This window comes from Pseudoalteromonas sp. Ps84H-4 (assembly GCF_024124645.1).
Lineage (GTDB): Bacteria > Pseudomonadota > Gammaproteobacteria > Enterobacterales > Alteromonadaceae > Pseudoalteromonas > Pseudoalteromonas lipolytica_C.
The window spans coordinates 1-51,075 of record NZ_JAMXSK010000027.1; the positions used below are offsets into that span (position 1 = coordinate 1).

The window sequence follows — 51,075 nt, forward strand, 5'->3', positions numbered from 1 at the left end:
ATAAAGGGGCGAATACATTAAAGTGACCAGGGGTAGCTCCCCAAATAGAGTCCGTATATAAGCCAGCATCTAATCTTTATTTAATAAATACTCCGTTGACAAAAAACGGGGAGTCCATATAAGTACATAGAGGCGCTGCGCGCTACACAGAGAAAACAATATTTACAAAGAGATTATGGTTTCTCCTTCTCTTACTCTGTGCTCTCTGTGTCCTCTGTGGTTAGAAAAAGATCCAGCAGACTAATATACATTTAATAATCATCTGAAGTACCCTCTTTCACTTCTCTTTGCGAAAAGGTTATTGGAACCATAGAAAGCACCGAGGCGCTGAGACGCGATGTAAAATCGCTGCTACCTCGTATCTCGTATCTCGTAACTTTACTCTTTCCCCTCGTAACTTTCCCCTTTCCCCTTGTAACTCGCTAACTTCCCTAAACTAAAAAAGGCTACACACTGTGTAGCCTTTGTACTTAAAGGAATTATAAATTAAATATCAAAGCGATCAGCATTCATTACTTTTACCCATGCGTCGACAAAGTCTTTCACAAAACGCTCTTTGTTGTCGTCTTGTGCGTAAAACTCTGCGTAAGAGCGTAGGATTGAGTTTGAGCCAAACACTAAATCAACGCGTGTTGCTGTCCATTTAGTTACACCCGTGCTGCGCTCGATAATATCGTAAAGACCATTACCTGTTGGCTTCCATGTGTAAGCCATGTCAGTTAGGTTTACAAAAAAGTCTGTGCTAAGTGTGCCTACATTATCTGTAAACACGCCATGCTTAGAGCCGCCATGATTAGTGCCTAGTACACGCATACCACCAACAAGGGCGGTCATTTCTGGTGCTGTTAAGCCCATTAATTGCGTACGCTCTAACATTAGCTCTTCTGCTGAAACCACGTAATCTTTCTTCAACCAGTTACGGAAACCATCGTGAATTGGCTCAAGTACGTCGAACGAGTCTGCATCTGTCATCTCGTCTGTAGCATCACCACGACCCGGCGCAAATGGTACAGTTACATCAACACCCGCGGCTTTTGCTGCTTGTTCAACCGCTGCTGTACCACCTAAAACAATTAAGTCAGCTAGGCTTACTGGTTTACTTAAACTCGCTTGTACTGACTCAAGTGCGCTTAGTACTTTAGCTAAACGCTCAGGCTCGTTACCTTGCCAATCTTTTTGCGGCGCTAGGCGAATACGTGCACCATTTGCACCACCACGATGATCTGAACCACGGTAAGTACGGGCGCTATCCCATGCTGTAGTGATTAAATCAGCTTGGCTTACACCACAGTTAAGTAGCTTGGTTTTAAGCTCGCTAATTTCGCTGTCTGATAAGGTGTAATCCACCGCTGGGATCGGATCTTGCCAGATCAGATCTTCGCTTGGTACATCGGCACCCAAATAACGTGATTTAGGACCTAAGTCGCGGTGCGTCAGCTTGAACCATGCACGTGCAAACACATCACTAAAGTATTCAAAATCATCGTTAAAACGCTCGATAATCTTACGATAGGTTGGGTCCATCTTCATTGCCATATCGGCGTCGGTCATGATTGGGTTTAAACGAATTGATGGATCTTCAACATCAACTGGTTTGTCTTCTTCTTTAATATCAATTGGCTCCCACTGCCATGCACCTGCTGGGCTCTTCTTGAGTTCCCACTCGTAGTTAAGCAGCAAGTAACAATAACCGTTATCCCATTTGGTTGGGTGAGTTGTCCACGCGCCTTCGATGCCCGACGTCATGGTATCGCGACCAATACCGCGTGAATTATGATTGTTCCAACCTAGGCCTTGCTCAAACACATCAGCCGCTTCTGGCTCAGGGCCAACGTTTTCTTCGCTACCATTACCATGAGTTTTACCCACGGTATGACCCCCCACTGTAAGTGCGGCAGTTTCTTCGTCATTCATTGCCATACGGGCAAATGTTTCGCGAACTTGTTCAGCCGTTTTAAGCGGATCAGGGTTGCCATTCACCCCTTCTGGGTTTACATAAATTAAGCCCATTTGTACCGCTGCTAATGGGTTTTCCATGGTGTCTGGTTTAGCTACATTTGAATAGCGCTCATCACTGGGTGCTAACCATTCTTTTTCAGCGCCCCAGTAAACGTCTTTTTCTGGGTGCCAAATATCTTCGCGGCCACCGGCAAAGCCAAAGGTTTTTAAACCCATTGATTCATATGCCATATTACCGGCTAAGATCATTAAATCTGCCCAAGAAAGCTTATTACCGTATTTCTTTTTGATTGGCCAAAGTAAGCGACGTGCTTTATCTAGGTTAGCGTTATCTGGCCACGAATTTAATGGCGCAAAACGCTGATTACCTGTACCACCGCCACCACGGCCATCTTCTAAACGGTATGAACCCGCTGAGTGCCATGCCATACGGATCATTAAACCACCGTAATGACCCCAGTCAGCTGGCCACCACTCTTGGCTTTCAGTCATTAAGTTTTTTAAATCGGTTTTAACAGCTTCAAGGTCAAGAGATTTGAAAGCTTCTGCGTAATTAAAGTCTTTGCCGTAAGGATTCGTTTTGCTGTCGTGTTGATGAAGAATGTCGAAATTGAGTGCGTTTGGCCACCAGTCGGTATTTGATTGAGCGGTGACAGTGTTACTACCATGCATTACCGGGCACTGGCCCGTTTTTCCATTACTCATTATGTGCTCCTCATAAGCTAAAAATATGACGAAACGCTAAAAAGTCGCTTTTATTCCTTTCGTCATAAAGAGAGATTTTCTAATAGTTATGAATAACTAATAGCAAATAAGTTCCTGTTGTTTAAAACTATAGGAGTTGTACTTTGATAAAGCTAGATTAAGAACATGGTTTTAAATCGATTGCACCGATAGAAAAATCTGATTTGATTCATTTTGCAAAACCGTTCATTTTATAAGGGTATTATTAAACAGCGAGTAGCCCTTATGAAAACCATTAATCCTGACGTTGCTAGACAACTAAGCATTAACTTTTTTATCGCCAATTTACCTATTTTGATGTTAACGGGCCTCGTAGTTGCTTCGCTTGTGGGATTAACTTTTCGAAGCTCGGTTATGTTTTGGCTGGCGCTACTAATAACACCTATAAGCCTAAATTATTTATATTCTAAAAAACGTATTAAGCAGTTTTGCAAAGACAACAAATGCACTGATATTTCTTGCCTTGCCAAGCAAACTGATTAATTTTTAATTTTATTACCCAGTCACCAGATTATTTAGCCTGCAACTTGTTTAAAAATTAATTAGTTATGCAAGTTTTTGCGGCAATTTGAAGGTAACAGTAACGCCGTTATTTGGCTTGCTATCGATGCTTACTTCACCTTGCAGTGCTTGCGTTGCAAGGTTATAAACTATCGACATACCCAAACCACTACCGCCATTGCCACGTTTGGTGGTGAAGAATGGCTCAAACACTTTATGCATTACATCTTCACTCATGCCATGTCCATTGTCTAAATAGCAAATAGAGTAGGTATCGCTTTGTTTATCAACGGTTACTGATATTGTTATTTTATTTTGATCTCTGCCCACAAACCCATGTACACAACTGTTGTTAACAAGATTCAGAAAAATTTGGCTTAATGCCCCAGGTACAGTTATTAGCTTAAGGTCGTCATTACATTGAATATCGACTTCGATATTATGACTTCGGGTCAATGGCATTAAACTATGTAAAATATTTTCAAGGTAGTCTTTGATGTTTGTTTCAAGTAAGTTCAAAGATGATTGGTCAACAGCTGTTTGCTTAAAATCACTAATTAGCTTTGCCGCGCGCTCAAGATTTGCAAAAGAAATCTTAAAACATTCATTTAAGTGATTCATTCCTTCAAGTAATGCCGTTTTAGTTAACGTATTAGACTCTATTAATTTATTTAAGGTATTAAGTTTATCTTTTGCGGAGCTATTCGCGGTGACTGCAATGCCAATTGGGGTATTTACTTCATGTGCTATACCCGCCACAAGGTTACCAAGCGAAGCCATTTTTTCTGATTCGATCAACTTTTCTTGCATGGTCGTCAATTCAGATAAGGTCACTTCGAGCGTGCGAGTTCGCTCTGCCACCCGTTGCTCTAATAATTGATTGGCACGTTCAAGTTTGGCATTGGTTCGTTCATTTTCTTGAGCCGACAGTGCCCTGCCATATAAATCTGCTAATGCACCGATAAATGAACACTCATCTTCACTCCAGTGCCTTGCTCCACCAATATGCTCACAACAAAATATTCCGATCATTTTACCTTTATAGCGAATCGGCGCATCGAGCATAGCGCCAATATTAAGCGGTTTCAGGTAGCTTTCACTAAACTCAAAGGTGGCTGGATCGGTATGGGCATCTTCTGCGGTGATAGTCCGCTGGGTATCGAGCGCTTTAAAATATGCTGGATATGCATCGCGTGGAAGAACCAGCGTCTGAATTTCCTGATTATTTTCTCTATCAAGTAATAATCGGCATTCAATGGCGGTGTTTTCGGCATTTAAGAGCCAGATCCCAGCTCTGCCTATTTCTAGGCCATCAAGAACAGCATTAAGGATTAAGCGTTCAGCTAATTCAACATTACCACTGTCAAGATCAGATGAAATTGATACTCCATAGAGCAGTTGGACTAGTTGTTGGCGCATACCATCACCTTTTAGTTTTACATCAACTTAAGTCTAGACGAACATAGCCATTCTTAAAGACTGACTTTGAATTTTTAAAAAACCTTTTAGTATTAAGTGGTTGTTCAGATAGACACAGGTATATTTATGCCTAACTCCTGTTGATACCCCTTACGACTTTATGTTGTTTAAGCAGTTTGGCCAGCTCTCCCCCGAGTTGGCTTTTTTTTGCCTAGTCCCCAGTGCTCACGCATGTTAAAGTGAACCTAGATTTCACTAAACATAAATAAGTTATGCGTTATATCTTAATTTTAATCACTTTTTTAATGAGCTTTCATACGCTAGCGGCAGCCCAAAATGAACCTGAAAACCGCCCAGCCCTTAGTGAAGCCGAACAACAACAAGCACTGAATAACCTTCAAGAACCAATGTATAAGCCTCTTTTAGAGCGTTATATTCTTGATGAGTTGAAAGCAGTTCGCCAAGATCAGCAAAAACTGAGAGAAGATGTCACTAAGCAAGTCACTCATACACAGTTAGATACAGCCGATCGCGCGTTAACCTACACGACAGACACCATCAATAATGTGTTTTTTATTATTACAATTACAGCCTCAATTTTGGTTTTAGTTGGTTGGAATTCACTGCGTGATGTGAAAAACAAAGTAGAAGATATTGTAAATACGCGTGTTAGTGCCATCACTAAAGAATACGAAGAGCGCTTAAAAGTTCTTGAAGAAAAACTACGTGAGCGATCTGAAGAGATCTTATTAAATCAGCAAAAAATCTCGATCACTAACGAAGTTCATTCACTGTGGATGCGTGCTAACTTAGAAAGTGATGTTGCAAATAAAGTAGAAATTTTTGACGAAATATTAAAACGTAAGCCTGAAGATGTAGAAGCGATTGCTTATAAAGCAGATGCACTGTTAGAAATAAATGAAACGGGTGAGGCTATTGAGCTATGTAATCAAGCCCTCGAAATAGACAGTGACTATGGCTATGCATACTGGCAACGTGCGTGTGCTTATGCATTACTTCATAAACATGCTGATGCGATGGCCGATATTCGTATGGCACTTGAATACTCACCAAACCTTCGTAACGAGCTATTACACGAAAGCGCTTTTGCCAGCCTTCACGACAACGACAGCTTTAATTCGTTGTTAAATGAAACGGTTTAACCTAACCCCATGTAGCAGCGGGTTTATCCCGCGTCATAGGCGCTAGGATTTAGGCTCTAGGATTTAGGTGCTAGGTGCTAGGTGCTAGGTGCTAGGACGCGATGTAAAATCGCTGGCTTTTAGCCGTTAGAGGTCAGATATTAGATGTCAGTCGAACGGCGGGGTTGGTTAGGTCGAGTGTTTTTCTCTGCAATGAAAACCTTGTTCGAGGCATTGTAGGAGGTACTTTAGTGCCGAATTGAACGTAGAAAAGAGCGGTCAGTCAGACGCGCGAAACAAGTTTCACGCCTACATGTAGCAGCGGGTTTATCCCGCGTAATAGGCGCTAGGATTTAGGTTCTAAGACGCGATGTAAAATCGCTGCTACCTCGTTACTCGCATCTTTCCCCTTGTAACTTGCTAACTTTACTCTTGCTAACTTGAACCCACTAACTTTCACCCAACAAAAAAGAGCAGCTGCGCTGCTCTTTTCTAATGCCTAACGAAAGAATAACACTTTGGTTATTTTGCCGTTTTCGACTTGATAACTAGTTACAAACTCAGCTCGCTTATCAACGACTTTGGGATCCTCTGAACAAGTCTCTGATAGTTCATGATCAATCACTATATTACCGTGCACAATGCGTTTTATCGGTGAAGACTTAATGCACTTTAATTTTTTAAACATAATACCGTATCGTGCAATTAGCTTTTCTTTACCGGTAAACATAAGCTCATTTGGAAACGTATAAAACTCTACATTTTCATCATACATTTTGATAAATGCATCGATATTACGAGCGTTGTACGCGGCAATAACTTGCTCGATTACAGCCATAGATTCTCGTGACTGACGAGCTTTTTCTTGCTGTTTGGCTGTTAAGGCTTCTTTAGCTTGGTTTACTGCTTTTGTTGCTTCAGCAACTGCTTCTTGCTTTTCAGCTGCGGTTTTAGGTTGCGCAGCAGGTGCCGGGTTTACAGAGCCTATTACCTTACTATCATCAGCTTCGGCAACCGTCGCGATTGCAGCTTCTTTCTTTTCAGTGCCCTTATTAACGGCTTCTGGTTTAGTTACTTCAGTTTGGCTTTTAATTACCGCAGAGCTTTCGCTCTCTGTAGCTTTGTCTTCAATAAATTCTAAACGTGCAACATCTTTCTTTTCTGTTTTTTGTTCGGTTTGTTGCTGGCTTTGTTCACTAGTTTGGTCACTAGCAAAAACCTGCCATGTGAATAGTAAACTGATGGCAAAAAATAACGGTTTCATAATTTTCCTAAATGCATCATGCCTCAATAAAGGCGCTAAGGTAGCAAATTATAGCTGTTTGGCATAGTTTTTTACCAATATTGCTCTACTGTGATCTGCCCAGGTTCACGACGTCTATTGCGGCTAAAACCAAGCTCTAACAAAATAGCTGTAGTATCTTTTACCATTTCTGGATTACCGCAAATCATAAACTGTGTGGTGTCGGGAGCTACAGGACGGTCTATAACTTGAAATAAACGACGGTCTTTGATCACATCTGTGATCCGGCCATTAAATCCCACAGTGGCTGACTCTCGGCTGACTACAGGCGAATAGTAAAGATTTGGGTACTGATGCTGGAGCGCTTTGATTCGCTCTTGATAGCTTAAGTCCTCGTTAAAACGTACACCATGTACCAAATGAACATGCTCAAACTTTTGCCACACTTCGCCCTGCTCTAATATTGATATAAAAGGTCCAAGTGCCGTTCCTGTGCTCAGCATATATAGCTGTTCACTGCTTGGCACTTCATCAAGAGTAAAAAAGCCTGTAGCACGACGCTCAATTGTTACTGAGTCGCCCGGCTTTAATTGTGCAAGCTGTTGAGAAAGTTGTCCGTCTTTAACATTAATCAGATAAAACTCAAGATCAGGATTATTTGGTGCATTCACGTAAGAATATGCGCGTGCTACGCGTTTATCACCCACCTGCATTGCAAGCTTTGTAAACTGCCCAGCCGTGAATGGCTCTACATCGGCATTAACAATTAAGCTAAATAATGAATCGGTCCACCATTTAACGTCTTTAACTTTTGCTTCAATCCAATTAGACATACAAACCCTCGAGTATTGTTCCTCTATTAAAGGTGGCAACAATTGCTTGAATTTTCAAGTTTTAAGGGGTAGTTGCGAGATACAAACTGGATTTTACGCGAGGTAAATAAGTAGCCATAAAAAAAGCCGCATAAATGCGGCTTTGAGGTTAGTCTCACTTCACTTTGGGCGTGTTTCCAAATTTCAGTGAATACGTTACCAAGGAACTTATTTAAATTGATTCTAAAGCAATTTTAACCATTTCGTTAAAAGTGCTTTGACGCTCTTCACTTGGTGTTGCTTCACCAGTGATTACGTGGTCACTAACAGTAAATAGTGCCATCGCTTTTGCGCCATACTCAGCGGCTACGCCGTACATGCCAGCTGTTTCCATATCAACAGCAAGTACGCCTAGCTTGTCTAATTCTTGATAGAATGTGTTATCTGCTTGGTAGAATGTATCTGTTGTAAATACATTACCTACCTTTGCTTCAATGCCTAATTCTTTTGCTGCGTTTACACCATTAAGTAATAAACCAAAATCAGCAATAGCGGCAAAGTCGTAACCACGCACGCGTGCACGGTTTACATTTGAATCTGTGCTTGCACCTTGTGCAAAGATAACGTCACGGATTTTGATGTCGCTACCAATACCGCCACAGGTACCAATACGAATTAGATTTTTAACACCGTAACTAACGATCAATTCACGGGCATAAATTGACATTGATGGAATACCCATCCCAGAGCCCATAATACTCACTGGTTTACCTTTGTAGGTACCGGTAAAACCATACATATTACGAACGCCTGTTACTTGTTTTGCGTCATCTAAAAAGTTTTCAGCAATGTATTGAGCGCGAAGCGGATCACCCGGCATTAATACCGTTTCTGCAAATTCGCCTACATTGGCACTGATATGAGGAGTACTCATTATTGGTTTCCTTTTTTGTTCGCTAATAGCTCATCTTTAAAGCTATCACCGTATTCAAGTGCAGGAAGATTAAACCACTGGGCAAGGGTTTGACCTATGTCTGCAAAACTAGCTCGTTCTCCAAGCGGGGTGTTTGTCATTCCCGGTTGGTAAGCAAGTACTGGCACGTATTCACGTGTATGGTCAGTACCTGCTGCAGTTGGATCACATCCGTGATCGGCAGTGATGATTAACACATCATCGCTATTTAGCTGATTTAAGATGGTTGGTAGGTAATCATCAAACTCTTTTAATGCTTTAGCATAGCCGACTGCATTACGGCGATGACCGTACTTTTCATCAAAATCAACTAAGTTTGTAAAAATCAAACTATGATCAGGTGCACTTGCGATGACTTCTGAGGTTTTCTCAAGTAAGTTCATCAGCCCTGGTGCTTTGTGTTTTTGGGTGATGCCTTGATGCGCATAGATATCGGCAATTTTACCAATACTTATCACTTCACCGCCGTCTTGCGATAATTTATCAAGCAAGGTTGGCGACGGTGGCAGCACCGAATAGTCACGACGATTGCCTGTGCGGGCAAAATCGTCACGGCTCGAACCCAAAAATGGCCGCGCAATCACTCTTCCTATGTTCATTTCATCAAGCAGCGCCCGTGCGATTTCGCAAACCTGATAAAGTTTCTCCAGTCCAAATGATTCTTCGTGCGCGGCTATTTGAAACACGCTATCAACTGAGGTGTAGCAAATCGGCATGCCGGTTTGCATGTGCTCTTCACCTAGTTGTTCTAAAATGGTTGTTCCTGAGGCATAGCAGTTACCTAAAATGCCCGGAATACCAGCACGAGCAATTAGCTCGTCAACAAATTCTTGTGGAAAACACGGCTGTGTGTTTGGGAAGTAACCCCAATCAAATAACACAGGTACGCCGGCCATTTCCCAATGACCTGAAGGCGTGTCTTTACCACTTGACAACTCTTTAGCGTAACCCCATGCGGCAATAGGTGCTTGGCGGTCACTGACTAAACAAGGTTCTTTACCTGCGGCTTCGCATGCATCAGCTAAACCTAAACGGGTAAGATTAGGTAGCGATAACTGCTCACCGGTTTCTTCTGCATAGGCTTTAAGTAAATGAGCAAAGGTATTTGCGCCTACATCACCAAACTTCTCTGCGTCGGGTGCTGCGCCAATTCCTAGGCTATCTGCCATTAAGATAAGTGCTCTTGCCATGGGTACCTCGTTATCAATATGTGGCTACTTTATATGCTCTTCGAATTTTTGGTACAGGACATAAGTCCTGTTTCATAAAACAGAAACATTATAAATTTGCATCTCTAAGCGAAGCAAAAGAGATTAATCGTGTCTTTTTTGCTATTGTGATCTACCTAACAATGTTTCCTTCTGTGTGGGCGAGAACTTTAGTGACACGAACAATTATAGCTATTGCTGGCGCATCTGCGTCGGGCAAGTCTCTTTTTAGCAAGACGATTTATAACGAATTAGTCAATGAGCTTGAACCGGGCGCGATCGCAGTGATCGAAGAAGATGCTTATTACAAAGATCAGTCGCATTTGCCGTTTGACCATCGAACGCAAACAAATTACGACCATCCTGATGCTTTCGAGCATGAGCTTTTGCATGAGCACTTACTTCAGTTGCGCGCTGGAAAATCAGTAGACGTACCAACTTATGACTATGCAATGCACACCCGCAGCGATGAATCGCGTCGAGTGGCACCTGCAAAAGTACTTATCGTTGAAGGTATTTTGCTACTGAGTGATCCGGCACTTCGAAAAGAATTTGATATTAAGGTGTTCATTGATACACCGTTAGATATCTGCCTTATGCGCCGTATGCAACGAGATATGGAGCAGCGTGGCAGAACATTACAGTCCGTTGTTGATCAATATCAAGCGACAGTGCGACCTATGTTTTATCAGTTTATTGAGCCATCAAAGCACAAAGCTGATCTCGTAGTCACACGCGGCGGTATGAATCGCGTTGCCATTGATATAATTAAAAGTAAAATAAAATATTTACTGCAACAATAACAACGGGAAATAGTCAGTATGACGACATTTATGAGCTTAGTAGGCATTGTTGTGCTACTAGCCATTGCTTTCGCGGCTTCAACGAACCGTAAAGCAATTAATTTAAGAACAGTAGGCATCGCCTTCTTGCTACAAGTGCTAATTGGTGGCTTTGTCTTGTTCTTCGAAGTGGGTAAAAACGTACTGGCAAGTATGTCTCGAGGAGTGTCATCAGTTATTGGTTATGCCAATGACGGGATTAGCTTCTTGTTTGGCTCACTGGCATCGCAAGATACCTTAGGGTTTATTTTTGCGATACAAGTATTGCCCGTTATTGTGTTCTTCTCAGCACTGGTTGCTGTGTTGTATCACATCGGGGTGATGGATTGGATAATCAAGATTCTAGGCGGCGGCTTACAAAAGCTATTGAAAACCTCGCGCCCTGAATCGCTTTCTGCAACCGCCAATATTTTCGTTGGCCAAACAGAAGCACCATTGATTGTTAAACCATTTATCGCCAGCATGACTAAGTCAGAGCTATTTGCGGTAATGGTAGGTGGCCTTGCTACCGTAGCAGGTTCAGTTATGGCAGGTTACGTAACAATTGGTGTAGAGCTTAAATACTTAATTGCAGCCAGCTTTATGGCAGCACCTGGTGGCTTCTTGATGGCAAAAATGATTGTGCCAGAGACAGAAACACCAAAAGAAGATTTAGCAGATTTAGAGATACAAGAAGAAAAACCGGTTAACGTAATTGATGCAGCAGCATCAGGTGCCGCAAACGGTATGCAACTAGCACTAAATGTAGGTGCGATGTTACTTGCTTTCGTAGCACTTATTGCACTTCTAAATGGGCTATTAGGCGGTATTGGTGGTTGGTTTGATCACCCAACATTAACGCTACAAGAAATTTTAGGTTACGTATTCGCTCCAGTGGCATGGTTATTAGGTGTACCGTGGAACGAAGCAGTAATCGCAGGCAGTTTTATAGGTCAGAAGGTTGTAGTTAACGAATTTGTTGCTTACCTCGACTTTATTAATTATCGCGATACGTTAAGTGCGCACACACAAGCGATTGTCACATTCGCGTTATGTGGGTTTGCTAACTTATCATCGATAGCAATTTTACTAGGTGGATTGGGCGGTATGGCGCCTGGTCGGCGAAAGGATATCGCACGCTTAGGGCTCAGAGCAGTGTTAGCAGGATCTATGGCTAACCTCATGAGTGCAGCAATTGCAGGTTTTTTCCTCTCGCTAGCTTAGAAACTTAATGAGATGAGCCGTAGTTGCAAAACAATAGGATAGAACTTTAAGGGGTTAAAGGTCTATCTGACTTGAACGATACTTCACCAAGGGCCGCAAGGCCCTTTTATCGTTTTTATGTGCTAAGATTTATTTACTAAGTCTTTTTAAGTATCCGCATGAACCGTTTTCAACTTTTTATACTGATATTTTTTCTCAGTTGGCCTGCCTTCAGTACACCAACACTTACGGTTGTCACTGAGCTTTCTCCGCCAAATCAAACGTTAATTAATAATCAAGTAACAGGTGACAGCACCGAGTTAGTCAAAGCTATTTTTGCTAAAGCAAATTTACAGGCAAATATTGAGCTCTATCCGTGGGCACGTGCTTACAACATGGCACTAAAGAAACCGAACACACTTATTTTTAGCATGGCTAAAACTCCCGAACGAGAAGCTCTATTTCATTGGATTGGAGAAATAGCAACTTATCAAATGGGCTTTGTTAAATTAAGCTCTCGCAGCGATATAAACATCACCTCAAACGAACAGGCTAAACAATACAAGATTGCCGTACAACGACATGACCTAGCGGCTCAACGCTTAACTGAGCGAGGTTATGTCGTGGTATATACCTCAGACATCACTAAATCATATCAGTTATTAATGGCGGGCAAGGTCGATTTAATTATTGATGATAAAAATTATATAAGTGCAATGGCTGAGCAGCTAGCACTAGATGAGGCTCGCTTTAGCTTTGCTTACGCTATCGACTTTTTAACTATGAAAGGTTATTTAGCTGCGAGCCTAAATACGCAGCCAAGCTATATTAAGGCGCTTAAACAAGCGTTTGTTGAGGTTTCAAAAACAACCCAATACCAAAACGTGATGATGACAACAAACTAGCTTTACTCTATTGGGACAAAATAATCTGCAATATATTTTTCGAGTAAACCGCGCTGAATCAATCGATCATAACTTGTCTGTAGTTTTAATAAGATCTCATCAGGGATATCTTTATTAAGAGCTAAAAAGTTACCTTGTGTTCTCTCAAGCGGTAACTCAACCAGTTTGACAACCTCTTGCCCATAATGGCCGTATTGCATTAATAAATACCGAAATGACAACTCAGAGCCAACAATTAATTCAACCTTGTTTTTTAAAAACAGATTTATACATTCATAGTAATGACTTACTTTTAATAAGTTCTTATCTGCTTTAAACCCTAAGCTCTCTAAAAAGTTTTCGTAAATACTCTCTCTAACAGTACATACGCTGTATTCTTTTACTTGTGCTAGGTCACGCGGGTTGATGTGCTCATTAGATTTGAGGCGATAAAAGAAGTTTTTTGATGACGCAAGCGGGCCTATCCAATTAAATAGTGCTTCTCTGTCGGTAATACGCGCAGTTGACACTAAACCAGACAATGGCTTTTTTTGCGCTAAATGATAGGCTCTAGGCCAAGGCAATAGCTCAAATTGACACTCAATCTCTGCATCCACACACATTGCCCTAACAAACTCTAGGTTAATACCCTCTAGGTGACCTTTGTTGGAAAAGTTATAGGGTGGAAATTGCTCTGTATAAATGGTGATAGTTTGTTTTGCCATCAAACTCGGAGCAAAGCTAAGACAAGCTAAAAACAAATACTTTATGATAATTCGTACATCCTCATTAGATAGCCGAATTAAATATAGAAATATTCATATCTTCAGTCAATTTTTAGGCACAAAAAAAGCAAGCCGTAGCTTGCTTCTTCTTAATATTTACTTTTCAGCAAATATTATAACGGAGTGATGTTATCCGCTTGTGGGCCTTTTTGACCTTGTGAAAGAGTGAACTCTACACGTTGGCCTTCAGCTAAAGTTTTGAAACCGTCGCTTTTGATAGCGCTGAAGTGTGCAAACACGTCTGGGCCATTTTCTTGCTCGATGAAACCAAAACCTTTAGATTCGTTAAACCACTTAACTGTACCTGATACGATGTTAGACATAGTATTATTCCTGATATAAAAAAATTAAACATGCCCTAATGGGCGGGTGTAGCAAAAAATGAGATGGTACTTAAAAACTTCAGGACGGTACTACAAGTATTACTTATACAACAACGAAATAAAGATTTATTAATTACACGCTTTCTTTCTAGCTGGTGCCTACTATATAGAGTTACTTGAATAAGTCAAACACTATCGAAATTAAAACTCAAACTCTAAAGCCAAGCGAAAGCTATGGTCGCGGCCTGATTGCGATAATTCACTTATAAATCCTGCTTCCCATTTTAATTGACGCTTCGCACTAAAACGATGCAAACCAATAAAACCAGGGCCCACACCAAAAAAGTCCTCGCCAGCATAAACTTCTATTGATGGCTGAAATGCAGAGCGATAGCGATAACGGTACTGCAAACGGAACTCACTTTCCCATTCATTTTCTATATCAGCCCCCCACTCATACACTAAAAATGCATTCATAGTCAGGCTAGTACGACCAAACTCTTTTTCCCATAAAAAGCCAGTCGTCGCTTCGTATGCATCTATAGTGTGCTGCTTTTCAAGTTCAAATAGTGCCCCCCAATCTGCCCATAAACGCCCTTGTTCTACAAGTTGCCAACGTAACTCCACCTCATATGAAGATAAGCCAAAGTCACCGTTATCATCGCGCTCGCCAACTAAATACCCTTCAAGGCTCATGGTGTCGTTAATTGCACCACCAAAACCTGCGCGCTGTGCAAGCACATTACCGTTATCGGTTTGCCTAGACACTAAGCGCCACTCTACTTCACGTTCAAAAGGCAATACGTAAGGATGATATACTTTATCAACGACCATGCCATCTGCATGGACAACGTGTGCAAAGCAAATTGCAAACAGATAGCTAAAACTGATTATTAAGAACCGCATACAGGCTCCTTTTTATGTTTAACTTTTAGAGCGCGAGCCAAGGCAATAAATACGGCGCTCGCAATTACATATACCCAAAGCGCGGTTTTACTTGGCGTGGCTTCGTAACCGACTAAGGCTTTTAGCACCCGGCCAAGTTCTGAGTTTTCGGCTAAAAAGTTGCGCCAATCTAGATAGCTTGAAGTCACATCAATTAAATCGACCTGACTCGCTAAATCAAGAAATATTAATAACTTTGCTGTTGCATTTAAGGCAAGCAATACAATCAATGGCTGCATTTTCGCTCGTCTGGCAACACTTTCCAGCAAAAAGAACAATAAAATACCAAAGCTGACACAAATTCCTATTCCTAGAAAAGTGCCAAGCAGTAAAGGCTCAGCAGCATCTTTATTGTGCCAAAAACTCACTAGGTAAATCATGTAATGGCTCAAATACAGGGTCATTGTTGCAATGAGAGCAGCGGCGGCGGCTACAGTGTTTTGTTGACAACTGATTAATGCCGCAACAAAAATCAGGATGCATAGCAACATTTGAATGAACTCTAAACCACGATGTTCAAACAACTGGCTCATCGTCGCCGCACCTTGTACAAATAGCAAACTAATAATGGTGCCAATAACAGCATATAAACCTAATTGTCGCTGATTAAGTGGTACTATCAACTTGAGTAACACCGCTAAAATCACAACCGGTAAAAGCTGATTAATGCTCATTAATAAACTAGTTATCAGCATTATCTACCTCCGTAGCCACAACCGTTCCTCGGGCCGTATTAGGCGAAAATTCGCCAAAAAAGTCATAACGGCCAGGGCTTAGTGGGCCGATATAAATCACACTGGTTCGGCCAGGATAAAGCACTTTTTCGCGGTTTAAATCAAAGCTATCGAACTCTTCAGGAGTGTTATCTTGATTTTCGATGAGTAAACGTAGCTTTTTATTGGCAGGTACTTTTATTTCAGCGGGATAAAACAAATGATCTTTTAAGATCAGTTTGTATTCTTTGGCACAAGCAAGCCAAGATGACATACACAACAACATAGACAGTGCAGCAATCCATTTATTCACTGAGGTCTCCTTGCATAAAGGACACGCTCACTCGCAAGCCGCCAAGGTGGCTGTCTGCTAAAGTAATATCAGCGTTATAAATCGATACTATATGTTCAACAATGGCCATACCAAGCCCGGCTCCTTGCTCACCCGATGGATGTTTATCACCACCCACGCGATAAAAGCGATTAAAAATGCGCTGTTTTTGAGCTTCATCAATACCGGGTCCCGAGTCATCTATTTGCCAGATAAAACGATTGTTTTCGGTTTTCAGGGTAATACAAATCTCTCCCACAGCTGGGGTGTATTTTATGGCGTTACTCAGTAAATTGCCAAACAAAGTAACCAAGGTAAATTCGTCACCAGCAATAATAAAATCATCGCCATCAATGCTTATGGTATGCTCTTTTTCGTCTATACGATCATAAAGTTGTGCAACAACTTGCTGGCTAATTTCTAACACCGACACTGAACTAAATTGCGCCTGCCACTGCTCTGGATAAGTCCGCCCTAAAATTAGCATCTGCTCGACGATATTGCTCAACTTATCAACGCCTTTTTCCATCGCATCAAGCTCAACACTATCGATACCTTGGGCAACTAAATTATGTACATTTATTTTTAAACTACTCAGCGGTGTGCGCAGTTCATGGGCTGCATCAGAGGCAAAAAAGCGCTCTCGTAAATAAGCACTTTCAACCCGTTTAAATAGGTCGTTTAGTCGGCTAATTACGGGTTTTATTTCTTGCTCTGGGGTTTGCCAAGGGATAGCCGTAAAGTCATTTGCCTGACGATGTTTAAGTTGATTCGACAACCGAGTTAGTGGCGCAAGCCCTTGTTTTACAAATACACTAATAAGGAGAGCAAGGATAGGCACACTCCATAATAGCGGCGTCATGGCCGATAAAATTACAGTTTCGGTGAGCGCCACACGTTTACTCAAAGGCTCTGCAATAAGCACGCGCTTATTACCTTCGCTTAAGCGATACACTTTGACGCGTTGCCCAGCCAAATTCTCAACACTAAACCCGCTTTGCCACTGACTTTGATTGCTAGAGTTATTCTGCAATGACTTTGAGCTTGAGGCCAAGCTGTCATCAACCCAAACTTGAAATAATAACTGCGGTAAATCACTCGTATAAGCTGGGGTTTCATTACTGAGTGGTTGTTCGATTAACACATGCGCCAACGTTACCAGCTCGTTATCGAGCAGCGCTTCAGCCTGATTCATGCTTTCACGATAACCTTTAGTAAAAGCCAAAAAACAGGTTAGGATCACCATGGATAAGATAAGTAATGTCAGCCTTTTACGAATTGACACTAGCGTTTACCCACCACATAACCAATACCACGCAAGGTTTTAATAAACTCTTTTGGGAATTTTTTACGCAAGTGATGAATGTGCACTTCGATGGTATTTGACCCCACCTCTTCGCCCCATTCATAGAGTTTATTCTCTAACTGCTGCTTTGATTGCACGCGACCTTGGTTTTCTAGCAAGGCTTTAAGGAGCATAAACTCTTTGCGCGGCAAGTTTACCGGCTCATCTTGAAATCTTACGGTAAATGCGGCGGTGTCCATTTCAACATCGCCAACTTTTAAGGTGCTGGTTTGAGCTTGGGTCAATCGCCGACTAGCAACCCGAAGACGTGCAAATAACTCAGCGGGATCGAAAGGTTTTGCAAGATAATCATCAGCACCTAAATCTAGCCCCATGACTTTATCATCAATACTACCGCGAGCGGTTAAAATCACCACCGGCAGGTTTTTACGATGCTTTTTGATGTGCTTTAGAATGTCGATGCCATCACCGTCTGGTAGTCCTAAATCAAGGACTACCAGCTCAATTTCATCATTTTGCAGCCATTGCATCGCTGACTTAACGGTTGCACTGTGTTCAACACTATAACCTTGTTGACGTAAAGAACGACACAGGCCTTCTGCCACTAAGTGGTCGTCTTCAACGAGCAATAAATGCATAGCTTATCTCTTTAATTTTTTCTCTACCTTAGCCAATAGTTTAGTAATTTCTTGTTGGCGGTAAAGGTCTGCCTTTGGTCTATCAGGGCGCGCTGGCGCTTGCTGAGCTACTAATAAAAATTCTTTAGCTGACTGATACTTATGCTCATCATATAAAAATGACGCATATAAATAATTACTATCGATTCCATAAGGATTTAGCTCAAGGGCTTTTTTAAACAGTTTTTTGGCTTCATCATCATCACCAAAGCCAATTGGCCAACCTGGCACTTTGCCGTATAAAGTTGCCAAACTTGTATAAGCCGAACCATTCAGTGCTTGTGGATCAAGCTTAAGCGCTTTTTCAAATTGTGCTTTGGCATCTTTTGCAAGACCCAGCGCACCTAATCCCCCTTTCGCACCTGCATAGCTCGATAACACGATACCGTACCAAATATGGCTTGCCGCTTGCTGATCGTTCGCTTTTGTAAACTCTGCGGTTTCATTCGCTAACTTTTCAAAGGCATCTAGCTGCGCATCGTCAACTAATTCGTAATTAACCACAGCCCATTGCTTTTGCACCGAACTTAAATCGCTATTAAAGTCAGCTTTTGCAGGCGCAGCCATGATAACAGCTATCATCATTAGAGCTTTAAAATTTAGTTTAGTCATAATCATTCACCTTAATCAATTTAGTTGGCAAAAAAACTTTTAATTTTAGGAAGTTGTTTTGCTATTGCGTTATCAACTAATGATGGAAATGCCCCGTTAATACGAGCAAATAATGTTTCTGGAAAGCCGATAAAACGGCGACGTTTTTTGGATTTAATTAAATCTATTAATGCATCAGCCACTTTTTCAGGCGGGTCCATGGTGTTACCCAACTCTTTGTTCATTGCCCTTACTTGTGGCGAGTTAATCGCGGTATCGGTGGCACGAGGCGCTAAGTACAATACTTTCACATCACTGTGACTAAGCTCTCTGGCAAGGGCTTCGGTCATTCCTCTAAGGCCAAACTTGCTGGCACAGTACAAGGTTTGATACGGATAGCCGATGCTGCCAAATGATGAACCTATATTCACAATCGTGCCTTTATTACGGGTAATTTGTGGTAAAAACAGCTGGCACAATTTAATAGGTACATTTAGATTAATATTTAACAGATGATCAATTTGCTGCTCGCTTATTTCACTAAAGCCTTGCATCACATTAACGCCCGCGTTATTGATAAGCAGCGTTGCGCCGCCAATTTGCTGGGCAAACTTAGCAAGATCATTGCGAGATTCACTGTTACTTAGGTCGGCTTGAAAATACTCAGCGTCATTGCCGCACTCCAATTGCAATGCAGCAAGTTGCTTTATATTTCGGCCTACCAATAATACACGCCAACCTTCTTTTGCAAGGCGAAGGGCAATAGCACGGCCAATGCCCCCTGTTGCACCGGTTAGCACACACACTGGGCTACTCATGCGCTTTGCTCCAAGTCAGCCTCGCTAAAGAAAGGTTCTGAATCGAGGTCACGGAAAATATTGCCGTACAGTTTATAAAAACATTTTGCGGCGTGAATAATCGCTTGCTGATCGTCCTCGTTATCTATTTTGTTCATCAGATTTTCGAAAAACTTCACGTGTTCAATATCAAGAGCACCATGCGAGGTAAGGTAGGTAAACGCCTTTTTAGGTAAACCTACAACCTCACGGATTTGCCCCGCTGCATTATCGGCTAAGGCAATCGAGGTGCCTTCAAGCACATGCACCATGCCAAAGAAGGCCAATGGGTTACCGCGATTTATTGTATCGTAGGCATACGACACCATTAATTCAGTCGAAAACTGTGGACGAGAATGACGCACTAACTCTTTATCAAAACCACAGGCTGCAATATCGTTTAGCACCCATTCTTGATGGCCTAACTCTTCTTCGATGTATTCTGCAACAGCTTCGCGCAGCCACTCTTGTTTATCGCTCAGCTTTGCCCCTACAGCCATTAGCAGTGGCACGGTGTGTTTAACATGGTGATAAGCTTGCGTTAAGAACGATGCGTATTCACTCAGGCTGACTTCACCTTTAAAAACGCGGCTAATAATTGGCGCAGCTAAAAGGTAGTCACGCTCTTTCTGTGTTTCGGCTTGTAATGTATTGAAAAATTGACTCATGCTCGTCGCCTCTTGATAAAGTGCTGAAATCTCTGTAGCAAAAAATTGATTAATAACATCGCGTTTGGGGCGATTATTGCTGGTTAATAAACCTTGCGTGTGGCTCATGGGCTCTGCCATTCGATGCCACTTTTTGATCTGTGCGTATTCGGGTAGTTGCGCGTTTTGTGCCGTAATATGTGCAGCAAGTTCATCGTCACTCATCGCTTGGTTTGCATAGATAAGCGCAGCTAAAAATGCTTGGCCTTCGCCAATCACCACCGCTTGTTGTACCTGGCTGTGGCTAAGCAATAACGACTCTGGCCACTCGGCACTGATATTGCGCCCAAAGCTGGTGATCAGCTGATTTTTCAAGCGACCTTGAATAACCAAGCGGCCTGCTTGCTCAGTGACGAGATCGCCAGTTGCATACCAGTCATCAGCATCTTGCGCTGCTTGACCTAAGTACCCTAAAAACAATGAGCCTTTGATATAAAGCTGACCATTTTCAATTTTGTATTGGATATGTTTGAGAACTCGCCCTGCGGTGTCGATGTCGTCATCATCGCGCGTGTTTAGGCTCACCACCGATGAAGACTCAGACAAACCATAGCCTTGATAAACCGGTAAACCGAACTCTCGGGCTTGCTTAATAAGTGCTTGGCTTACAACCGCGCCACCCACTGCAATAAACTTTAAGCTTTTAGGTGCTTGCCAGCCTTGCTTTGCAAAAGCCACTAAACAAGTCAGCAACTCAGGCACTAAAATAAGGGTATTTGGCTCAGTGCGTTCAATGGCTGCTATGAATTTATGTGGCTCAAGTAACTGTGCGCCAGAAAACCCAAGTTCAGCTAAAGGCACTAAGTTAACCGTGCCACCCGCTAATAGCGGCGCATACACACCGGCTAAATTCTCAAGCAAAACCGGTAACGGCAGTAAACACAAATGGTTTGGTTTTTCTAAACCAATGCTTTGATAAAGTGATGTTGCCACCTGCAATTGACTCTCAAGCGATAAACACACACCTTTTGGTGTACCCGTTGAGCCCGACGTAAAGGTAATCTTTTGCGTGTTCGCAAAATAAGGAACTGGCTGTGTATTAGTCAATTGATAAACATATAAAGGGTAATGCTTACATACATCGACTAACGCCACTAACCTTGCATGCTCACCTTCGTAAGCGCGGTCACATACAAATAGCCCTGCCCCACTGTTTTGCAAACCAAACGCTATTTGCTGAGCCGTAAAAAACGTTGGTAGCGGAATTGCCACTCTTTTAAGTTCGCTAAGCGCAGCTTCTAATACACACCAAGCAGGTGTGTTATCTAATTGAAAGGCGACACCCTCGGCATTAAACTCAACCAAAGTAGCTAACAGACGAGTTACTTGTTCAGTAAAATCTTGTTTAGTTATTGAGCGCACACCATTACTTTCATGGCAAACCATTAAGGTATCGCTATCTTTGTGTGGTAACTGTGTTAACCAGCTCATAACGCCTCCAAATAAACAGCCAATTCAAGGGATGACTGTAAACACTGCTGTTTAATATTGAATAAAACTGGGGTGTTTAATACACGTTGATGTGCTTCGTTTAGGTCAACCACACAAATGGTTGGTTGGTTGTCGTAATAGCTCCCCCAGCTTGCTGGATCTTGGAGTGCTTGTGCATTGGCAACACCAATTTCTTTGCAATTTACACCCAGCATTTTTAATAGCGCTCTGACTTTACGGGTTGCACAAAACACTAAATATTTTGCTCCCGCTTGATAGAGTGCTTCGTTCATTAAAACAAAATGTGCCAAGGTGGCTTTTCGATGCGTTGAGCATAAATTACCTAACTCAAAAATGTGCTCACGCTTGGCACCAACAAAGTGCTCAATAGACACAGGGAGGTATTGTTCAATAAACAAAGGTTGTGATGCAGAGCGAAGACCTAACGTACATACTTCATCATCAACATTTAGCTCACAAAGTAGCGGCATAAACTGCGAAATTTTCGCATCATAAGCTGCAGCAAAACCTTGCTTAATATTACTCTCAAGACGGTCGCGGAACTGACCTCCTTCACGCGTGCAAACAAAGGCAGGCTCTTGAACTTGAGTTTGATGTGATTGTTGAACTGAAAGCATAATTGTTCGCTCCACTTAGGTTATGTGTAAAATTTATCGAGCGAAACTTAAATAAAACTTAAGAAAAATTAATTTTTATAAATATTTTTCAACCTCATGAAATTTAATGTTTTTATTTTTTATAAAAACAAAAATGCCAGTCTAAATGACTGGCATTTTAATGCTTAAATTAACGTTAAACTTTGATTACTTAACGATGGTCATCTCTTTAAGTAGATTTTGAGCATTATCAACTTTATCCATCACCCACAACATGTATCGTGAATCAACGTGAATTGAGCGATTTAAGTTTTCATCGTAATCCCAATCACCAATAATGCTTTCGTAAACACCATCAAATAACAAACCAACGAGCTCAGCATTACCGTTTAGCGTTGGTGAACCTGAGTTACCGCCTGTAGTATCTACATTCGATAAAAAGTTAACCGGAACCGTATTCATACCGCCAGTGTAATCGCCATAAAGCTTTTGCTTAATTAACTCATTTTGCTTTTCTGGTGAGTTGAATGGTTCAACACCGGTATTTTTTGCAAGCAGGCCTTCTAAAGATGTAAAGGGGGTTGCCACTAAGCCATCTTGCGGTGAATAGCCGCCTACCGTGCCGTAAGTTACACGCAAGGTGCTGTTAGCATCAGCATAAACAGGCTTATTAAGTGCCTTGTTATAAGCGATAATTGCTTCCATTAATGCAGGGCGAGCAGCTTGCTGTTTACCAGCCAGCTCTTTTTTCGCATCTTCAATGTCTTTAGTAACGGCAAAAACAGCCTGAGCGTATTGAATGAATGGATCGCTACTTTGCTTTAACTGAGCAAGGTCAAGTTCTGTCATCCATAAACGTTTGCTTTCATCTGCAAGAACCGATTTAGCATACATATCATCAAGTAACGCTTGTTGTTTTTGTTTATCAAAACCATTGGTTAAACCAAGCGCTTTATCTACCTCTGCAACTCGCTCATCGTTTGGTAAAGCTGCATATTGCTCAATAAAGTACAATAAAATGGCTTTATCAACGGTTTCATCATAACGACGACTCATGCTTTCTAGGCGTGATTTAATGCGCGGCATATCACGCTCTTGATAACCGCTTTCGCGCTCAGCATCTGGCTTTTGTTTTTCATAAGCTAAACGATACAGCATACGAGCCGATGACATCATTTGTGAACGGTGTACATACCCTAACATACGGTCACGTTGGTTGTGCTCTTGAGACTCAGCAACTAACGCCGTTAAATCAGCAAGTACATGTCCGTATTTAACTTTGCGCTTACTATCTTCATTGATCCACGCAGTGAGATCTTTTTCGAATTGCTGCTTACGGCTATACATTGACCCTTTATTGAAGCTCTCAATCATTGAGCCATAGTTTTTAATGTAGTTGTTGTAACCCGCAATCGTACTTTCATAAGCAATACGTGCCTCTGAACCATCAGGGGCGTTTTCTTCAATTAACGAGACATATTTAGAATTATATTTACGCGCTAATGGGTAGGCTGTGTTAAACACGTAATCAACTTCAGGCGAAATACGGTAACGGTTTGTGCTGCCCGGATAACCGGTAACCATCACAAAATCGCCTTCTTGAACGCCTTTAGCGCTTACTTTTAAAAACGCATCACTCTGGTACGGTACGTTATCTTCTGAATATTCAGCAGGCTTGCCATCTTTGCCAACATACGCGCGATAGAACGAGAAATCACCGGTGTGGCGAGGCCACATCCAGTTGTCGATATCACCGCCGTATTTACCTACGCCCATCGCTGGGGCATAGGCTAAACGTACATCTTTTATTTCAAGCGATTTAATAAGGTAGTACTCAAGACCACCGTGGAAAGTATACACATTACAGCGATAGCTTTGGTCTTGCTCACACTCACTAACAAGTGCTTTTTCATTTGCTTCAATAGCATCAAAGCGTGCTTTACCTGTTAGCTTTTCAGTGCCTTTGTTTACTTTATCGGTAACTTCTGTCACTTGCTCTGTCACATAAACACGAGAACCCGGCGCTGCAGGTACTTCTTCGCCCGTTGTTTTAGCTAAAAAGCCATTTTCTAAAATGTTATTTTCAGTGGTTGAGTTATATTGAATCGAACCATAGGCACAGTGATGGTTTGTTACAACTAAGCCTTTTGGTGAAACAAACGAAGCAGTGCAACCACCAAGGCTAATTACTGCGTTCATCGGAAACTCGGTCAATTTTGAAATTGACTCAACATCAATGCTTAAGCCTTTCGCTTTTAGGATAGATTCAAGTTCTGGTAGCTGGTGAGGTTGCCACATGCCTTCGTCGGCAACAGCAACATTTGCTACAGCCAGACCCACTGCAGCAGCAATAAATTTAAAACGCATAGTCGTCCTTTATATTTGTTATGTTTATCTTGTTAGCGCTCTTATCATTATCATTGTGCTAGCCAATAGCAATAATTTGCGACCGCTAATGTCAAAGTTTGTAAACCAAATAAGGCTGTAGGGCCTAATACTTAGACTCATAAACCACAGCATTGTGGCCGTGTAAGCTTTCTTGATGCTCCACTTTAAATTGGTAATCAGCAATACCCGGCATGGTTTCGAAACACTGCTTTAATCGCCTTGCTGCATCTTCGCAAAATAATAAGTTTTTTGCGTTAAGGGCGGCAAATGCTTGTTCATCTTCACGCTTAACGGCGGTTTGCACTGGGGTCCCTATGGCTTGCTCACAGACTGTGATAAAGCCACTAATATCCGGAAGCTTTTCGTTACTAAAAGTGACATCGATATACGCATATGAGCGCTGGCTATGAGGGGTTGCAATAGAGCCCTGTTCACTTGTGAGCCAATTGATTAAAGATGCTTTATCAATAGCGGCATCGCTAAACTGTTTATTGACCGCTTCGCTCAAAAGCTGCCTCGATAATGCCGCTGAACATGGGCACGTGCTGCTATAGGCAATATCGACTTTTAAGTTAATGGTAAGTGATTGCTGCTTCGTGATGGTTAAAACTACAGGGTAAGCATTGTAACCGCAATGGTCGCTCAGGAGCGCAGGTTTTAGCTCTGGTAAATCAAAATGCAGCACCAGTTTTACGCTTTTACTTAAGTCTTTTTGTGATGCTAAAACGGCATTCATAAACTCACTAACACGCTGACTGGTTAAGCTTTGTTTAGCTAATAGCTGATTAAGTAGTAAATAGAGACGCGACATATGAATACCTTTTGCATCGCTATCAAGGCTGACAAAAATATCTGCTTTGGCATTAAGGTGCGCATCAACATGAGGTTGTGCAAGTTTACAAGGTAATGCGATACCTTCCATGCCAACCCATTTTAAAGGTGATTGAAAATCTGTATTAGAGTGCGAGGTTATATCGGGTAATTGCATATCAACTTCTTGTATTATTTATATTTATTGCTAAAGCATCAATTCTGATGAACTGAATAAGTGCTATCGCACCAAAGAAAATGATACAATATAACATTATAAAACTTTATCAAGAGCTAATTTTTGGGCCTTTCACACCATCATTGTCATGCAGCTATAAACGTAAGGACGAACTTGCATTATGAGTATTAATTTTAAACAGTATCTGATGACAATTTAGCTTGAGAAGTCGAAAAAGATACGCTGACATTTACGAAAATTAACCACTTATCGCAGCCAATAATCACCTTATCGCAACGAATGAGATTATTGCTATCGATACACAGTATGCTCTATATATTAACCGCAAAGTTATATCAGCCTCACTCATGCACACATTCGTGCCATCTTTGTGTAATCTCATACTAACAACCAACACTAGGATTACATAAAGTGCTGACATAACGTTATATCGGTACAATTACTTTAAAAAATGACAAGAGAAACACTATGAAACACCTAGTCGCAACCGCGATCAGCTCAGCGTTATTACTAACGGCCTGTTCTGAGCCTCAAACTACAGAGCTGATACGCGTAAAACTGAACAAACAGCAGAAGTAACTGCAGCTGAACAAGCAAACCCACTATTTGTTAAAAGTGCACTGCAATACGAGGCGCCTGATTTTAGCCTTATTAAAGATGAACACTTTATGCCAGCTTTCAATAAAGGCATGGCAGAGCAAATGGCTGAAGTACAAGCTATCATCGACAACCCTGCAAAGCCTGATTTTGCCAATACCGTTGTTGCTCTTGAAAAAAGTGGTGAGCTGTTAACCCGTACTCGTAGCATTTTTTATAACTTAGCAGGCAGTGACTCAAACCCTGCTCGCCGTGAAATCCAAAAAGAATTAGCACCTAAGTTAGCATCACATAACGATAATATTTTTCTTAATAAAGCACTTTTTGAAAAAGTAGCAGCGGTTTATAACGATGCAGACAAACTAGCATTAACAGCCGAAGAAAAACGTTTACTTGATGTTTACTACAAGCGTTTTGTTCGCGCTGGTGCACAATTAAATGCCGAACAAAAACAGCAAATTCGTGATATCAATACCAAGCATTCAAGTTTAACGACGCAGTTTTCGCAAAACTTATTAGCACTGACAAAAACAAATGTTGTTATTGTTGATGACAAAGCTGAGCTTGAAGGCTTACCTGCGGGTCAAATTGAACAGCTTGCTAATGCAGCAACGGAAGCTGGTCATGACGGCAAGTACTTAATTAAGATCACCAATACAACTCGCCAGCCTATATTAGCAACCCTTAAAAACCGTGAGTTGCGTGAAAAAGTATGGCGTGCATCGGCTGAGCGTGCGCTATCAGGTGAAAATAATAACCGCGATATAGTGGCAGAACTTGCTCACTTACGCGCTCAAAAAGCTAAATTATTAGGCTACGACAGCTGGGCTGATTTTGGTTTAGAGTCACAAATGGCGAAAAAACCTCAAGCAGTATTTGATATGTTTGCGAGCATGATCCCTGCATTAATGCAAAACGTTAATGCTGAAGCTGCGGCTATTCAAGCTAAGATCGATGAGTCTGGTGAACAATTTAAGCTACAGCCATGGGATTGGTTATTCTACGCAGAGCAAGTTCGCAAAGATAAATACAATCTAGACGAAAATGCAGTAAAAGAGTATTTCGAATTTAATCGTGTTCTTGAAGACGGTGTGTTTTATACAATGAACCGTTTATATGGGATTACTTTTAAACCACGTAGCGACTTACCAGTTTACCACCCTGATGTGAAAGCATATGAACTATTTGACGAAAATGGTAAAAGCCTAGCTATTTTCTATGCCGATTACTTTGCTCGTGAAGGTAAACGTGGTGGCGCTTGGATGAGCTCATTTGTGAAGCAGTCTGGCCTAAAAAATCAAAAGCCTGTGGTTGTGAATGTAATGAACATTCAAAAAGGCGCGAATGGTGAACCTACACTTATCAGCTACGATGAAGCAACAACGATTTTCCACGAGCTAGGTCATGGCTTACACGGTATGTTCTCAAAAGTTAAATACCCAACACTTTCAGGTACTTCGGTATCACGTGACTTCGTTGAGTTTCCTTCTACCTTTGAAGAAGACTGGGCAATGTACCCTGAAGTTATCGCAAACTATGCGAAACATCATAAAACAGGTGAGCCAATTCCAGATGAGCTACTTGAAAAAGTCATTCAATCTCGTAGCTTTAACCAAGGTTTTGATACCTTAGAGTATGTTGCTGCTGCACTACTTGATATGGAATGGCATTCACTTTCTGCTGATGCGCCACTACAAGACATTGAAAAGTTTGAAGAGCAAGCTCTTACTAAGCACGGTGTTAACGTACCATTTGTACCACCACGTTATAAATCTGCGTTCTTCTCACACTCAATGGGCGGCGGTTACTCAGCTGGTTACTATGCTTATATGTGGAGTGAAATCCTAGCGGCAGACGCGTTTGCTTATGTTCAAGAGCAAGGTGGTTTAACTCGCGAAATGGGTGAAAAATACCGCAAAGAAATTTTAGAAGTAGGTAACTCTCGTGATCTGATGGAATCGTTTAAAGCATTCCGTGGTCAAGAGCCTGATACGTCTGCGTTGTTAAAACGCCGCGGCTTAAAAGCAACGGTTCAATAGCTTTAAGCTCTAAGCCGAATTGTGGGGTTATCGAGTATTGATAACCCCACAACATTCAACCTCTTTACTCTTCACGTAGGTTGGGTCGAGCGAAGCGATACCCAATGTAAAGAACCTTCCAGCTATCAGTCGTCAGACGCGCGAAACAAGTTTCACGCCTACAAAAAGGGGCTAGGTTCTAGGACGCGATGTAAAATCTGCTACCTTGTATCTCGTATCTCTAAACTCGAAACTCGCTAACTTTACTCTCGCTAACTTAAAAACAAAAAAGCCCTTACAGCGAGCTGTAAGGGCTTTGTTATCACTATTTAAAAGTATTATTTACGTTTACGGCGACGGCCGATAAGCGCTAATGGTGCAAGTAGAAGCGTTAAGAAACCAAAGCTACCATTGCTAGATTTAGTTACTTTTTTCTCTTCTACTGGCTCAGCTTCGTTAGTTACAGCAACAGTGAACTGCTCTGAAACAGAATCTGTCCCATCGCTCACTGTTACTTCAAATACTAACTCGTCATCGCTTGAGATAGCACCTGGCTTGAAGCCTAAAGTAGCCGTATCAGCACCTGTAAGCGTTGCTGTAGTACCGCTCACTTGAGTCCATGTGTAGCTTAGTGTGTCGTTGTTACGGTCTGTTGCTGTAACAGACACAGTACCTGAAGCCGATTCAGAAACCGTTTCATCACCAGAAACACTAATAATAGGAAGTGCGTTATCACATGCTAACGTATCACCAGCAATTACGTTCGAGAAGATTGGTGACGTAACATTGCTTACAGTCACGTTATCAATCCACCAGCCGAACTCACGTACTGCGCTGTCTGATGAGATACGGAAGCGTAATTTTGCACGGTTACCGTTTAGTTCAGTACCAAAACGAATAGTTTCGTAGTTACCATAAACACCATTATCAATATTGTTACCTGTGAAGGTATCGCGATCTTGTAGTGCTTGTGCGTCATTTTCGATTAGTGGGCCGTCGTAACCAACATCAAATGAACCGCCCATTTCAGTAACATCAACCCAGTTACCACCATTCACGCTGATTTCTACAACACCACCATCCCACTCGTTTTCGATTAGGTAGAAGTGCCAGAATGAAACTTCAAATTCACCTGCAAAGCCAATGTCGAACTCTCTTGACTCAATAGCAACATCTGACTGGAAGTCATTGTTGTTCAAGTACATTGTTTGCTCGCCAAGACCAAAACCAAAGCTGTTGAAGAAGTTAACATTACCGCCAGTTGCCATGCTTTGCGTGCCAACAGCTAAGTCATCACCTGTCATTACGTGCTCTTTCCAGTCGCGTAATGATGTACCTGCTACTTCCATATCATCAGCAGTTTGTGAACTAACAGGTGCCTTGTCTTCAAAGTCCATGTTTACAAGGTAAGATACTGTATCGCTTAGAGCTTCAACGATTTCATCATCAGCAGAAAGCTCAGGGAATGACACTTCGATTTCAAGCGTATCAGCAGTGCCAGCATCGTTTAATGTGAACTTAATTGGTGCACTTGTTTGCGAAGCATACGGTGTTGTATCGTCAAATGTGATTAAGCCATCATTTTCAAATGTAACATCGTGACCACTCACAACAGTTAATTGTGCTTGTGTACCTGTTAGTACTTCACTACCTGTATTCATGATGCTAACAGTTAAAGTACCTGTTTCACCCTTATCAAGAATGTTGTCGTTTGAACAATAACCAAGCTCAACACCATTGTAGCTTGCATTCATTTCAACATCTTTTAGGGTAAAGCTTGCAAGTTGCATTTTGTCAGATTCAACAACACCCGTTAAATCTTCACTGAAACGATCTGGCGCTTGAGCACCTAAGCCCATACCACGCTTAGCAAATGCACCTAAGATTAGTTTGTAATCTTCAGGGTCAACTGCATATGCAGCCGCTAAGATTGCATCACGTGCTTCTGTGTATAATGGTGCAACTGGTGTTAACTTGTAACCAGCAACTAGGTAGTTAGCCATACGGTTTTGAGCATCTTCAAAGCCGTGCTTGTTGATAAGCGCTACGTAGCTTTCCCAAAGCATGGTTGCCCAAATTTCACCTGCAGCATGTGGTGAAGCAACACTCGTTGGTGCAATACCTACATCATCACCAGCATCTTCAGTAATGTGACGGAAAGACAGTGGGTTAACGTCCATATTTGTTGAATATGGAACACGACGGATACCATAATAGAAGTCTTCTACGAAAGTACCGCTACCGTATGCTTTTTGGAACTTGTCGTTACCCGGGATGTTGATGTCATCTGCTTTCGCAATGAACATCAATGAGTGGAAATCACCCCAACCTTCGCCCATCGCGCGACCTTGGAAGTTGATAAGACCCGATGAGTTACCCACTAAACGGTTACTGATATAGTGACCCCATTCGTGAGCAATAATACCGTTATCTAACGTACCGTCTTTTAACGTAGCTTTATTGAACATGTTAACAGTAACAGTTTCGCCAGCATCGATACCATCATAAAGTGCATGACCGTCAGCAAAGTTAAGACCCATGTTAGGGATAAGCACTGCATCATCTTCACCGCCCATTGGCGCTGGCTCATCAGTATCTGGGTTGTTATTCACAACAATTGCACCAATTGCACCCGCTTCTTGAGCGTGTAGTACTTTTGCAGTGAAGTTACAAGAACCACGGTCTACTAGCGCAATTTTACCAGCTAGTTCTGCTGCGTTTGTTGCAGGTTCACAACCATCAGTTACGCTACCAGAATCAACGTTATTATCGTCAACTAGACGAACAACTTCGCCAGCGATATCAGCAAATTGCATTTGACCAAAGCTAGATACTTTTGACGAATCTAGAAGACCAATGGTCGCGTCAGATGTTACAACCACACCATAGTCAATGCCTACTTTTGCATCTTTACTATTGTATAAATACATTTGCATGCGAGGGCTTGCACCATCTGCAGGCGTAGACATGTTTGCGTTGTTTAATCCGCTATTATCTTGTGCTTGCGCTTCGATTGGGTCGCCTTCAACACCGCCACGACCGTAGTTCGATACTTGCGCAACATTTGATGTTTCGTCAAAACCATGGTCGTAGAAGAAATCGTGTAAAAAGTTGTTCATGTAGAACAAGTTAACGATTGCCGCTTTACGGTTATCGTAGCTGTTTGCTACTTGGTCAACTTGATAAGGGTAATCGAATGTGAAGTCTGATGTAGTTTCAGCAGTGAAGTCACCTTCAGTGTAACCTTGAGGTGCGATTACATCGGCATAAGCAAATACGTTGTTACCTGAAGTGGTTGTAGCATCATCAGCAAGCCACGGATCCATCGTGCTTAGTTTTTTATAGTAAGACAAACTTACAAGTGGTGCATCTAGGATTTCAGTTTCATCGATTTGATCTGGACCATCAGCTGGGATCACGTCGCCATGAGGACCTTCCCACGGATAACCATCTTCGTCAGCCCATACACGGTAGTTAAAGTCTGCCGCGTGTGCTTTTAAGTCTTTCTTGAAATAAACTTTGCTGTTTTGTGCGCCAATAACGTAGCTGAAGTAATCGCTTTCTAGGCTGTTTTTATCAGCAACTTCTACTTCAACGTAGTATGCAGATTGCAACTCGCCTGCTACTTCAAAGAATACTTTCTTAGCACGTGGCTGGCCTAGTACAATTTTGTCACCAGTTTGGTTAGACACATTGTACTTAACATAGTCGCCTTGTTCAGTTGATTTAGTTAGCGATACGTCGATATCAGCAAGTTCTTTAATCGCACGTTTAATGCTTTGCTCCGCACCAACAAATTCAGCAAGTGGTGCGAACGATTTGGTTGCACTAGCGCTTGTGTTTGCAAAGTAGCCAGAACCTGCAACTAGGTTATACTCTTTGTCCATGATCAGGTTGTATTCACGGTTGAATACTTCAATGTCATGTACTTTTTGCTTGTATTTAGCTGTGATTGAACCAAGCTTCTGCTCAGATAAATCAGTTAGTACGGCGCTCGATACACCTTTTTTCAGAGCGCTAACGCCCGTTAAAGCATTTAGATAAAAATCAGCAGCGTATGCATTGCGCTGCTCAGGAAGGATCATCGCCATGTCTGGCTTAGCTTGACCTACCGCATTCCAAAGGAACGTAGCTTTACCTAATTGCTCATCGAAAATTGATTTGTGCCCTGATACAGTACGACGCTCAGCTAATGCACGTTGCTGAGATACTTGAGGATTAAACTGTACTTGAGAACTAACACTTGATGCGTTGTAAAAGCGAGTTTGTTCACTTGCTTGTATTTGAGTTGATGCCAAGATAGCCGTTACCATAGTTGCAACAGCAGTTACTTTAAATTGAGACATTCCTTACGTTCCCTATTGTTATATTTTTATTTTCGGTTAACAATCATAACCAAAGCCAATGTACCTAATCTGGCAATCAAAAGACAGAATCAATTGTAAACAAAAGTAACGAACAAACAGGTCAATAATGAACAAAGCAATTAATATACAGTTAGTTACACTAGCGCTAATACTCTTATCAGGCTGTCAAAAAAGTGAAATATCCGAACAAGATAGCTCGCAACACTCAGCAAGTAGTTCACAAAAAGAACAAGTTTTAGATAAAGATGTTAAAAAAGTGGTCGAGATTAACAAACAAAAACCAATTAACGCTTTTAGCAATAATGGCGAAAAAATTACCTTTGCCGCGCCTACTTTAACCAAAGGCACTGAAGTATTTAATCACGCGATGAAAGAGCCTGGTATTGCTACCGGCGCTATCTATTTAACTCTCAAAGATAATAGCTTACCGGTAGATCTTAGCAGCCAATACACGTTAAAAAAAATGACCAACAAAACATATCGATACCTCGCTGAAAAAGATACTGATTTATTAAAAGTGCAAGACGTTTTTAAACAAAATGCCAATGTCGATATTGTTGAAATTAAAGTTGATTATTCACCGATAAAAGAGGTGATGTAGGTTGGCTAGAGCCAGCGAAACCCAACATGAAGGAGCTCTCAGCCTTCAGATGCGCTGCTACAAGTTTCACGCCTACTTGCAGCAGCTTGTAGCAGCGGGTTTATCCCGCGTCATCATGCGCTAAGTTCTAGGTTCTAGCCTCTGGGTTCTAGGACGCGATGTAAAATCGCTGCCAGCTCGCCATCTCGTAACTCTAAACTCGCTAACTTAACTACTCCACCACAAAATCAAAATAGGTAGCGGGGTATGCTTGAGGTTGATAGGTAAAATGCCACCACTCCATTGAATAAGGGGCGAAACCGGCATCAGTCATGAGGGTTTTTAGTTTATATCGATTGGCTTTTTGTTCTGCGCTTATGCGCGGGTCGTCGGTGTTTGACAGGGTGTCGAACATATCAAAGGGTGAGCCCATATCGAGCTCTTTGCCTTTTGCATCGACTAAGGTAAGATCAATTGTTGAGCCACGGCTGTGGCCCGATTTAGCGGCGATATAATCACCTAGTAGCTTGTCTTTGCCTAGATTTGGATAAAACTCAGCTTTAGTGCGGGTATCCTCTAAATCGTTCACCCAACGCACAAAGTGATCGACTGCTCGTTGTGGTCGATAGCAATCAAATATCTTTAAGCTAAGCCCTTCATTTTGAGCGGCATTTTGTACTTTTTTAAGGGCTGTAGCAGCACTATTATGTAATAAACATTTAGGTGCATTGTAGCCATCTATAGGTTTGCCAACAAAATTATGATGACCAAAATAGCGAATATCCAACACTGCATTCGGTATCAATACGCCTACATCAATAAACTCGCTGCGCTTGTCGTCATCCGAGTTTGCGTAAACATTATTACCCCATGTCAGAGCAACGCTTGCAAACATAATTGGTTTTATTAATCGAGCGAGTAAAGTAAATGCCATATCGATTTGTCCGTAAATAACTTAATAACATTCACTATTGCATATAAAATAACTTATTCCAACACTGGAGTGTCAGAAATAGGGGTTAGCTCTTTATAGTAGCTGCCATCAACAACACAGCGATTGCGCCCGGTCTTTTTAGCTTTATACAAAGCTTGATCAGCCAATTTAAACACCTCTTCGAGGCTCAATTGTTCCAGAGGCCAGCCCGAAATACCAATTGATACATTAATGCAGCCCACTGGATCTATGAAGCTTTCTGAGACGCGCATACGCAAGCGCTCAGCGAGTTGATAAGCCCGTTTTGCCTCAACTTTTGGCATGATCACAATGAACTCTTCACCTCCTGTACGTGCAACAACATCACCATCGCGCGTGACATCCAGTAAGATTTTAGCAAGTGATTGCAATACTACATCGCCAATATCATGCCCATATTCGTCATTTACCCGTTTAAAATGATCGATATCGATTGCCAGTATCGCAAATGGACAACGCTGCTCTATAAAGTGACTTAACTGCATATCGAGACTACGGCGGTTATGTAAACAGGTTAAAGGATCCGTTTGTGCTTCTTGACGTAACAAGCCAATTTTACTGTGTAACAAGCCAACACCTCTAAGCATGGCTTTTCTTAGCTCATTGCTTTCAAAGTACCATGAACGAATTTGTGTCAACTCAAGCGAAGTAGATGGTCGATCGAGAGTATTGGCGGTTTCAGCTAATTGTCTCAAAGGTTGTGCAATTAAACGCGCAAGCACCCAAATAAATACAAAAGTGAGTAAACCAATTGGTGCCGTTTTTACAAATACTTGCCACATTAAGCTGTCGAGCGGTGCAAGGGTACTGTCGAGTGGACGTTGGGTTACTACTCCCCAAGGAGCTACTGTCATCGGTGCGTAGCCAGCAAGCATTGCAACGCCTTTGCTATTGGTAACAAGCTGAGTCCCTGAGTTCCCTTTTAGTACTTCTTCAATTACTTGGTTATCAAATACTTGCTCACCAATACGGTATTTATCGGGGTGGTAAAGTAAACGATGGTTTTCATCAACCACATATAAATAAGAGCCGTCTTGATAGAAATGAACTTGCAATAACTGATTTAAGATACTGGCGCGCTTTAAGTATAAAGTTCCGCCAACATAACCAATAAAATTGCTGTTTTTATCGAATAGAGGTTGCGAGATAAAAATGAGTAAATTACCCGCCATAGAAATGTAAGGCTCGCTGATCATAGGAATACGGTATGACAAAGCAGCCTTGGTGCCAAAACTATCTACTTTACGATTTTGAAGTTCAAGAGACTGCGGCGATACGCCAAGAATTTCGCCTTGTTTATTAACGATTATAATCGAGTTAAAACTATTAGTTTGTAATCTTAAGCGCTCTGCTTCAGCACTGATCAGCTTCTGATTATTAAAATCTTCTTCAAGGATTTTGCCTACATAGGCAAGCTGTTGCTGAGCAGCTAACAAAAAGTTATCAGTAGCCGAAACCAACTTTGCAGCATAGGCTTTGTGATTACCCATTGTTTTATCTATTAGTTGTTGTTTTTGAACTTGGTAGCTCGAGTAATAACTATTTAAAAAGGTAATAAGCGTTGCAGAAAACGCTAATAATAAAATTAAACGACGTAGGTTTAAGCGTTTGCTAAGACTATTAAGCACGATACTTCTCACATATGGGCCCCAAATTCCATATCGGGTACATCTAATACCTTTATACTAGCAATTTGTTCTGTGTACCTCTATAAAACTTTTATCAGAATTTGATTTAGCGCAAACAAATAAGTGTAATTACTCTAATTTCAAGTTACTGCTTTTTACAAAGGAAACATCCTTAATTTAAGTGAAAACATCTGCAAATAGATGGTTCAACCAAGTAATGGCAATTCATTTCTTGTAATGTTTTTTCAATCAAATACTAAGCTAAGCGTTTAAAGCTTTACGGGTCAGTAATTGAACAAAAAGTAACTTGCTTTGAAATAATAATTTATTACAATGTTAAAACAAAATAAAAATAAAGTTTTCTTATGCGCCAACATTGTTCCGATATTATAAAGTCACTCCCCACACACCGCCTTATGGCATTAGACGTAATGCGGGGGCTAACTATCACCGCTATGATCTTAGTAAATAATCCGGGGAGTTGGGGAGCGATGTATTGGCCATTGAAACATGCACAGTGGCATGGCTGGACACCGACTGATTTAATTTTTCCGTTTTTTATTTTTATTGTCGGCATGTCTATCACGCTATCAGTAAATAACTTGCGCGCTAAAGGAGTGAGTGATCAGCAAATAGTAAAAGCAGGTGTTATTCGCACCCTCAAGCTTATTGCTCTTGGTTGGTTTTTAGCCCTGTTTTATTACAACTTTCGAGATCCCTCTTTCAGTTGGGTTGATGACAAACTATTGCAGTTGCGTGTGTTGGGCGTGCTGCAACGTATTGGTTTGGTGTATTTAGTCGCTCTGTGTTGTTATCTCTATTTATCGCCTAAGAAAATAGCCATTACTTGCATCACTCTTTTATTATTTTATGGCGCCGCCATGCTTTATATCCCTTATACCTTGCCAAACGGCGAGGTAGTGAGTGGCTTATGGTTACATGGCAATAACTTAAGTGCCTTTATTGATAGTACGGTTTTAGGTAGTCACCATGTGTATTATGCGAATGCTAAGCCACTGCCATTTGATCCTGAGGGGCTTTTTTCTACACTTCCAGCCATTGCCAGTGCGCTAAGTGGCATCTTGGCTGCGGTTTACTTAACAAAACAACCTGATCTTAAAAAGCAAGCCCACGCATTTATCTTAGCAGGCATATTAGCTGTTTTTGCCGGCTATGCTATTTCGCCATTAACGCCTATCAACAAAGCATTATGGACACCAAGCTATGTGTTGCTCAGCTCTGGGCTTGCTATTATTACGTATGCCCTGTGCAGTGCCATTTTAGATATTTATAAAGTACGAAGCTGGGGCGCACCCTTTATTGTATTTGGCGCCAATGCGATACTCTTTTTTATGTTTGCAGGCGTATTTGCACGCCTATTAATAATGATTCCAATAGGCGATAGCAGCTTAAAAGGCAGTATTTACGGCTTAATACAAGTGTTTATAAGCAACGATTATTTAGCATCATTTGTATTTTCGCTGTTGTTTTTAGCCGTATCTTACCTTGTGATGCTCACGTGTTATAGAAAAGGCATTTTTTGGAAAGTGTAGGTTTTTAAAAAATGGGCTAGTCAGACTAGCCCATTAAATTAGCAGTTAAGTCTGTGGTATTGCATGACTTTGCTGATCGAGTAGATACAAAATTGACTGATAACTAATGCCACTGTGCTCAGTTAAACCAATTTCACAGCTACGACTGTTAGACACACCGCGACTACAATTTTTTGGCACGTGTTGTTTAAGGGTTTTTAACGCGTTGCTATTTAGCTCTGGCAAGTTAAATCCTTTATCTCCGGCAAAACCACAACACTCAATATCAGCTGGAATAATCACTTCATTGCTACATGCCTTGGCAAGCGACACTAAGCTTTGCTCTTTACCTAATCGCTTTGAGCTACAAGTAACATGCAGCATCACAGGCTCATTCACTGGCGTTACTTGCAAATTAGGCAGTAAATGCTGGGCTGCAAAATCAGCACTTTCGTAAATTGAGAGTGATGAATTTTGCGCGGCATTGAGAGTGGTGAGCGCACAAGGGCTGGCATCAAAAACGATGGGATATTGGCCATTATTTGAAAGCGTCTCAAGCTCAGTAAGTAACTGCTCACTTTTATTTAAAAACTCTTTATTCAAGCCTTTACTCGCAAATGGCATTCCACAACACAGTGAATCTACTTGTTTAGGTATTACAACCTCAAATCCCGCTTTTTGGGCTAATGAATGCATAACATCAATCAGTGGTCGTTTATCATCGGCAAGTTTATCTGCTGCAAAAACGCGAGTTGCACAGCTAGGCATATACACCAACTTTTTAGCCTGTTGGGGTTGTTTAGAATTATTATTTATTGGTTGCTCCCCTCTTGGCCAAGCCGAGTAATACAACGGCGTACCAAGCAACTTATGAGCAGGTTTACTAAGACTTCTTAGGTTATTACTACCTATTGCTTTTTCGAGCACGTGCATCACGTTTAAGCCAAATCGAGCGCCAGATGCGACAACTGCAAAATGCTGACTAGCAAAGCGAGCTAATGACCGTTTCACTTTGCTTGAAGAGGCTTGCTCTGCTCTGAGCGATTTTATAAATTCGCCCGTGTTTATTCCGACCGGGCATTTTAGCCCGCAAAGTCCCGTCGCCGCACACGAATCAATACCAAGATATTTAAAGTCAGCCTCGATAACACTGAGCTTTTGGTTTAATTTCTGCTTACTCGCTAAATCATCGGTTGTTAGCAATTGATTGTGTAGCTCAGTGCGGTGTCGCCACAAGGTAATACGCTGCCTTGGTGTTAAGGTAAGACCTTTTGATGGGCAAACAACTTCGCAAAAGCCACATTCGATACAGGTATCGATAATATCATCACTTTTTGGCATGACTTTTAAATGCTGAGTGTGGGCATTTTTATCATGATTAATAATGACACCAGGATTAAGAATGTTGTGTTGATCAAATAGCTGTTTTAGCTTAACCATTACAGCGAAACCATCATCGCCCCACTCTGTTGCTACAAAAGGTGCCATGTTACGCCCTGTGCCATGCTCTGCTTTTAAAGAGCCTTTTAGCTCAACCGCTACTAGGTTAGCCACATCGGCCATAAATTGCTCATAACGATTAACTTGATCTTGTGTATCGAACGCTTGGGTGAATACAAAATGCAAGTTACCCGCTAAAGCATGACCAAAAATAATGGCTTCATCATAACCATATTTAATGAAGAGCTGATGAAGTGCGTTCACGCCTTGTGCTAATTTATCAAGCGTGAAGGCAACATCTTCAATAATTACGGTGGTGCCTGTTTCGCGCACAGCACCGACAGCAGGAAAGGTGCCTTTACGGATATTCCAAAGTGCCGCATTACGGGCACTATCAGCAGAAAAATCAATCGCTGCTAATTGGTTTTGGCTAAACTGTGCAATAAGTTGCTGCGTGGTTTGTGTTAGTAACGCAAGGGCATCTGTATTCTCTGCTCTTAACTCAATTAAAAGTGCCGCTGACTGCTCGGGATAGCTGGCCACTTCTTTTGGCATTATGGCATGCTCAGACACCGACATCAGGGCACGTTTATCTAGTAGCTCAACCGCAGCAACATCAAGCTCACTCAGCCTTTGCACCAGCTCACACACCTTGCTGATATCATCAAAAATAAAGAAACCGGTATGTTTGTGTGCGTGCTCAATCACTGTGTGATAGGTAATATCAGCAATAAACGCCAGCGTTCCTTCAGAACCAATAATTAAATGCTTAATGATTTCAATTGGATCTGAAAAATCCAGCAACGCATTTAAACCATAACCTGTGGTGTTTTTTAAGCGGTATTTATGGGCGATACGCTCACTTAAGTCGCTATTTTCTTTAACACTGTCAACAAGGCTCATTAACTCATCAACCCATGCCCCATGACTTTGTAAAAACTTTTCACAACTTTGACTATCTGCGGTATCAAGCACAGTACCATCAGCAAAAATAAGGGTCATATCTTTGACTGTGTGGTAGCTGTTTTGTGCCACCCCACAACACATTCCTGATGAATTATTTGCCGCCATGCCGGCTACTTTACAGCTGTTAATCGATGCGGGATCGGGGCCTATTTTCTTACCATAAGGTGCCAGTATTTGGTTTACTCGCGCTCCTATAATCGCAGGCTCTAGACGAATAGCTTCACCATCATCTAAAACTTCAAATTGACTCCAGCTATCACACAGTAACACTAATACTGAGTCAGTAATTGCTTGCCCAGACAAACTGGTTCCAGCAGCTCGAAAGGTAATAGCCACCTTATGTTGTTGTGCTGCACTTATCACATGCTTTGCTTGATTTTGATTACTCACCAATACGATGAGCTCAGGCACCAAACGATAAAAACTGGCATCAGTGCCGTAGGCATATCGACGTGAGTAATCTTCTATTAATGCTGACTCTGGTAAAAAAGGTGTAATTTGCTGTTTAAATGCGTGCAATTGAGTAAAAGCCATCTCGCCCCCTGGCCTGCCATATCTGCGCTGATAATTATGGAATATATTATTACTTTAATTTGCCTTAAAAAGCGACCAATTAAATTGATAAATTATCAATTCACTAGCACCTTTGCAGTAATAAAGACTTGGTTATTTAAGCTTAATAGCCCTATTTTGTGATCTAACTTAGCTTTTTGCAGTTAGACAAAAAAACCGCTAGGGTAGCAAAAAAATACTGTATTTATATTTAAAAACCCATTAACATCAAGAATAATTTATTCTAAAAATCAAATAAGCGTTTAGCTTTGGAGCTTGCTGTGTTAAATAAGTTTGCACTATCGTCACTGGTTATCGGATTAGGGTGTTTCATGCCATTACAATCATCATTTGCTGAATCTGCGTTAACTTTAAAACAACAGTTAGGGCAAAAGCTGATGCTCGACTTGCGCTATTACTGTGAGCAAGACACCGGCGAGCAAAAATGTCGAACGCCAGTCACCCGCTTACCTGCTGATTTAGCTAATATCATCAGCAAACACAACATTGGTGGTGTTATTTTATTTGCTGAAAATATCGATACCGTGCCCCAAGTAATCAAACTTAATAACGACTTACAACAAGCTGCTGCAAAGTCTGAACTTGGCTTACCGCTATTTATTTCAATAGACCAAGAAGGTGGCCGCGTAGCTCGTATACCACGTGATGTTGGCACTTCATTTACCGGTAATATGTCGATTGGCGCAACTTATAAAGAACACGGTACACACTTCGCAACAGAGTCTGCCCGTATAATCGCAGAAGAGCTGTTGGCACTGGGTGTAAATGTTAACTATGCGCCAACAGTTGATGTGAACATGAACCCAGATAACCCAGTTATTAACGTGCGCTCATACGGCGAAGATCCGCAGTTGGTTGCAAAACTAGGTGGCGCACAAGTGGCAGGGTTTGAAAATAATGGCGTTATTTCATCGTTAAAGCACTTTCCGGGTCATGGTGATACAAACGTCGATAGTCATACTGGCCTGCCAAAAGTAATGCATGACAAAGAGACTATTTGGCAGCAAGACTTACCGCCGTTTAAAGACATAATTAAAAATCAGCAACCGGGTATGATTATGACTGCGCATATCCAATACCCAGCCCTAGATGACAGCACCTTTGTTAGTAAAGAAGGGAAAACCATGATCAAGCCAGCGACCATGTCGCGTAAAATCATCACTGATTTACTACGTGATGAGCTTGGTTATCAAGGTGTTGTGATCACAGATGCACTAGACATGGCTGGTATCAGCCACTTCTTTGAGCCAATCGAAGCGGTTGTAAATACCTTCGCTGCGGGTGTTGATATTGCCCTTATGCCAATCGAAATCAGAAGTCCAAAAGATTTAGAGGTACTTGAAGCTCTTATAGACCGATTAGAGCAAGAAGTTCAGCGCGGTACTTTAAATGCCGATGAGATCACAGCTTCTGCAACACGTATTTTAAAGCTTAAAGAAAAGTTTAAGCTCACAACAAAGCTTGATGATGAAGCAGCCATCAAAAAAGCACAGCTTTTACTCGGTGACCAAAGTCACAGAAAAGTAGAGGCTGAGTTAGCCCTTGCAGCTATCACCGAAGTAAGAAACGAGAACAACACACTGCCACTGAACATTAAATCAGGTACAAAAGTACATATCATCATGCCTGATACGCGCAAATGTTTTGCCCTACAACAAGCACTGATTGATAACACTAATACACTACTTAGCTTTAGCTGCACTAGCTTGCAAGGCTATGAGCCAATTTCGACCTTAAAAGAAATGAATGAGGCCGATGTGATCATTGCTGCAAATGCATCACCAAAACAAAGTGCTGTTGAAGTAGGCGGAATGGATGATTTAGCTGATAACCCTGAATTTGCTATCGCTAAGGCAGATCAATCAGCAGCACTAGAGTCATTACTAAAGCAAGCTAAGCTAGCGAACAAGAAAACTGTTTTTGTTAGCTTACGAGCTCCATACGATATTTCACAATTTGGCAAATTTGCCGATGCAGTTCTTGCCACTTATGCTTACAATATTGATATAGACACCGAAGAAAAGATTGCTGGCCCTGCGTTTACTGCACTTGCAAAAGTGCTGATGGGTAAGGCCTCTGCAAATGGACAACTACCAGTAACTGTTAATGGCTTAAACTGAGTGCTATTGTAGCAGCATCAGTTGAGTGTTAATTTCAAGGAGAGACACATGCAAAAAGATGCATCATTAACCACCCCTGCCGCTATTCGTAAAATAGTGAGAGGGGGCGACTACAGCGGAAATACATCTGGCTTTGCGCCAGGGTTCGTACAGGCAAATTTGGTCATTTTACCCAAGCAATACGCGTTTGATTTTTTGCAATTTAGTCAGGCAAATCCGAAAGCTTGCCCAATCATTGCAACAAGTCGATTACCAGGCGTAACCGATATGCCTACGGTTGGGGAAGATATTGATATTCGTAGTGACTTACCACGTTATCGCGTTTTCAAAAATGGTCAAATGATTAAAGAAGTAACTAACATTACCGAGTATTGGCGTGATGACTTAGTCACTTTTTTAATTGGTTGTTCTTTCTCGTTTGAAGAAGCACTTATTGCAGCAGGACTTGAAATTCGTAACATTACTGAACAAAGAAATGTACCCATGTACCTTACAAATATCGCATGCCAAAAGGCGGGGATTTTTCATGCTAACATGGTAGTAAGCATGCGTCCGATGAAACCTGCCGATGCTATTCGGGCGATTCAAATTTGTAGTCGCTTTCCGGGGGTACATGGCGCTCCAGTACATTTTGGCGACCCTGCAGCAATTGGGATTAAGGATATTAATAAACCTGAATTTGGCGATCAGGTTAGCATTCGTGAAGGTGAGGTACCGGTATTTTGGGCCTGTGGTGTAACCCCACAAATAGCCATTGCCAATGCAGCACCTGACTTTTGTATAACCCACAGCCCAGGGCATATGCTGATCACCGATATTCCAAACAGCAAAATGGCAGCCTTTTAATATGACAATAAAACTCAATTGCGACCTTGGCGAAAGCTTTGGAATGTGGAAAATGGGCCTCGACGAGCAAGTAATGCCGCATATCGATATGGCTAATATTGCCTGCGGTTTTCATGCCGGAGATGCCGATGTAATGGCCGCAACCTTAGCCCTTGCCAAGCAGCATAATGTTACCATTGGTGCGCACCCAAGTTACCCTGATAAACAGGGATTTGGACGTCGCTCTATGGCAATGAGTGACAAAGAGCTGAGCAATTGTCTTTATTATCAAATTGCAGCCATTGATGGGATGGCTGCAGTACATGGTTTAACGCTTGAATATGTTAAACCTCATGGCGCGCTATATAACGATATGATGAGCGATGAGCGTATTTTAAATGTCGTTATGCGTGCTGTAGCTAGTTATCCTAAGCCATTAAAGTTAATGATTTTAGCAACTAATCTTTCTGCAAAACATCAAGCCATGGCAAACGAGCTTGAACTCGAGCTGATATTAGAGGCGTTTGCCGATCGGCAATACACTGATGAAGGAAAGCTCGTATCACGCTCTCTTGCAGGCAGTGTTCACGATAAATCAGCATTAATCGCACAAGTAAAGCAGCTATTGGAGCATGGCACAGTGACAACGCGAAGCGGTCAGCAACTGGCTCTGCATGCCGACAGCCTCTGTGTGCACGGCGATAATGAAGCGGGTATTGCGCTAATTCAAGAGATCAAAGCATTATGTCAGCAAGCCTAAGCGACGACTCGCTCAGCACACACATTGAAACCATGATGGTTGAGCAAAATCCACGTGGTATGCAGCACTTGTACGCCAAGCAAGAGACTGGCACCTATTTACGTGCGGCAAAATCTCTTCATCACGCGCAAGGAACTGTGTTGATAGGAACTGGCTTTGCGGTCAACAATACCTTCGAAACCGACGGCCCGGTAGGTGCTATAGCACTTTACAAAGTACTCGAAAAGCTTGGTAAACAGCCGATTTTGGTTACTGGCAACCCCCTTTACAGTGCTCTAAAAAACGATTTTAACTGTTTTGAGTTGCCGATTAACAGTATTGAAAATGCCCGCACCTTTAGCATTAAAGCCCTTGAGCAGTTAAAGCCTGATTGTGTTTTATCAATAGAACGACCGGGGCTTAACAAACATCAGCGTTATTACAATATGCGCGGTATTGATATTTCTGAGCATTGCGGCTGCTTTGATTTTTTTATAACAGAAGCACCTTGCCCCACCATAGCGATTGGTGATGGCGGTAACGAAATAGGCATGGGTAACCTTGCACAGCATATGCAAGCACTTAACATTACTCCTTGTATAACCCCTTGCGATGAGCTTTTACTTGCTGATGTATCTAACTGGGCGGCATACGGGCTAATTGCTTTTTTAAGTCGCTGGCATAACACAGATTTGTTGGCTGATATTGAGCCACTCAACATTTTAAATTACCTAAGTGAGCGCGGTAGTGTCGATGGCGTCACCCATAAAAATGAGCTCACCGAAGACGGCTTGCACGCGATGCATGGCCAACAATTAATAACTCGGCTTCGCCAACTTGGCGGCTTTACGACAGAGAATGAGGTTTAACAATGGGCACGGTATACCTAAACGGTGAGTACCTTGGCGCTGATGAAGCAAAGATTTCACCAATGGATCGCGGTTTCTTATTTGGCGATGGTATTTATGAAGTGATCCCATCATACCACGGCAAAATGCTTGGTTTTGGTGCACATATTGAACGTATGAATAACGGTTTAAATGAGCTTGAAATTAAGCTCGATTACACTGCCGATACGTGGCGTAAAATCTGTAATGATTTATGCGAGAAAAACCAAGGTGATAACCTAGGGATTTATTTACACGTTAGTCGCGGCGCTGACACTAAACGTGCCCACGGCTACCCAACGAATATTACCCCAACCGTATTTGCGTTTGCTTTTGAAATTCCGGCAGAGCCAAAAAGCGACATAGATAGCGCAACAACTTACACCGTATCGCTTGAGCAAGACCGTCGCTGGCAACGTTGCCATATTAAATCAACGGCACTGCTTGGCAACGTGATCCATTACCAACACGGTGCAGCAGCGGGTAACAAAGAAACCATTCTATTTAATCGCTTAGAAGAAATTACCGAAGCAAGTTCAAGTAATGTGTTTATCGTAAAAGATGGCGTGATCAGTACTCCACCTCTTGATAACCAAATTTTACCGGGAATAACCCGCTGGTTAATAATCAACATTCTACACAGCCACAGTGACTTTAAAGTGCAAGAGCGCATTGTTAGTAAAGATGAGTTACTTGATGCCGACGAAGTATGGATCACCAGCGCCACTAAAGAAGTTGGCCCAGTCGTAAAAGTTAATGGTAAGTTAGTTGGCGATGGCAAACCTGGCGCAGTTTGGCAACAAGTACAAAGCTTGTTTACCAAGCATAAGTTTGATTACTAATTTAATCGTAATTTAAAACAAACGCCTACATAAAGTAGGCGTTTTTGTTTTAGCTTTTATTTGGTTTATAAGGCCAAGCTTGCAATAGGCCGTCACTGGTTTCTGAATATAGCTGCTTACCATCGTAAGCCACACTTAGTACTGACGTACGTTGGCGCTGTTGTTTAGCTTCGTATTCAGCAATGAGTTCACCATCTGCAACGCGATATAAACGCATCTTCATTTTTGGTGAGCCCGTTAATAGCCATTTATCTTGATTAATAAATTGCGATGCAGTGAATTCAATAAAGTTAGAGTATGAAGACACTTCAGATAGCTCTTTTTTATTGGCTAAATCAAAAAATACACGATCATCAACCGAGTCAATTGCAAAGCCCAAGCTCGCTGTTTTATTTAACGTAACGTGATTCACTCTAGTCGCTAAACGCTCTTCAAAGCGAGTGCTGCCATCGCTCGTTGACCAAAGCTTAACGTACTTGTCGCTTGAGCCGGTAAACGCCCACTGACCATCGGCCGATAACGCCACGCTATTAATATCTAAACGATGAATATCAAAACGCTTAGTATCACCTGTACGGGTATTTATTACCTCAGCCTTGCCGCTACGATAAGCAATAACCAACGTATCGCCTACGGCTGAAATAGCGATGTCTCTAGCGATTTCTTGTCCGGTGAGCCAAGTGCCAATACTACGCCCTGTGCGAGTATCGTATAAAGTCACCGATAACCGATTTGAAATGAAAAAAAGAGATTTGTTAGCGCTAAAGCCTGCCAGCTCAACATGTTCAGCGCCCTGCCCTGTTATACAATCATATAGACGCGCTTTTAACTGATTATCCCAAACGCACACCTCAGATTGGCTTGCCACTAACGCGTGACTTGCATCCTCGGTTAGCGCCGTGGCACTTAGTAGCTCATTGCCATGGGCAAATTCACTACTAGCAGGGGAAGTAAACACCTCACCTCCACCACAGCCTACAAGGCTTAGTGCAAATACACAGCAAAGAGGTTTAAGCAATTTCGACGTCATGATCATTCTCAATTTTTATCATTATTTTATATTGGAGCAGTGTAATGAAAATAAGCGGAAGTTGGTAGGGGATCTAGCCATCAGCTTTCAGCCGTCAGCCATCAGTTTTTGTAGGCGTGAAATTTATTTCGCGCGACTTTTTGCGAGTTGTAGGTCGTGCTTTAGCGCGTTTTCTAAAAAGTTCGCTTTGCTTACCATGAGATCTATTGTTCTAGTTAGTGCTTGAAACAGATTCACAATTAACAGTCGATTTTTTTGATGTTTTATCTAACTTCCGAGTCACTAAAAGCTCCTCGTTTTCAACGGTTAAACTTACATTTTTATACCAATCATCAAAACTGACTTTAGTTGCACTAGCTGGTAATTCAAATCCAAACGCAGAATCAATTTGCTCGAAGCTTGTTGGAATTTCTTTCTTCAAACACCAGTATAATCCACTCAAAGCGCCAAAAATATCGTCTGGTTCTTCTGCGTATACGGGATGCCAAACTAAGCAAGAGACAATGAGATACACTAATTTTTTCATATTTCTGTACATTTACTTTAAATGAATTGCTATCACTAACATGTGTATAAAACACCGGAGCTTGTCAATTTTGACCATGCATACTTTACAAGGTATAACAGTTCTACTCATAATTACCTGAAAACCAGTATAAATGAACCATAATGTTCTAAGCTGGTGAAACTTATTCTTTATTATCTAAAACCTCAGTTAAATAGGCTAGGCCCTGTTTCCTAGAGCCTAGCCCCTATTAACTTTCAATCTGAAAGCTGACAGCTCACTCCCCTTACCCATGCGTAAAACAAAACACATTAAGTTTGTTACCGTCTAGGTCTCTGAAGTACCCCGCATAAAAGCCGGGCATTTCGCGTGGGCCGGGGGCGCCTTCGTCTGTGCCACCTAATTCTATGGCTTTTTTATAAAAGGCGTCTACGTGAGCTGGGGTTTCGACTGCCAGAGCAATCATGGTGCCGTTACCTACAGTGGCTTTTTCATCGTTATAAGGTTTGGTAACCGCAAAACCGGGCTTATCTTGACCTGTACTCCATGCGACAAAGCGGTCAGTTTCTAAAAAGCGCTCGGCGTTTAGAGTGGCGAACAATTCATCGTAATACTTTACTGCTTTAGCTAGGTTGTTAGTACCTAACATGGTGTAACCTATCATTGTGTGCTCCTTACGTTTAAAAGTGTCTGTACTCAACATAAAAGGGAAATGACCATCTGTCTATTGATTTCTCCATTCATCGCAATGGACTATATTTCTGATGGTTGTTACTTTATAACAGGTTAACACGCCCTAATTTCTGCTCACTAACAAGGAAATAAAATGAAGTTTAAAACGTCTTTAGCACTGCTTGCAGCAGCTAGCTTTTACAGCCATGCAGGAGCTAGCAATACCTTTCAACTTGAAAATGTTTTTGATCTTGAATACGCCAACCAAATAGAAATGACAAAAAATGGCGATACAATTTACTTCGTGCGTAATCGCATGGATATCAAAAGCGACCGTAAAGTCAGTAATATTTGGTCAGTAAACCCAGATGGTAAAACCATGCTGCCGCTAACGTCTGGCGTGCATATGGATTACTCACCGGTGCTGTCACCAGACGAAACGCGTTTAGCGTTTATTTCTACCCGTGATGGCAGTAGCCAAATCTATGTGAAATGGTTAAAAACCGGTAACGTAGCAAAAATTAGTAACCTAACGCAAAGCCCCGGCGGGTTAACTTGGACGCCAGATGGCAAACAATTGGTGTTTAGCCAATTTGTGCCAGCAAAATCAGCAAGCCCTGTGTCTTTACCGGGTAAGCCTGAAGGCGCTAAGTGGGCAGAGCCAGCTAAATATATTGACGATACCTATTATCGTGCTGATGGCGGTGGCTACTCAGAAAAAGGTTATCGTCACTTTTTTATCATCAGTGCAACGGGCGGCAATGCACGTCAATTGAGCTCTGGTGATTTTGACCACGGCGGAGCTATTAGCTTTAACGAAAAAGGTGATGCATTTTATTTTTCTGCTAATCGCCATACAGATAATGAACTGAAACCAACAAATTCAGAAGTTTATAAACTAAGTTTAAGTGATTTATCGATCACACAAATCACTGACCGTGTTGGACCTGATTCACGCCCGAAAGTGTCACCTAATGGTCGTTACCTTGCTTATACAGGCTATGATGACAAAAAAACTAACTATGAAAACAACGACATTTATTTACTAGATTTGAAATCAGGAAAAACCTCGGTACTCACAGCTGATTTAGACCGTAGTGTCGAAGATATAAAATGGGATGATAGTGGTAGCGGCCTTTATTTTAGCTACGATAGCGAAGGTAAAACACACCTAGCTTACCAGCCGCGTAGTGGTAAACATAAAGTAATTACCGATAAAATTGGCAGTGTCGCCTTTGGTCGCCCGTATTCAGGTGGTGACTTTGATGTCAGTGAAGATGGTGAAGTTGCATTCACACTCGCTGATACCCAGCGCCCAGCTGATGTCGCATTAATTAAGCGTGGTAAAACGGCTCGTTTAACGCAATTAAACGAGGATGCACTTGGCGACAAAGAGCTTGCCAAAGTTGAAGAGATTTGGGTTAAATCAAGCCACGACGGCTTGGCTATTCAAGGTTGGATTGCTTACCCGCCGGGCTTTGATAAAAACAAAAAGTACCCACTTGTTTTAGAAATCCACGGCGGTCCTGTTGCAAACTACGGCCCTCACTTTAGCCCTGAAGTACAATTATACGCAGCCAAAGGGAATGTTGTGCTGTATATGAACCCGCGCGGCAGTGACTCGTACGGTAAAGAATTCGCGCAAACAATTCATCATAACTACCCAAGTAATGACTTTGATGACTTAATGACAGGTGTTGATGCTGTCATCAATAAGGGCTTTATTGATGAGAGTAAGTTGTTTGTTACCGGCGGTTCAGGTGGCGGTGTTTTAACTGCATGGATTGTGGGTCATACAGACCGCTTTGCAGCAGCTGTTGTTGCTAAACCTGTCATCAATTGGATCAGCTTTGTACTAACTGCTGATTTCTACCCTTTCTTTGCTGACTATTGGTTCCCAGGTAAACCATGGGACAATATTGAGCATTATATGAAGCGCTCACCTATTAGTTATGTGGGCAATGTAAAAACACCCACTATGCTGTTAACCGGCGAATCAGACTATCGCACGCCGATTTCTGAAACCGAGCAATTTTACCAAGCGTTAAAGCTACAAGGTGTTGATACAGCGATGGTGCGTATTCCTAATGCCTCACATGGTATAACCGCTCGCCCATCAAACCTGATGACCAAAGTCGCCTATATTCAATGGTGGTTTGATAAACATAGTAAGTAGTGGCGAGTTGCGAGTTGCGAGTTGCGAGTTGCGAGTTGCGAGTTGCGAGCAATAGTTTAGGCGCGGCTTTATGCCGCACCATACCCAAAACATAAAATAGTTTCACACTTACCTGTAGCAGCGGCTTTATGCCGCGTCATTTAATAAAACCATAACGCGGGGTAAACCCGCTGCTACTTGCTAACTTTCCCCTTGCTAACTTTCCCCTTTCTAACTTTCCCCTTTCTAACTTTCCCCTTTCTAACTTTTGAATTTCAATCTGATAGCTGACGGCTGAAAGCTGACAGCTTCCTTTTGACTGTAAACCCCCTTTACAGTCAAAATGTGAGTAACTCCTTACATACCTTTTTTAAATATCGGACATTAATCCAAAAGCAGTTGGTAAAAAATCGGTTTATAGACAAAATCAGTAACTTGAGTTAGTAAAAAATCGGTTTGTGCCGCTAAAAACCTAGCTTCAGTTAGTAAAATTTTGGTTTATGAGGATATTGAGTTGGTAAAAAATCGGTTTATCAATGACGTGAGTTGATAAAAATTCGGTTTATAAATCGCTAGAGTTTACAAAACAGCAGTATATTGCCGTTTATATGAGCCAATTTTAGCGATTCTAGAGGCAGTAATAAGGCAACAACCCCTAAATTAAGGCTTATAAGGCGGAGCTAGTTAAATCCTGATCTAAAATTTTTAGGCTGGTAAATGCGTGATCTGTATTTTTATAAAGCTAGTAAATAGCTGATCCAAGACTTGGTTAAAGAGTGATCCGAGGTGCGAGGTAGCAGAATTTACATCACGTCCTAGAACCTAGTACTTCATCACACAAGTTCTGACTAGTTGAGGGCACCATAAGCCCTCTCAAGTTTTTCACGAGCTGATTCAACATTAAATAGCCAGTTTATACTTGTTCTTTCTCTATTCCTGCTCCATTCCCAGGCCGCGAGTTCTGTCTTTAGTTCTTCCATACTTGCTATACGTCTATCTAAACATTGCTTATTCATATTACCAATTTCTATCTCGACCATGTTCAACCAACTCGCGTG

The 51,075-nt window shown here is 41.8% G+C and carries 39 protein-coding genes and 2 pseudogenes; 13 read left to right on the forward strand and 28 right to left on the reverse strand.

The features are described 5' to 3' along the window. Positions 1-486 precede the first annotated feature (486 nt). Together katG and NH454_RS18985 are read right to left on the reverse strand one after the other, a co-directional pair. Positions 487-2,664 carry a catalase/peroxidase HPI gene (gene katG, locus NH454_RS18980; RefSeq protein ID WP_253039950.1) on the reverse strand — a complete coding sequence of 726 codons (2,178 nt, stop codon included), beginning with the start codon at positions 2,662-2,664 and terminating at the stop codon, positions 487-489. A gap of 585 nt (positions 2,665-3,249) precedes the next feature. Continuing rightward, positions 3,250-4,623: a GAF domain-containing sensor histidine kinase gene (locus NH454_RS18985; protein WP_135926706.1), complete on the reverse strand. Its 1,374-nt coding sequence runs from the start codon at positions 4,621-4,623 to the stop codon at positions 3,250-3,252. Positions 4,624-4,895: 272 nt separating this feature from the next. Here NH454_RS18985 and NH454_RS18990 point away from each other — a divergent pair, with 272 nt between their 5' ends. Then, positions 4,896-5,786, forward strand: a complete 891-nt coding sequence (locus NH454_RS18990) for a tetratricopeptide repeat protein (protein WP_135926705.1) — start codon at positions 4,896-4,898, stop codon at positions 5,784-5,786. A 478-nt stretch (positions 5,787-6,264) separates the two neighbouring features. On the opposite strand, the gene NH454_RS18995 is transcribed toward NH454_RS18990, so the two are convergent. The 4 genes from NH454_RS18995 to NH454_RS19010 all read right to left on the reverse strand — a co-directional run bounded on the left by NH454_RS18995 (position 6,265) and on the right by NH454_RS19010 (position 9,983). Beyond that, positions 6,265-7,029 carry a nuclear transport factor 2 family protein gene (locus NH454_RS18995; RefSeq protein WP_253039952.1) on the reverse strand — a complete coding sequence of 255 codons (765 nt, stop codon included), beginning with the start codon at positions 7,027-7,029 and terminating at the stop codon, positions 6,265-6,267. A 71-nt stretch (positions 7,030-7,100) separates the two neighbouring features. Further along, complete coding sequence (locus NH454_RS19000) at positions 7,101-7,841, reverse strand: ferredoxin--NADP reductase (RefSeq protein WP_135926703.1); 741 nt, start codon at positions 7,839-7,841, stop codon at positions 7,101-7,103. Between the two features lie 211 nt (positions 7,842-8,052). Then, entirely contained in the window at positions 8,053-8,754 is a 702-nt protein-coding gene (gene deoD / locus NH454_RS19005; protein ID WP_036972525.1) for a purine-nucleoside phosphorylase, read from the reverse strand. After that, on the reverse strand, positions 8,754-9,983 hold the full coding sequence (locus NH454_RS19010) for a phosphopentomutase (RefSeq protein WP_138558401.1): 1,230 nt from the start codon (positions 9,981-9,983) through the stop codon (positions 8,754-8,756). The genes deoD and NH454_RS19010 overlap by 1 nt, the downstream gene beginning before the upstream one ends. A gap of 191 nt (positions 9,984-10,174) precedes the next feature. Here NH454_RS19010 and udk point away from each other — a divergent pair, with 191 nt between their 5' ends. The 3 genes from udk (at position 10,175) to NH454_RS19025 (ending at position 12,930) form a co-directional block, all read left to right on the forward strand. Beyond that, a complete protein-coding gene (gene udk / locus NH454_RS19015) occupies positions 10,175-10,804 on the forward strand; it encodes a uridine kinase (protein ID WP_135926701.1) in 630 nt (209 codons plus the stop codon). An 18-nt stretch (positions 10,805-10,822) separates the two neighbouring features. After that, complete coding sequence (locus NH454_RS19020) at positions 10,823-12,046, forward strand: NupC/NupG family nucleoside CNT transporter (RefSeq protein ID WP_135926700.1); 1,224 nt, start codon at positions 10,823-10,825, stop codon at positions 12,044-12,046. Positions 12,047-12,204: 158 nt separating this feature from the next. After that, positions 12,205-12,930, forward strand: coding sequence for a transporter substrate-binding domain-containing protein (locus NH454_RS19025; protein WP_135926699.1), 726 nt, complete (start codon positions 12,205-12,207; stop codon positions 12,928-12,930). Between the two features lie 2 nt (positions 12,931-12,932). Here NH454_RS19025 and NH454_RS19030 read toward each other — a convergent pair whose 3' ends face one another. The 14 genes and pseudogenes from NH454_RS19030 to folE2 form a co-directional block, all read right to left on the reverse strand. After that, the gene (locus tag NH454_RS19030; protein WP_253039954.1) at positions 12,933-13,634 is read right to left on the reverse strand and encodes a transporter substrate-binding domain-containing protein; all 702 of its coding nucleotides are present in this window, start codon (positions 13,632-13,634) and stop codon (positions 12,933-12,935) included. Between the two features lie 173 nt (positions 13,635-13,807). After that, on the reverse strand, positions 13,808-14,017 hold the full coding sequence (locus tag NH454_RS19035; protein WP_036972536.1) for a cold-shock protein: 210 nt from the start codon (positions 14,015-14,017) through the stop codon (positions 13,808-13,810). 201 nt (positions 14,018-14,218) lie between these two features. After that, positions 14,219-14,923 carry a hypothetical protein gene (locus NH454_RS19040; RefSeq protein ID WP_135926697.1) on the reverse strand — a complete coding sequence of 235 codons (705 nt, stop codon included), beginning with the start codon at positions 14,921-14,923 and terminating at the stop codon, positions 14,219-14,221. Then, positions 14,911-15,657, reverse strand: a complete 747-nt coding sequence (locus NH454_RS19045; RefSeq protein WP_253039956.1) for an iron transporter — start codon at positions 15,655-15,657, stop codon at positions 14,911-14,913. The genes NH454_RS19040 and NH454_RS19045 overlap by 13 nt, the downstream gene beginning before the upstream one ends. Further along, positions 15,644-15,961, reverse strand: a complete 318-nt coding sequence (locus NH454_RS19050) for a cupredoxin domain-containing protein (protein ID WP_199527545.1) — start codon at positions 15,959-15,961, stop codon at positions 15,644-15,646. Before NH454_RS19050 ends, NH454_RS19045 begins: the two co-directional genes overlap by 14 nt. Positions 15,962-15,980: 19 nt before the next feature. Further along, entirely contained in the window at positions 15,981-17,291 is a 1,311-nt protein-coding gene (locus NH454_RS19055; RefSeq protein WP_253039958.1) for an ATP-binding protein, read from the reverse strand. After that, the gene (locus NH454_RS19060) at positions 17,291-17,950 is read right to left on the reverse strand and encodes a response regulator transcription factor (RefSeq protein ID WP_253039960.1); all 660 of its coding nucleotides are present in this window, start codon (positions 17,948-17,950) and stop codon (positions 17,291-17,293) included. Before NH454_RS19060 ends, NH454_RS19055 begins: the two co-directional genes overlap by 1 nt. A gap of 3 nt (positions 17,951-17,953) precedes the next feature. Continuing rightward, positions 17,954-18,571, reverse strand: a complete 618-nt coding sequence (locus tag NH454_RS19065; protein ID WP_235404164.1) for a hypothetical protein — start codon at positions 18,569-18,571, stop codon at positions 17,954-17,956. 50 nt (positions 18,572-18,621) lie between these two features. Then, positions 18,622-19,398, reverse strand: a complete 777-nt coding sequence (locus NH454_RS19070) for an SDR family oxidoreductase (protein ID WP_135926692.1) — start codon at positions 19,396-19,398, stop codon at positions 18,622-18,624. Then, positions 19,395-20,084 (reverse strand): iron-containing redox enzyme family protein, encoded by a 690-nt coding sequence (locus NH454_RS19075; RefSeq protein WP_212748200.1) that lies wholly within the window; start codon positions 20,082-20,084, stop codon positions 19,395-19,397. Before NH454_RS19075 ends, NH454_RS19070 begins: the two co-directional genes overlap by 4 nt. Before the next feature lie 474 nt (positions 20,085-20,558). Then, positions 20,559-21,554: pseudogene (locus NH454_RS19080) on the reverse strand (AMP-binding protein); the annotation flags it as partial. Next, positions 21,551-22,192 (reverse strand): thermostable hemolysin, encoded by a 642-nt coding sequence (locus NH454_RS19085; protein ID WP_138558406.1) that lies wholly within the window; start codon positions 22,190-22,192, stop codon positions 21,551-21,553. The pseudogene NH454_RS19080 and the gene NH454_RS19085, both read right to left, overlap by 4 nt. 186 nt (positions 22,193-22,378) lie before the next feature. After that, on the reverse strand, positions 22,379-24,538 hold the full coding sequence (locus NH454_RS19090; protein WP_253039962.1) for a S46 family peptidase: 2,160 nt from the start codon (positions 24,536-24,538) through the stop codon (positions 22,379-22,381). 124 nt (positions 24,539-24,662) lie between these two features. Then, on the reverse strand, positions 24,663-25,547 hold the full coding sequence (folE2, locus tag NH454_RS19095; protein ID WP_253039964.1) for a GTP cyclohydrolase FolE2: 885 nt from the start codon (positions 25,545-25,547) through the stop codon (positions 24,663-24,665). A gap of 689 nt (positions 25,548-26,236) precedes the next feature. On the opposite strand from folE2, the gene NH454_RS19100 reads away from it, so the two are divergent. Further along, positions 26,237-28,204: a M3 family metallopeptidase gene (locus tag NH454_RS19100; RefSeq protein ID WP_366031216.1), complete on the forward strand. Its 1,968-nt coding sequence runs from the start codon at positions 26,237-26,239 to the stop codon at positions 28,202-28,204. A 317-nt stretch (positions 28,205-28,521) separates the two neighbouring features. On the opposite strand, the gene NH454_RS19105 is transcribed toward NH454_RS19100, so the two are convergent. Further along, positions 28,522-32,529: a rhombosortase-dependent M36 family metallopeptidase gene (locus NH454_RS19105; RefSeq protein WP_253039966.1), complete on the reverse strand. Its 4,008-nt coding sequence runs from the start codon at positions 32,527-32,529 to the stop codon at positions 28,522-28,524. A 127-nt stretch (positions 32,530-32,656) separates the two neighbouring features. Here NH454_RS19105 and NH454_RS19110 point away from each other — a divergent pair, with 127 nt between their 5' ends. Beyond that, a complete protein-coding gene (locus NH454_RS19110) occupies positions 32,657-33,151 on the forward strand; it encodes a hypothetical protein (RefSeq protein ID WP_253039968.1) in 495 nt (164 codons plus the stop codon). Between the two features lie 211 nt (positions 33,152-33,362). On the opposite strand, the gene NH454_RS19115 is transcribed toward NH454_RS19110, so the two are convergent. Both NH454_RS19115 and NH454_RS19120 read right to left on the reverse strand, forming a co-directional pair. Then, positions 33,363-34,064 carry a M15 family metallopeptidase gene (locus tag NH454_RS19115; protein WP_253039970.1) on the reverse strand — a complete coding sequence of 234 codons (702 nt, stop codon included), beginning with the start codon at positions 34,062-34,064 and terminating at the stop codon, positions 33,363-33,365. A gap of 53 nt (positions 34,065-34,117) precedes the next feature. Next, the gene (locus tag NH454_RS19120) at positions 34,118-35,743 is read right to left on the reverse strand and encodes a sensor domain-containing diguanylate cyclase (RefSeq protein ID WP_366031219.1); all 1,626 of its coding nucleotides are present in this window, start codon (positions 35,741-35,743) and stop codon (positions 34,118-34,120) included. A 353-nt stretch (positions 35,744-36,096) separates the two neighbouring features. Between NH454_RS19120 and NH454_RS19125 the strand changes: the two genes are divergently transcribed. Beyond that, positions 36,097-37,284, forward strand: coding sequence for a heparan-alpha-glucosaminide N-acetyltransferase domain-containing protein (locus NH454_RS19125; protein WP_253039972.1), 1,188 nt, complete (start codon positions 36,097-36,099; stop codon positions 37,282-37,284). A 45-nt stretch (positions 37,285-37,329) separates the two neighbouring features. Here NH454_RS19125 and NH454_RS19130 read toward each other — a convergent pair whose 3' ends face one another. Continuing rightward, positions 37,330-40,203, reverse strand: coding sequence for an FAD-binding and (Fe-S)-binding domain-containing protein (locus NH454_RS19130; RefSeq protein WP_138558413.1), 2,874 nt, complete (start codon positions 40,201-40,203; stop codon positions 37,330-37,332). Positions 40,204-40,553: 350 nt separating this feature from the next. On the opposite strand from NH454_RS19130, the gene NH454_RS19135 reads away from it, so the two are divergent. The 5 genes from NH454_RS19135 to NH454_RS19155 are packed head-to-tail and all read left to right on the forward strand — an operon-like array spanning position 40,554 to position 45,655. Next, entirely contained in the window at positions 40,554-42,362 is a 1,809-nt protein-coding gene (locus NH454_RS19135; protein ID WP_253039974.1) for a glycoside hydrolase family 3 protein, read from the forward strand. Positions 42,363-42,410: 48 nt separating this feature from the next. Next, a complete protein-coding gene (locus NH454_RS19140; RefSeq protein WP_135926682.1) occupies positions 42,411-43,208 on the forward strand; it encodes a putative hydro-lyase in 798 nt (265 codons plus the stop codon). 7 nt (positions 43,209-43,215) lie between these two features. Beyond that, positions 43,216-43,947 carry a 5-oxoprolinase subunit PxpA gene (locus tag NH454_RS19145; RefSeq protein ID WP_253039986.1) on the forward strand — a complete coding sequence of 244 codons (732 nt, stop codon included), beginning with the start codon at positions 43,216-43,218 and terminating at the stop codon, positions 43,945-43,947. Further along, positions 43,932-44,795 carry a glutamate cyclase domain-containing protein gene (locus NH454_RS19150; protein WP_138558414.1) on the forward strand — a complete coding sequence of 288 codons (864 nt, stop codon included), beginning with the start codon at positions 43,932-43,934 and terminating at the stop codon, positions 44,793-44,795. Before NH454_RS19145 ends, NH454_RS19150 begins: the two co-directional genes overlap by 16 nt. 2 nt (positions 44,796-44,797) lie before the next feature. Then, positions 44,798-45,655, forward strand: a complete 858-nt coding sequence (locus tag NH454_RS19155; RefSeq protein ID WP_138558415.1) for an aminotransferase class IV — start codon at positions 44,798-44,800, stop codon at positions 45,653-45,655. Positions 45,656-45,704: 49 nt separating this feature from the next. Here the strand turns inward: NH454_RS19155 and NH454_RS19160 are convergent, their stop codons facing one another. The 3 genes from NH454_RS19160 to NH454_RS19170 all read right to left on the reverse strand — a co-directional run bounded on the left by NH454_RS19160 (position 45,705) and on the right by NH454_RS19170 (position 47,854). Further along, complete coding sequence (locus NH454_RS19160) at positions 45,705-46,685, reverse strand: WD40 repeat domain-containing protein (RefSeq protein ID WP_253039976.1); 981 nt, start codon at positions 46,683-46,685, stop codon at positions 45,705-45,707. Between the two features lie 211 nt (positions 46,686-46,896). Then, entirely contained in the window at positions 46,897-47,211 is a 315-nt protein-coding gene (locus NH454_RS19165; protein ID WP_253039978.1) for a hypothetical protein, read from the reverse strand. A 265-nt stretch (positions 47,212-47,476) separates the two neighbouring features. Next, complete coding sequence (locus tag NH454_RS19170; RefSeq protein ID WP_253039980.1) at positions 47,477-47,854, reverse strand: VOC family protein; 378 nt, start codon at positions 47,852-47,854, stop codon at positions 47,477-47,479. 162 nt (positions 47,855-48,016) lie between these two features. On the opposite strand from NH454_RS19170, the gene NH454_RS19175 reads away from it, so the two are divergent. Further along, positions 48,017-50,038 carry a S9 family peptidase gene (locus tag NH454_RS19175; RefSeq protein ID WP_253039982.1) on the forward strand — a complete coding sequence of 674 codons (2,022 nt, stop codon included), beginning with the start codon at positions 48,017-48,019 and terminating at the stop codon, positions 50,036-50,038. Between the two features lie 827 nt (positions 50,039-50,865). Here NH454_RS19175 and NH454_RS19180 read toward each other — a convergent pair. Next, a pseudogene (locus NH454_RS19180) lies at positions 50,866-51,075 on the reverse strand (IS630 family transposase); the annotation flags it as partial.

Coding starts and splice junctions, on each gene's coding strand:
- NH454_RS19025 (WP_135926699.1), top strand. CDS start 12,205: ATGAACCGTTTTCAACTTTTTATACTGATATTTTTTCTCAGTTGGCCT.
- NH454_RS19020 (WP_135926700.1), top strand. CDS start 10,823: ATGACGACATTTATGAGCTTAGTAGGCATTGTTGTGCTACTAGCCATT.
- NH454_RS19150 (WP_138558414.1), top strand. CDS start 43,932: ATGTCAGCAAGCCTAAGCGACGACTCGCTCAGCACACACATTGAAACC.
- NH454_RS18985 (WP_135926706.1), bottom strand. CDS start 4,623: ATGCGCCAACAACTAGTCCAACTGCTCTATGGAGTATCAATTTCATCT.
- NH454_RS19050 (WP_199527545.1), bottom strand. CDS start 15,961: ATGTTGTTGTGTATGTCATCTTGGCTTGCTTGTGCCAAAGAATACAAA.
- NH454_RS19170 (WP_253039980.1), bottom strand. CDS start 47,854: ATGATAGGTTACACCATGTTAGGTACTAACAACCTAGCTAAAGCAGTA.
- NH454_RS19040 (WP_135926697.1), bottom strand. CDS start 14,923: ATGCGGTTCTTAATAATCAGTTTTAGCTATCTGTTTGCAATTTGCTTT.
- NH454_RS19010 (WP_138558401.1), bottom strand. CDS start 9,983: ATGGCAAGAGCACTTATCTTAATGGCAGATAGCCTAGGAATTGGCGCA.
- NH454_RS19090 (WP_253039962.1), bottom strand. CDS start 24,538: ATGCGTTTTAAATTTATTGCTGCTGCAGTGGGTCTGGCTGTAGCAAAT.
- NH454_RS19175 (WP_253039982.1), top strand. CDS start 48,017: ATGAAGTTTAAAACGTCTTTAGCACTGCTTGCAGCAGCTAGCTTTTAC.
- NH454_RS19135 (WP_253039974.1), top strand. CDS start 40,554: ATGCCATTACAATCATCATTTGCTGAATCTGCGTTAACTTTAAAACAA.
- NH454_RS19165 (WP_253039978.1), bottom strand. CDS start 47,211: ATGAAAAAATTAGTGTATCTCATTGTCTCTTGCTTAGTTTGGCATCCC.
- NH454_RS19070 (WP_135926692.1), bottom strand. CDS start 19,398: ATGAGTAGCCCAGTGTGTGTGCTAACCGGTGCAACAGGGGGCATTGGC.
- katG (WP_253039950.1), bottom strand. CDS start 2,664: ATGAGTAATGGAAAAACGGGCCAGTGCCCGGTAATGCATGGTAGTAAC.
- NH454_RS19030 (WP_253039954.1), bottom strand. CDS start 13,634: ATGGCAAAACAAACTATCACCATTTATACAGAGCAATTTCCACCCTAT.
- NH454_RS19000 (WP_135926703.1), bottom strand. CDS start 7,841: ATGTCTAATTGGATTGAAGCAAAAGTTAAAGACGTTAAATGGTGGACC.
- folE2 (WP_253039964.1), bottom strand. CDS start 25,547: ATGCAATTACCCGATATAACCTCGCACTCTAATACAGATTTTCAATCA.
- NH454_RS19160 (WP_253039976.1), bottom strand. CDS start 46,685: ATGACGTCGAAATTGCTTAAACCTCTTTGCTGTGTATTTGCACTAAGC.
- NH454_RS19045 (WP_253039956.1), bottom strand. CDS start 15,657: ATGCTGATAACTAGTTTATTAATGAGCATTAATCAGCTTTTACCGGTT.
- NH454_RS19085 (WP_138558406.1), bottom strand. CDS start 22,192: ATGCTTTCAGTTCAACAATCACATCAAACTCAAGTTCAAGAGCCTGCC.
- NH454_RS19065 (WP_235404164.1), bottom strand. CDS start 18,571: ATGATAGCTGTTATCATGGCTGCGCCTGCAAAAGCTGACTTTAATAGC.
- NH454_RS19130 (WP_138558413.1), bottom strand. CDS start 40,203: ATGGCTTTTACTCAATTGCACGCATTTAAACAGCAAATTACACCTTTT.
- NH454_RS19060 (WP_253039960.1), bottom strand. CDS start 17,950: ATGCATTTATTGCTCGTTGAAGACGACCACTTAGTGGCAGAAGGCCTG.
- NH454_RS19110 (WP_253039968.1), top strand. CDS start 32,657: ATGAACAAAGCAATTAATATACAGTTAGTTACACTAGCGCTAATACTC.
- NH454_RS18990 (WP_135926705.1), top strand. CDS start 4,896: ATGCGTTATATCTTAATTTTAATCACTTTTTTAATGAGCTTTCATACG.
- NH454_RS19100 (WP_366031216.1), top strand. CDS start 26,237: ATGCCAGCTTTCAATAAAGGCATGGCAGAGCAAATGGCTGAAGTACAA.
- NH454_RS19105 (WP_253039966.1), bottom strand. CDS start 32,529: ATGTCTCAATTTAAAGTAACTGCTGTTGCAACTATGGTAACGGCTATC.
- NH454_RS19075 (WP_212748200.1), bottom strand. CDS start 20,084: ATGAGTCAATTTTTCAATACATTACAAGCCGAAACACAGAAAGAGCGT.
- NH454_RS19115 (WP_253039970.1), bottom strand. CDS start 34,064: ATGGCATTTACTTTACTCGCTCGATTAATAAAACCAATTATGTTTGCA.
- NH454_RS19125 (WP_253039972.1), top strand. CDS start 36,097: ATGCGCCAACATTGTTCCGATATTATAAAGTCACTCCCCACACACCGC.
- NH454_RS19140 (WP_135926682.1), top strand. CDS start 42,411: ATGCAAAAAGATGCATCATTAACCACCCCTGCCGCTATTCGTAAAATA.
- NH454_RS19155 (WP_138558415.1), top strand. CDS start 44,798: ATGGGCACGGTATACCTAAACGGTGAGTACCTTGGCGCTGATGAAGCA.
- NH454_RS18995 (WP_253039952.1), bottom strand. CDS start 7,029: ATGAAACCGTTATTTTTTGCCATCAGTTTACTATTCACATGGCAGGTT.
- deoD (WP_036972525.1), bottom strand. CDS start 8,754: ATGAGTACTCCTCATATCAGTGCCAATGTAGGCGAATTTGCAGAAACG.
- NH454_RS19035 (WP_036972536.1), bottom strand. CDS start 14,017: ATGTCTAACATCGTATCAGGTACAGTTAAGTGGTTTAACGAATCTAAA.